This is a genomic window from Streptomyces albidochromogenes, from assembly GCF_005981925.1.
Classification (GTDB): Bacteria; Actinomycetota; Actinomycetes; order Streptomycetales; family Streptomycetaceae; genus Streptomyces; species Streptomyces albidochromogenes.
Window position 1 is genome coordinate 1 of sequence record NZ_VBVX01000005.1, and the last position, 55,802, is coordinate 55,802.

General features: G+C 71.7%; 55 protein-coding genes, 1 pseudogene and 2 riboswitches. Of the genes and pseudogenes, 37 read left to right on the forward strand and 19 right to left on the reverse strand.

Going from position 1 to position 55,802, the window contains the following annotated elements; translation table 11 throughout:
- Positions 1-109: 109 nt before the first annotated feature.
- Positions 110-850: pseudogene (locus E2E34_RS01305) on the reverse strand (cysteine desulfurase family protein); the annotation flags it as partial.
- A gap of 317 nt (positions 851-1,167) precedes the next feature.
- Between E2E34_RS01305 and ctaC the strand changes: the two are divergent.
- The 4 genes from ctaC (at position 1,168) to E2E34_RS01325 (ending at position 5,637) form a co-directional block, all read left to right on the forward strand.
- Complete coding sequence (gene ctaC / locus E2E34_RS01310) at positions 1,168-2,136, forward strand: aa3-type cytochrome oxidase subunit II (protein WP_138900043.1); 969 nt, start codon at positions 1,168-1,170, stop codon at positions 2,134-2,136.
- Positions 2,133-3,872, forward strand: coding sequence for an aa3-type cytochrome oxidase subunit I (gene ctaD, locus E2E34_RS01315; protein ID WP_138900044.1), 1,740 nt, complete (start codon positions 2,133-2,135; stop codon positions 3,870-3,872). The genes ctaC and ctaD overlap by 4 nt, the downstream gene beginning before the upstream one ends.
- Positions 3,869-4,267 (forward strand): cytochrome c oxidase subunit 4, encoded by a 399-nt coding sequence (locus E2E34_RS01320; RefSeq protein ID WP_138900045.1) that lies wholly within the window; start codon positions 3,869-3,871, stop codon positions 4,265-4,267. The genes ctaD and E2E34_RS01320 overlap by 4 nt, the downstream gene beginning before the upstream one ends.
- 110 nt (positions 4,268-4,377) lie before the next feature.
- The gene (locus E2E34_RS01325) at positions 4,378-5,637 is read left to right on the forward strand and encodes a L,D-transpeptidase (RefSeq protein WP_138900046.1); all 1,260 of its coding nucleotides are present in this window, start codon (positions 4,378-4,380) and stop codon (positions 5,635-5,637) included.
- A gap of 18 nt (positions 5,638-5,655) precedes the next feature.
- Here E2E34_RS01325 and E2E34_RS01330 read toward each other — a convergent pair whose 3' ends face one another.
- On the reverse strand, positions 5,656-6,051 hold the full coding sequence (locus tag E2E34_RS01330; RefSeq protein ID WP_138900047.1) for a hypothetical protein: 396 nt from the start codon (positions 6,049-6,051) through the stop codon (positions 5,656-5,658).
- A 217-nt stretch (positions 6,052-6,268) separates the two neighbouring features.
- Between E2E34_RS01330 and ctaE the strand changes: the two genes are divergently transcribed.
- The 6 genes from ctaE (at position 6,269) to E2E34_RS01360 (ending at position 13,348) form a co-directional block, all read left to right on the forward strand.
- Positions 6,269-6,889: an aa3-type cytochrome oxidase subunit III gene (ctaE, locus tag E2E34_RS01335; protein WP_138900048.1), complete on the forward strand. Its 621-nt coding sequence runs from the start codon at positions 6,269-6,271 to the stop codon at positions 6,887-6,889.
- 67 nt (positions 6,890-6,956) lie between these two features.
- Positions 6,957-7,766, forward strand: coding sequence for a cytochrome bc1 complex diheme cytochrome c subunit (qcrC, locus tag E2E34_RS01340; protein WP_138900049.1), 810 nt, complete (start codon positions 6,957-6,959; stop codon positions 7,764-7,766).
- On the forward strand, positions 7,763-8,815 hold the full coding sequence (gene qcrA / locus E2E34_RS01345; RefSeq protein WP_138895201.1) for a cytochrome bc1 complex Rieske iron-sulfur subunit: 1,053 nt from the start codon (positions 7,763-7,765) through the stop codon (positions 8,813-8,815). Before qcrC ends, qcrA begins: the two co-directional genes overlap by 4 nt.
- Positions 8,812-10,437 carry a cytochrome bc1 complex cytochrome b subunit gene (gene qcrB / locus E2E34_RS01350; protein WP_138900050.1) on the forward strand — a complete coding sequence of 542 codons (1,626 nt, stop codon included), beginning with the start codon at positions 8,812-8,814 and terminating at the stop codon, positions 10,435-10,437. Before qcrA ends, qcrB begins: the two co-directional genes overlap by 4 nt.
- Before the next feature lie 122 nt (positions 10,438-10,559).
- Positions 10,560-11,624: an anthranilate phosphoribosyltransferase gene (gene trpD / locus E2E34_RS01355; RefSeq protein ID WP_138900051.1), complete on the forward strand. Its 1,065-nt coding sequence runs from the start codon at positions 10,560-10,562 to the stop codon at positions 11,622-11,624.
- 85 nt (positions 11,625-11,709) lie between these two features.
- Positions 11,710-11,826: riboswitch (SAM riboswitch) on the forward strand.
- A gap of 160 nt (positions 11,827-11,986) precedes the next feature.
- Positions 11,987-13,348, forward strand: coding sequence for an aminotransferase class V-fold PLP-dependent enzyme (locus tag E2E34_RS01360; RefSeq protein WP_138900052.1), 1,362 nt, complete (start codon positions 11,987-11,989; stop codon positions 13,346-13,348).
- 112 nt (positions 13,349-13,460) lie between these two features.
- Here E2E34_RS01360 and E2E34_RS01365 read toward each other — a convergent pair whose 3' ends face one another.
- Positions 13,461-13,742 carry an Lrp/AsnC family transcriptional regulator gene (locus E2E34_RS01365; protein ID WP_005318592.1) on the reverse strand — a complete coding sequence of 94 codons (282 nt, stop codon included), beginning with the start codon at positions 13,740-13,742 and terminating at the stop codon, positions 13,461-13,463.
- The gene (locus E2E34_RS01370; RefSeq protein ID WP_138900053.1) at positions 13,739-14,449 is read right to left on the reverse strand and encodes a rhomboid family intramembrane serine protease; all 711 of its coding nucleotides are present in this window, start codon (positions 14,447-14,449) and stop codon (positions 13,739-13,741) included. The genes E2E34_RS01365 and E2E34_RS01370 overlap by 4 nt, the downstream gene beginning before the upstream one ends.
- Positions 14,450-14,589: 140 nt before the next feature.
- On the opposite strand from E2E34_RS01370, the gene E2E34_RS01375 reads away from it, so the two are divergent.
- The 5 genes from E2E34_RS01375 (at position 14,590) to E2E34_RS01395 (ending at position 20,168) form a co-directional block, all read left to right on the forward strand.
- On the forward strand, positions 14,590-14,832 hold the full coding sequence (locus E2E34_RS01375) for a hypothetical protein (RefSeq protein ID WP_028811405.1): 243 nt from the start codon (positions 14,590-14,592) through the stop codon (positions 14,830-14,832).
- Between the two features lie 34 nt (positions 14,833-14,866).
- Positions 14,867-16,225, forward strand: coding sequence for an NYN domain-containing protein (locus tag E2E34_RS01380; protein WP_138900054.1), 1,359 nt, complete (start codon positions 14,867-14,869; stop codon positions 16,223-16,225).
- 307 nt (positions 16,226-16,532) lie between these two features.
- Positions 16,533-17,561: a C40 family peptidase gene (locus E2E34_RS01385; RefSeq protein ID WP_138900055.1), complete on the forward strand. Its 1,029-nt coding sequence runs from the start codon at positions 16,533-16,535 to the stop codon at positions 17,559-17,561.
- Between the two features lie 243 nt (positions 17,562-17,804).
- Entirely contained in the window at positions 17,805-18,881 is a 1,077-nt protein-coding gene (locus E2E34_RS01390) for a C40 family peptidase (RefSeq protein ID WP_138900056.1), read from the forward strand.
- A 45-nt stretch (positions 18,882-18,926) separates the two neighbouring features.
- On the forward strand, positions 18,927-20,168 hold the full coding sequence (locus E2E34_RS01395; RefSeq protein ID WP_138900057.1) for a hypothetical protein: 1,242 nt from the start codon (positions 18,927-18,929) through the stop codon (positions 20,166-20,168).
- 21 nt (positions 20,169-20,189) lie between these two features.
- On the opposite strand, the gene E2E34_RS01400 is transcribed toward E2E34_RS01395, so the two are convergent.
- On the reverse strand, positions 20,190-21,431 hold the full coding sequence (locus E2E34_RS01400) for a glycosyltransferase 87 family protein (RefSeq protein WP_138900058.1): 1,242 nt from the start codon (positions 21,429-21,431) through the stop codon (positions 20,190-20,192).
- Between the two features lie 98 nt (positions 21,432-21,529).
- On the opposite strand from E2E34_RS01400, the gene E2E34_RS01405 reads away from it, so the two are divergent.
- Complete coding sequence (locus E2E34_RS01405) at positions 21,530-22,684, forward strand: glycosyltransferase family 4 protein (RefSeq protein WP_138900088.1); 1,155 nt, start codon at positions 21,530-21,532, stop codon at positions 22,682-22,684.
- Between the two features lie 74 nt (positions 22,685-22,758).
- Here E2E34_RS01405 and E2E34_RS01410 read toward each other — a convergent pair whose 3' ends face one another.
- On the reverse strand, positions 22,759-24,555 hold the full coding sequence (locus E2E34_RS01410; RefSeq protein ID WP_138900059.1) for an AMP-dependent synthetase/ligase: 1,797 nt from the start codon (positions 24,553-24,555) through the stop codon (positions 22,759-22,761).
- Between the two features lie 290 nt (positions 24,556-24,845).
- On the opposite strand from E2E34_RS01410, the gene E2E34_RS01415 reads away from it, so the two are divergent.
- The 6 genes from E2E34_RS01415 to E2E34_RS01440 all read left to right on the forward strand — a co-directional run bounded on the left by E2E34_RS01415 (position 24,846) and on the right by E2E34_RS01440 (position 29,813).
- Positions 24,846-25,595, forward strand: a complete 750-nt coding sequence (locus E2E34_RS01415; protein ID WP_138900089.1) for a metallophosphoesterase family protein — start codon at positions 24,846-24,848, stop codon at positions 25,593-25,595.
- 120 nt (positions 25,596-25,715) lie between these two features.
- On the forward strand, positions 25,716-26,165 hold the full coding sequence (locus E2E34_RS01420; RefSeq protein WP_138900060.1) for an SRPBCC family protein: 450 nt from the start codon (positions 25,716-25,718) through the stop codon (positions 26,163-26,165).
- A gap of 7 nt (positions 26,166-26,172) precedes the next feature.
- Positions 26,173-27,390 (forward strand): ArsA family ATPase, encoded by a 1,218-nt coding sequence (locus E2E34_RS01425; protein WP_138900061.1) that lies wholly within the window; start codon positions 26,173-26,175, stop codon positions 27,388-27,390.
- 82 nt (positions 27,391-27,472) lie between these two features.
- Positions 27,473-27,985 (forward strand): DUF5304 domain-containing protein, encoded by a 513-nt coding sequence (locus E2E34_RS01430; protein WP_138900062.1) that lies wholly within the window; start codon positions 27,473-27,475, stop codon positions 27,983-27,985.
- A 56-nt stretch (positions 27,986-28,041) separates the two neighbouring features.
- Complete coding sequence (locus E2E34_RS01435; RefSeq protein WP_138900063.1) at positions 28,042-28,983, forward strand: ROK family glucokinase; 942 nt, start codon at positions 28,042-28,044, stop codon at positions 28,981-28,983.
- A 77-nt stretch (positions 28,984-29,060) separates the two neighbouring features.
- Positions 29,061-29,813, forward strand: a complete 753-nt coding sequence (locus E2E34_RS01440) for an endonuclease/exonuclease/phosphatase family protein (protein WP_138900064.1) — start codon at positions 29,061-29,063, stop codon at positions 29,811-29,813.
- Positions 29,814-29,903: 90 nt separating this feature from the next.
- Here E2E34_RS01440 and E2E34_RS01445 read toward each other — a convergent pair whose 3' ends face one another.
- Together E2E34_RS01445 and E2E34_RS01450 are read right to left on the reverse strand one after the other, a co-directional pair.
- The gene (locus E2E34_RS01445; RefSeq protein WP_138900065.1) at positions 29,904-30,587 is read right to left on the reverse strand and encodes a hypothetical protein; all 684 of its coding nucleotides are present in this window, start codon (positions 30,585-30,587) and stop codon (positions 29,904-29,906) included.
- Entirely contained in the window at positions 30,580-31,359 is a 780-nt protein-coding gene (locus E2E34_RS01450) for an alpha/beta hydrolase (RefSeq protein ID WP_138894371.1), read from the reverse strand. Before E2E34_RS01450 ends, E2E34_RS01445 begins: the two co-directional genes overlap by 8 nt.
- 174 nt (positions 31,360-31,533) lie before the next feature.
- On the opposite strand from E2E34_RS01450, the gene E2E34_RS01455 reads away from it, so the two are divergent.
- The 5 genes from E2E34_RS01455 to E2E34_RS01475 all read left to right on the forward strand — a co-directional run bounded on the left by E2E34_RS01455 (position 31,534) and on the right by E2E34_RS01475 (position 36,448).
- Positions 31,534-32,286, forward strand: a complete 753-nt coding sequence (locus E2E34_RS01455) for a lysophospholipid acyltransferase family protein (RefSeq protein WP_208765112.1) — start codon at positions 31,534-31,536, stop codon at positions 32,284-32,286.
- 22 nt (positions 32,287-32,308) lie between these two features.
- Positions 32,309-33,550, forward strand: a complete 1,242-nt coding sequence (gene macS, locus E2E34_RS01460) for a MacS family sensor histidine kinase (RefSeq protein WP_425573324.1) — start codon at positions 32,309-32,311, stop codon at positions 33,548-33,550.
- Entirely contained in the window at positions 33,547-34,224 is a 678-nt protein-coding gene (locus E2E34_RS01465; protein ID WP_138900068.1) for a response regulator, read from the forward strand. The genes macS and E2E34_RS01465 overlap by 4 nt, the downstream gene beginning before the upstream one ends.
- Positions 34,225-34,323: 99 nt before the next feature.
- Positions 34,324-35,352: a 6-phosphofructokinase gene (locus E2E34_RS01470; protein ID WP_138900069.1), complete on the forward strand. Its 1,029-nt coding sequence runs from the start codon at positions 34,324-34,326 to the stop codon at positions 35,350-35,352.
- A 76-nt stretch (positions 35,353-35,428) separates the two neighbouring features.
- The gene (locus tag E2E34_RS01475; protein ID WP_138900090.1) at positions 35,429-36,448 is read left to right on the forward strand and encodes a 2-hydroxyacid dehydrogenase; all 1,020 of its coding nucleotides are present in this window, start codon (positions 35,429-35,431) and stop codon (positions 36,446-36,448) included.
- Here E2E34_RS01475 and E2E34_RS01480 read toward each other — a convergent pair.
- The 3 genes from E2E34_RS01480 to E2E34_RS01490 all read right to left on the reverse strand — a co-directional run bounded on the left by E2E34_RS01480 (position 36,376) and on the right by E2E34_RS01490 (position 39,122).
- Positions 36,376-38,298, reverse strand: a complete 1,923-nt coding sequence (locus E2E34_RS01480) for an anthranilate synthase family protein (protein ID WP_138900070.1) — start codon at positions 38,296-38,298, stop codon at positions 36,376-36,378. The two genes, E2E34_RS01475 and E2E34_RS01480, sit on opposite strands and share 73 nt — an antisense overlap.
- 112 nt (positions 38,299-38,410) lie before the next feature.
- Positions 38,411-38,503 carry a trp operon leader peptide gene (locus E2E34_RS37195; protein ID WP_138894376.1) on the reverse strand — a complete coding sequence of 31 codons (93 nt, stop codon included), beginning with the start codon at positions 38,501-38,503 and terminating at the stop codon, positions 38,411-38,413.
- A gap of 34 nt (positions 38,504-38,537) precedes the next feature.
- Positions 38,538-39,122 carry a TetR/AcrR family transcriptional regulator gene (locus E2E34_RS01490; protein WP_138900071.1) on the reverse strand — a complete coding sequence of 195 codons (585 nt, stop codon included), beginning with the start codon at positions 39,120-39,122 and terminating at the stop codon, positions 38,538-38,540.
- Between the two features lie 51 nt (positions 39,123-39,173).
- Between E2E34_RS01490 and E2E34_RS01495 the strand changes: the two genes are divergently transcribed.
- From E2E34_RS01495 to E2E34_RS01505, 3 genes are all read left to right on the forward strand, one after another.
- Complete coding sequence (locus E2E34_RS01495; protein ID WP_138900072.1) at positions 39,174-40,103, forward strand: DUF2867 domain-containing protein; 930 nt, start codon at positions 39,174-39,176, stop codon at positions 40,101-40,103.
- An 18-nt stretch (positions 40,104-40,121) separates the two neighbouring features.
- Complete coding sequence (locus tag E2E34_RS01500; RefSeq protein WP_138900073.1) at positions 40,122-41,474, forward strand: class II 3-deoxy-7-phosphoheptulonate synthase; 1,353 nt, start codon at positions 40,122-40,124, stop codon at positions 41,472-41,474.
- A gap of 168 nt (positions 41,475-41,642) precedes the next feature.
- Positions 41,643-41,888: a (2Fe-2S)-binding protein gene (locus E2E34_RS01505; protein WP_167518174.1), complete on the forward strand. Its 246-nt coding sequence runs from the start codon at positions 41,643-41,645 to the stop codon at positions 41,886-41,888.
- Between the two features lie 25 nt (positions 41,889-41,913).
- On the opposite strand, the gene bfr is transcribed toward E2E34_RS01505, so the two are convergent.
- Positions 41,914-42,393 carry a bacterioferritin gene (gene bfr, locus E2E34_RS01510; protein WP_138894380.1) on the reverse strand — a complete coding sequence of 160 codons (480 nt, stop codon included), beginning with the start codon at positions 42,391-42,393 and terminating at the stop codon, positions 41,914-41,916.
- A 156-nt stretch (positions 42,394-42,549) separates the two neighbouring features.
- Here bfr and E2E34_RS01515 point away from each other — a divergent pair, with 156 nt between their 5' ends.
- On the forward strand, positions 42,550-43,182 hold the full coding sequence (locus E2E34_RS01515) for a sulfite oxidase-like oxidoreductase (protein ID WP_138900075.1): 633 nt from the start codon (positions 42,550-42,552) through the stop codon (positions 43,180-43,182).
- A gap of 29 nt (positions 43,183-43,211) precedes the next feature.
- Here the strand turns inward: E2E34_RS01515 and E2E34_RS01520 are convergent, their stop codons facing one another.
- From E2E34_RS01520 to thiO, 6 genes are all read right to left on the reverse strand, one after another.
- A complete protein-coding gene (locus tag E2E34_RS01520) occupies positions 43,212-43,799 on the reverse strand; it encodes a DUF4396 domain-containing protein (RefSeq protein ID WP_138900076.1) in 588 nt (195 codons plus the stop codon).
- Between the two features lie 83 nt (positions 43,800-43,882).
- Positions 43,883-44,758: a deoxyribonuclease IV gene (locus tag E2E34_RS01525; RefSeq protein WP_138900077.1), complete on the reverse strand. Its 876-nt coding sequence runs from the start codon at positions 44,756-44,758 to the stop codon at positions 43,883-43,885.
- Positions 44,759-44,810: 52 nt separating this feature from the next.
- Positions 44,811-46,757 (reverse strand): Stk1 family PASTA domain-containing Ser/Thr kinase, encoded by a 1,947-nt coding sequence (gene pknB / locus E2E34_RS01530; protein WP_208765113.1) that lies wholly within the window; start codon positions 46,755-46,757, stop codon positions 44,811-44,813.
- A gap of 152 nt (positions 46,758-46,909) precedes the next feature.
- On the reverse strand, positions 46,910-47,704 hold the full coding sequence (locus E2E34_RS01535; protein WP_138900078.1) for a thiazole synthase: 795 nt from the start codon (positions 47,702-47,704) through the stop codon (positions 46,910-46,912).
- A gap of 3 nt (positions 47,705-47,707) precedes the next feature.
- The gene (gene thiS, locus E2E34_RS01540) at positions 47,708-47,908 is read right to left on the reverse strand and encodes a sulfur carrier protein ThiS (protein WP_138900079.1); all 201 of its coding nucleotides are present in this window, start codon (positions 47,906-47,908) and stop codon (positions 47,708-47,710) included.
- Positions 47,905-49,104, reverse strand: a complete 1,200-nt coding sequence (gene thiO, locus E2E34_RS01545) for a glycine oxidase ThiO (protein WP_138900080.1) — start codon at positions 49,102-49,104, stop codon at positions 47,905-47,907. The genes thiS and thiO overlap by 4 nt, the downstream gene beginning before the upstream one ends.
- Positions 49,102-49,214, reverse strand: a riboswitch (TPP riboswitch). Its footprint overlaps the gene before it by 3 nt.
- Positions 49,215-49,305: 91 nt before the next feature.
- Between thiO and E2E34_RS01550 the strand changes: the two genes are divergently transcribed.
- The 6 genes from E2E34_RS01550 to E2E34_RS01575 all read left to right on the forward strand — a co-directional run bounded on the left by E2E34_RS01550 (position 49,306) and on the right by E2E34_RS01575 (position 54,014).
- Complete coding sequence (locus E2E34_RS01550; protein ID WP_138900081.1) at positions 49,306-49,656, forward strand: avidin-fold protein; 351 nt, start codon at positions 49,306-49,308, stop codon at positions 49,654-49,656.
- A 117-nt stretch (positions 49,657-49,773) separates the two neighbouring features.
- The gene (locus tag E2E34_RS01555; protein ID WP_244315459.1) at positions 49,774-50,937 is read left to right on the forward strand and encodes an NAD(P)/FAD-dependent oxidoreductase; all 1,164 of its coding nucleotides are present in this window, start codon (positions 49,774-49,776) and stop codon (positions 50,935-50,937) included.
- 68 nt (positions 50,938-51,005) lie between these two features.
- Positions 51,006-51,371: an Rv2175c family DNA-binding protein gene (locus E2E34_RS01560; protein ID WP_138900083.1), complete on the forward strand. Its 366-nt coding sequence runs from the start codon at positions 51,006-51,008 to the stop codon at positions 51,369-51,371.
- A 76-nt stretch (positions 51,372-51,447) separates the two neighbouring features.
- Positions 51,448-52,128: a thiamine phosphate synthase gene (gene thiE / locus E2E34_RS01565; protein WP_138900084.1), complete on the forward strand. Its 681-nt coding sequence runs from the start codon at positions 51,448-51,450 to the stop codon at positions 52,126-52,128.
- 116 nt (positions 52,129-52,244) lie between these two features.
- Entirely contained in the window at positions 52,245-53,162 is a 918-nt protein-coding gene (metF, locus tag E2E34_RS01570; protein ID WP_138900085.1) for a methylenetetrahydrofolate reductase [NAD(P)H], read from the forward strand.
- 51 nt (positions 53,163-53,213) lie between these two features.
- Complete coding sequence (locus E2E34_RS01575; protein WP_138900086.1) at positions 53,214-54,014, forward strand: hypothetical protein; 801 nt, start codon at positions 53,214-53,216, stop codon at positions 54,012-54,014.
- Positions 54,015-54,068: 54 nt separating this feature from the next.
- Here E2E34_RS01575 and E2E34_RS01580 read toward each other — a convergent pair whose 3' ends face one another.
- The gene (locus E2E34_RS01580) at positions 54,069-55,577 is read right to left on the reverse strand and encodes a phytoene desaturase family protein (protein WP_138900087.1); all 1,509 of its coding nucleotides are present in this window, start codon (positions 55,575-55,577) and stop codon (positions 54,069-54,071) included.
- Positions 55,578-55,802: the final 225 nt, after the last annotated feature.

The window sequence follows — 55,802 nt, forward strand, 5'->3', positions numbered from 1 at the left end:
GGACGTTCGCGCGGTTCGGCCCGGCCGGCGGTGACGACTGTGCCCGGGGCAAGCAGTGCCCCGACGACTCCTACAAGCCGGGCGGCGAGGGCTCGGCGGTGAGCGAGAAGGCCGCGAAGAAGGCCGCCGCCGCCACGATCGCGGGCAGGTTCTCGAAGCCGGCCGCCCGCCCGGACTCCCGCTCGTCGGCCGGGCCTTGAGGGGCGAACCGCACGCCCTTGCGCACCACCAGCAGCCCGACCCCCGCCGGACCGCCCCATTTGTGCGCACTCGCGGTCAGCAGCGACCAGTCGCCCTCCACCGGCCCCCACCCGAGCGACTGCGCCGCGTCCACCAGCAGCGGCACACCCACCGCCCGGCACTGCTGTGCGATTTCGGCCACCGGCTGCGCGGTGCCGACCTCGTGGTTGGCGGACTGCAGGCAGGCCAGCGCGGTGTCCTCGCCCAGCTCCCGGGCGTACGCGTCCGGGTCCACCCGGCCCGCCCGGTCCACCGCCACCTGCGTCGTCGTACCGCCCGCCGCCTCGTGCCCGGCCGCCGCGTGGAGCACCGACGAATGCTCGACGGCGGAGACCACCAGGTGCCCGCCGACACGCCGGCGCGCGGCGAGCGCGCCCGCCATCCCGGTGTGCACCGCGCGGGTGCCGGAAGAGGTGAACACCAGCTCGTCGGGGCGGCACCCCACGGCCTCCGCCGCCGCCTCCCGGGCCGCGTCGAGCAGCAGCCTGGCCCGCCGCCCCTCGCGGTAGAGGCGGGACGGGTCGGCCCAGCCCTCGTCGAGCGAGGCGAGCAGGGCCTGCCGGGCGACGGGGTGCAGCGGGGCGGAGGAGGCGGCGTCGAAGTAGGGCACACCGCCACGCTAATCCCCGCCGCCGCGACCGCGCGCACCACCGTCGGGCGGGTCCGTGCGAGGACGCGGGGGAGGCGCTGCGGGCGCCCCGCCGGATGCCGGGTCAGATGGCGGGCGGAGGCCCGTATTCCACCGAGAAGCCACCCCTTCGGGGAGGGGTACGGCGCGTTGGGCACCCTCCCCGCGCGACCCCAAATAGCGTCCAGTAGGGTTTGGTCCGCATAAACATCCAAACCCCTGCCCGCGTCAGGGCCGGCGACCGACCAGCGAGACGGCCGCGACCGACCGCGCGGGCGAGACTCTCGGGAAGGCGCTACGTGAGTCCCAACGGCTCCGACCGCTCGTCGCGGCGCCCGATGCGGCGGAAGCTGCTCCAGGTGCTGACCGCGGGCGTGGTCCTGGCGACCGCCTCTGGTTGCTCGTACACATGGGAAGACTTCCCCCGCCTCGGGATGCCTACCCCGGTCACCGAAGAGGCTCCCATTATTCTGTCCCTCTGGCAGGGCTCGTGGGCGGCAGCGCTCGTCACGGGCGTCCTGGTGTGGGGACTGATTCTGTGGAGCGTCTTCTTCCACCGGCGTAGCCGCACCAAGGTAGAAGTACCTCCGCAGACCCGGTACAACATGCCCATCGAGGCGCTGTACACCGTGGTCCCGCTCATCATCGTCTCGGTCCTCTTCTACTTCACCGCGCGCGACGAGTCGAAGCTCCTCGCGCTCGAGAAGAAGCCGACCCACACCATCAACGTGGTCGGCTTCCAGTGGAGCTGGGGCTTCAACTACGTGGAGAACGTGGACGGCGACGCCGCCACGGGCGTGAAGCCCCCCAAGGAGCTCGACGCCATCCCGCAGCGCTACGCCGACCAGTTCCCCGAAGGCGCCGAAGGCGTCTACGCGGTCGGCACCCCGGGCGAGCGGAACCCGCAGAACGGCAACCCGGGCCCGACCCTGTGGCTGCCGAAGGGCGAGAAGGTCCGCTTCATCCTGACTTCGCGTGACGTCATCCACTCCTTCTGGGTGGTGCCGTTCCTCATGAAGCTGGACGTCATCCCGGGCCACACCAACGCCTTCGAGGTGACCCCCACGCGTGAGGGCACCTTCCGGGGCAAGTGCGCCGAGCTCTGCGGTGTCGACCACTCCCGGATGCTCTTCAACGTGAAGGTCGTCTCCCCGGAGCGGTACCAGCAGCACCTCAAGGAGCTGGCGGAGAAGGGCCAGACCGGCTTCATCCCGTCCGGTATCGAGCAGACCGACCCGGCCAGGAATGCGGAGACGAACAAACTGTGAGCATCCTCAACGAACCCAAGGGTGCCGCGGCGGCAGACGGCTCGTCCTACGAGAACGAACTGCCGGTACGGCGCAAGCAGCCGGGAAACGTCGTCGTCAAGTGGCTGACCACCACTGACCACAAGACCATCGGCTCGCTCTACCTGATCACGTCGTTCGTGTTCTTCTGCGTCGGCGGCCTGATGGCGCTCTTCATGCGCGCCGAACTGGCCCGTCCCGGCACGCAGATCATGTCGAACGAGCAGTTCAACCAGGCGTTCACGATGCACGGCACGATCATGCTGCTGATGTTCGCGACGCCGCTGTTCGCCGGATTCGCGAACTGGATCATGCCGCTGCAGATCGGCGCGCCCGACGTGGCGTTCCCGCGGCTGAACATGTTCGCGTACTGGCTGTACCTCTTCGGCTCGATCATCGCGGTGGCCGGCTTCCTCACCCCCCAGGGTGCGGCCGACTTCGGCTGGTTCGCCTACGCCCCGCTGTCGGACGCGGTCCGTTCGCCGGGTGTCGGCGCCGACATGTGGATCATGGGTCTGGCCTTCTCGGGCTTCGGCACGATCCTCGGCTCGGTCAACTTCATCACCACGATCATCTGCATGCGCGCACCCGGCATGACGATGTTCCGCATGCCGATCTTCACCTGGAACGTGCTGCTGACCGGTGTGCTGGTCCTGCTCGCCTTCCCGGTGCTCGCGGCGGCTCTCTTCGCGCTGGAGGCGGACCGCAAGTTCGGTGCGCACATCTTCGACGCGGCCAACGGCGGATCGCTGTTGTGGCAGCACCTCTTCTGGTTCTTCGGACACCCAGAGGTGTACATCATCGCGCTGCCGTTCTTCGGCATCATCTCCGAGGTCATCCCGGTCTTCAGCCGCAAGCCGATGTTCGGCTACATCGGCCTGATCGGCGCGACGATCGCCATCGCCGGCCTCTCGGTCACGGTGTGGGCGCACCACATGTACGTGACGGGCGGCGTGCTGTTGCCGTTCTTCTCGTTCATGACCTTCCTGATCGCGGTACCGACCGGTGTGAAGTTCTTCAACTGGATCGGCACCATGTGGAAGGGCTCACTGTCCTTCGAGACCCCGATGCTCTGGGCCGTCGGCTTCCTGATCACCTTCACCTTCGGTGGTCTGACCGGCGTCATCCTGGCCTCGCCCCCGATGGACTTCCACGTCTCCGACTCGTACTTCGTGGTCGCGCACTTCCACTACGTCATCTTCGGCACCGTGGTGTTCGCGATGTTCTCCGGATTCCACTTCTGGTGGCCGAAGTTCACGGGCAAGATGCTGGACGAGCGCCTCGGCAAGATCACCTTCTGGACGCTGTTCGTGGGCTTCCACGGCACCTTCCTGGTGCAGCACTGGCTCGGCGCCGAGGGCATGCCGCGTCGTTACGCGGACTACCTCGCCGCCGACGGCTTCACCCTGCTGAACACGATCTCCACGATCGCCTCGTTCCTGCTGGGCCTGTCGATGCTCCCGTTCTTCTACAACGTGTGGAAGACCGCGAAGTACGGCAAGAAGATCGAGGTCGACGACCCGTGGGGCTACGGCCGTTCGCTGGAGTGGGCGACGTCCTGCCCGCCCCCGCGGCACAACTTCCTCACGCTGCCGCGGATCCGTTCCGAATCCCCGGCGTTCGACCTGCACCACCCTGAGATCGCCGCTCTCGAGCAGCTCGAGAACCACGGACAGAAGGACACCGCGCTGTTCGGCGGCAAGGAGGTCGGCAAGTGAAGATCCAGGGAAAGATGTTCATCTGGTTGAGCATCTTCATCCTCGCCATGGCGATCGTCTATGGCGTGTGGTCGAAGGAGCCCGCCGGAACCACGGCACTGTTCCTGGCCTTCGGCCTGAGCATCATGATCGGCTACTACCTGGCCTTCACGGCCAAGCGGGTCGACGCGATGGCCCAGGACGACAAGGAGGCCGACGTAGCGGACGAGGCCGGTGACGTCGGCTTCTTCTCGCCGCACAGCTGGCAGCCGCTCTCGCTGGCCGTCGGAGGCGCGTTCGCGTTCCTCGGCGTGGCCATGGGCTGGTGGCTGCTGTACTTCTCGGCGCCGCTGATCCTGATCGGTCTCTTCGGCTGGGTCTTCGAGTACTACCGGGGCGAGAACCAGAACCAGTAGAGGCACCAGACACGCCCGAGGGGCCCGTCCACCTGCACATCAGGTGGGCGGGCCCCTCGTTTGGCATCTCCCGGCGCGCCGTACCCGCGAAATGTTCCTAATGTGTGATCATGACCCATTCACCTCGACTCCGGACGGTTCTGAGCTGCTCCCTGCTGATCGCGTCCCTCGCGGCAGCCGGGACGGCGTGCAGCGGGTCCGGTGACGGCCATCCGCTCTCCGCGGCGCCGTACGACGCGGCGGACCAGGTCTCCTTCAACGCGGCCACCGGCACGTCCAAGGCGGACCCCGAGAAGCCCCTGGAGATCACCGCCAAGGACAAGGACGGCCGGATCACGGACGTGACGGCCTCCGACGCCGCCGGGCGCTATCTGGCCGGCGAACTCTCCGCCGACGGCTCGCGCTGGCACAGCACCGCCCCGCTGGCGGCCGGAGCGCGCTACACGGTCAAGGTGGCCACCGAGGACGAGGACGGCGCGCCCGGTGCGCGCACCCTCACCTTCGAGACGTCGGTACCCCCGAGGAAGCGCCTGAAGGTCACCTTCGGCCCCAAGGCGGGCAAGTACGGCGTCGGCCAGCCGGTCACCGCCGAACTCAGCGCCCCCGTCAAGGGCGAGGCGGCCAGAGCGGTCGTCGAACGAGCCCTGAAGGTGCGCTCGGAGCCGGCGGTGCAGGGGTCCTGGCACTGGGTCGACGACAAGAAACTGCACTTCCGTCCGAAGGAGTACTGGCCCGCCAACGCCACGATCACGGCGCGCAGCACCCTCGACGGCATCAAGGTGGCCGACCGGCTCTACGGCGGCCCCGCCAAGCCCCTGCGGATCAGCACCGGGGACCGGGTGGAGGCCATCACCGACGCCGGCTCGCACCAGATGACGGTGCTGCGCAACGGCAAGGTGATCAACACCATTCCGGTGACCACGGGCAAGCCCGGCTTCTCCACCCGCAACGGCGTCAAGGTCGTGCTGGGCAAGGAGTACTTCGTACGGATGCGCGGGACGACCGTCGGCATCGCCGAGGGCTCCGCGGACTCGTACGACCTGCCCGTCTACTACGCCACCCGGGTCACCTGGAGCGGCGAGTACGTCCACGCCGCGCCCTGGTCGGTCGGCTCGCAGGGGTCGGCCAACGTCAGCCACGGCTGCACCGGCATGAGCACGAGCAACGCCGAGTGGTTCTTCAAGACCGTCCGCGAGGGCGACATCGTCAAGGTCGTGAACAGCGCCGGGGACATGATGGCCCCCTTCGGGAACGGCTTCGGCGACTGGAACCTGCCCTGGGACAAGTGGCGCAAGGGCAGCGCCCTGACGGCCGGGCTGCGGGAAGGCGGAAGCCCCGTCGACGCGGCCAGGCTGCGACCGGAGGTCTGACGGGGCCACGCGCCGGTGTCACGCCTCGACGGCGAGCCTGCCGCGCAGCAGCGACGCCAGGGCGTCCGCGAACTCCACGGGGTCCACCGGAAGGGTCACAGCGCTCTCGGCGCGGCTCCAGGTGGCCAGCCAGGAGTCCTGCGGGCGCCCGATCAGCAGGAGTACGGGCGGGCAGTTGAACACCTCGTCCTTGATCTGCCGGCAGACCCCCATGCCGCCCGCGGGCACGGCCTCGCCGTCCAGCACGCAGACGTCGACACCGCCCCCGTTCAGCGCCGTCAGGACCGCCGGCAGGGTGGCGCACTCCAGGAACTCGACCGGGGGCACGTCCGCGGCGGGCCTGCGACCCGCCGCCAGCCGCACCTGTTCACGGGTGTGCGCGTTGTCGCTGTAGACCAGGACCGTGGCGGCCATTGTTCCTCCATGCATCGAGGAGCCCTCGAAGGCTCGGTGTTGGATCAGGAACCGATGCGCGGATGCTACTCCGTCCGACGGCCGGTCAGCAGGGGTTCGCACCCGCCTTCGACGGTACCTCCGATGGGCCGTTCGGCTCAGGTCACAGGGCCTTCTCAGAGCATGGACACACCGAATGGCACCCCCGGGAGTGAGGGCGGGATAAGCGACCGACATAATGTCGGTCGTGGCGACAGCAACGACAGTAGATACCGGGCACGCGCACCCGTCGGTCAATCGACCGAACCTCACCAGCGTCGGAACCATCATCTGGCTGAGTTCCGAGCTGATGTTCTTCGCGGCCCTATTCGCGATGTACTTCACCCTGCGATCGGTGACGGGTCCCGACTTCTGGAAGCAGCAGGCAGAACACCTGAACTTCCCGTTCTCGGCGACGAACACCACGATCCTGGTGCTCTCCTCCCTCACCTGCCAGCTCGGCGTCTTCGCCGCCGAGCGCGGGGACGTGAAGAAGCTCCGGGCGTGGTTCATCATCACGTTCGTGATGGGTGCGATCTTCATCGGAGGCCAGGTCCTCGAGTACACCGAGCTGGTGAAGGACGCGGGCCTCTCGCTCTCGTCCGACCCGTACGGCTCGGTGTTCTACCTGACGACCGGCTTCCACGGACTGCACGTGACGGGCGGACTCATCGCCTTCCTGCTGGTCCTCGGCCGTACCTACGCGGCCAAGAGATTCACCCACGAGCAGGCAACCGCCGCCATCGTCGTGTCCTACTACTGGCACTTCGTCGATGTCGTCTGGATCGGCCTCTTCGCCACGATCTACATGATCAAGTAGGTCGGGTCCGAAACCCGGCCCACATCCAGCACCATCGACGCAGAAGATCCTGACACCGGGGTAATCCGTGAAAAAGCTCTCCGCACGACGACGCCATCCGCTGGCGGCGGTCGTCGTACTACTCCTCGCGCTGGCGGCCACCGGGGGGCTGTACGCCGCGTTCGCGCCCGCGGGCAAGGCCCAGGCCGACGAAACCGCCCAGTCCCTCGCCATCGAGGAGGGCAAGCGGCTCTACGCCACTGGCTGCTCCAGCTGCCACGGCACCGGCGGTCAGGGCGGCAGTGACGGCCCGTCCCTCGTGGGCGTCGGCTCGGCCGCAGTGGACTTCCAGGTGGGCACCGGCCGTATGCCGGCGCAGCAGCCCGGCGCCCAGGTGCCCAAGAAGCCGAGGATCTACTCGCAGGCCGAGATCGACCAGCTCGCGGCGTACGTCGCTTCCCTCGGAGCCGGCCCGATCACGCCGACCGAGAAGCAGTACAGCCCTGAGGGCGCGGACATCGCCAAGGGTGGCGACCTGTTCCGTACCAACTGCGCCCAGTGCCACAACTTCACGGGTGAGGGCGGTGCCCTGACGAACGGCAAGTACGCTCCGAGCCTCGAAGGCGTGAGCCCGAAGCACCTCTACCAGGCCATGCAGACCGGCCCGCAGAACATGCCGTCCTTCCCCGACACGACGCTGCCGGAGCAGCAGAAGAAGGACATCATCGCGTACGTCAAGACGGTGAACGGCGAGGAGACGGAGACCCCCGGCGGCTTCGCGCTGGGCGGCCTCGGCCCCGTCAGCGAGGGTCTGTTCGGCTGGATCTTCGGTCTCGGTTCGCTGATCGCCGTCGCCGTCTGGGTCGCGGCCCACACCGCTAAGGCCAAGAAGTCATGAGTAGCCAAGAGATTCCAGAGAAGAACCTGCCCAGTGAGCAGGACACCGCGCACGGCGCGGTAGCCGTGGCGGAAGACCCGTTCGCGGACCCGGGGCTGCCGCCCCACAAGCCGCGTGTCCAGGACATCGACGAGCGGGCCGCCAAGCGCTCCGAGCGTACGGTCGCCCTGCTGTTCACGCTGTCCATGCTGTCCACGATCGGCTTCATCGCCTCCTTCGTGGCCTTCCCGGTCGAGAAGATCGTGTACGTCTGGCCGCTCGGCCACGTCAGCGCGCTGAACCTCTCGCTGGGCGTGACGCTCGGCCTCGCCCTTTTCTGCATCGGCGCGGGAGCGGTCCACTGGGCCCGCACCCTGATGTCCGACGTGGAGGTCGCCGACGACCGTCACCCGATCGAGGCAGACCCGGTCGTCAAGGCCAAGGTCATGTCGGACTTCGCGGCCGGTGCCGAGGAGTCGGCGATCGGCCGCCGCAAGCTGATCCGCACCACGATGTTCGGCGCGCTGGCCATGGTGCCGCTCTCCGGTGTGGTGCTGCTGCGGGACCTGGGCCCGCTGCCCGAGGAGAAGCTGCGCCACACGCTGTGGGGCAAGGGCAAGCAGCTCATCAACATGAACACGAACGAGCCGCTGCGTCCCGAGGACGTCGCGGTGGGTTCGCTGACCTTCGCCAAGCCGGAAGGCCTGGAGGAGGACAACCACGAGTTCAACAACGAGATCGCCAAGGCCGCCCTGATGATCGTCCGGCTCCAGCCGCAGGACATCAAGGACAAGCGCGAGCTCGACTGGTCCCACCAGGGCATCGTGGCGTTCTCGAAGATCTGCACCCATGTCGGCTGCCCGATCAGCCTGTACGAGCAGCAGACGCATCACGTGCTCTGCCCGTGCCACCAGTCCACTTTCGACCTCTCCGACGGTGCGCGCGTCATCTTCGGCCCGGCCGGCCACGCCCTCCCGCAGCTGCGGATCGGCGTGAATGACGAAGGATTCCTCGAGGCGCTCGGCGACTTCGAAGAGCCCGTCGGTCCTAGTTTCTGGGAGCGCGGATGAGCACCGTGACCGACGCAAAGCGCAAGGCACCCGCAGGTGAGCGGGTCGCCGACTGGGCTGACGGCCGGCTGGGCATCTACAGCCTGGCCAAGGCCAACATGCGCAAGATCTTCCCGGACCACTGGTCCTTCATGCTCGGTGAGATCGCGCTCTACAGCTTCATCATCATCATCCTCACGGGTGTGTACCTGACGCTGTTCTTCCACCCGAGCATGAACGAGGTCGTTTACCACGGCTCGTACGTGCCGATGCAGGGCATCCGGATGACGGAGGCCTACGCGTCGACCCTGGAGATCAGCTTCGACGTCCGCGGCGGTCTGCTCATCCGGCAGATCCACCACTGGGCCGCGCTGATCTTCCTCGCGGCGATGTTCGTGCACATGATGCGCGTGTTCTTCACGGGTGCGTTCCGCAAGCCGCGTGAGATCAACTGGCTGTTCGGCTTCCTGCTGTTCGTCCTGGGCATGTTCACCGGTTTCACCGGCTACTCGCTCCCGGACGACCTGCTCTCCGGCACCGGTGTCCGCTTCACGCAGGGCGCGATCCTGGCGACGCCCGTCGTCGGCACGTACATCTCGTTCTTCCTGTTCGGCGGCGAGTTCCCCGGCCACGACATGGTGGCCCGGTTCTACTCGATCCACATCCTGCTGCTGCCGGGCATCATGCTCGGCCTCGTGGTGGCGCACCTGATCCTGGTCTTCTACCACAAGCACACGCAGTTCGCGGGCCCCGGACGTACGAACAAGAACGTCGTCGGCATGCCGCTGCTGCCGGTCTACATGGCCAAGGCCGGAGGCTTCTTCTTCCTGGTCTTCGGTGTCATCGCGGCCATCGCGGGCCTGTTCACGATCAACCCGGTCTGGGCGCTCGGTCCGTACCGTCCGGACCAGGTGTCCACCGGCGCCCAGCCCGACTGGTACATGGGCTTCGCCGAGGGTCTGATCCGTGTCATGCCGGGCTGGGAGATCAACCTGTGGGGCCACACGCTCGCCCTGGGCGTGTTCATCCCGCTGACGCTCTTCGGTCTGGTCCTCGTCGCGCTGGCGGTCTACCCGTTCATCGAGTCGTGGGTCACCGGTGACAAGCGCGAGCACCACATCCTGGACCGGCCGCGCAACGCGCCGACCCGGACGGCGCTGGGCGTCGCCTGGATCACCGGCTACGTGATCATGCTCCTGGGTGGCGGCAACGACATCTTCGCCACGCACTTCCACCTGTCGATCAACTCGATCACCTGGTTCGTCCGGATCTCCTACTTCGTGGGCCCGGTCCTGGCGTTCGTGATCACCCGGCGGATCTGCCTCGGCCTCCAGCGCCGCGACAAGGACAAGGTGCTGCACGGACGCGAGTCCGGCATCATCAAGCGCCTGCCGCACGGTGAGTTCGTCGAGGTCCACGAGCCGCTCAGCCAGCAGCAGCTGCACACGCTCACGGCGCACGAGCAGTACGCGCCGGCCGAGATCGGCCCGTCGGTCGACGAGAACGGCGTCGAGCGCAAGGTGACGCGCGGCCAGAAGCTCCGCGCCAAGCTGAGCAAGGGCTACTACGGCGAGGGGAACCAGATCCCCAAGCCGACCGCCGACGAGTACAAGGAGATCACCAGCGGCCACGGCCACCACTGATCTCCGACCGTAAGGTCGCCACAGCGGGAGCCCCGTCCATTCGCCGGACGGGGCTCTTCGCTGTCCGCCCGGCTGGATAGGGTAGGAGCCATCCTTACTGGCTGTGGACCCTGGAGCGGACCATGAACGTTGTGACCCCGGTTGGCGGCGACAGCGTGGCGGCCGGCTCCTGGCCGGGTGTCCTGAACGCCCTGCTGCGCGGCAAGGACCTCTCCGCCGACGACACGGCCTGGGCCATGGACCGCATCATGAGCGGCGAGGCGACGGACGCCCAGATCGCCGGCTTCGCGGTCGCGCTGCGCGCCAAGGGCGAGACGGTCGACGAGGTCACCGGTCTGGTGCGCGCGATGTACACCCACGCCAACACCATCGAGGTCCCGGGCCGCACCGTCGACATCGTCGGTACGGGCGGCGACCTGGCCAAGACGGTCAACATCTCCACCATGTCGGCGATCGTCGTCGCGGGCACCGGCGCCAAGGTCGTCAAGCACGGCAACCGTGCCGCCTCGTCCGCGAGCGGCGCCTCGGACGTCCTGGAGAAGCTCGGCGTCAACCTGGAGCTGACGCCCCGGCGTGTCGCCGAGGTGGCCGAGGAGGCGGGCATCACCTTCTGCTTCGCCGTGAAGTTCCACCCCGCCCTGCGGTACGCCGCGAAGGCGCGCAAGGAGCTGGGCGCGCAGACGACGTTCAACATCCTCGGTCCGCTCACGAACCCGGCGCGGGTGAAGGCCCAGGCGGTCGGCGTGGCCGACGCCCGGATGGCCCCCATCGTGGCGGGCGTGCTCGCCGAACGGGGGAGTTCCGCGCTCGTCTTCCGCGGCGACGACGGCCTCGACGAGCTGACGACGACCGCCACCTCGCGGGTGTGGATCGTACGGGACGGAGCGGTGTCGGAGCAGCCCTTCGACCCGCGTGACGTGGGCCTGGAGATCGTGCCCGTCGAGGCGCTGCGCGGCGCGGACGCGTCGTACAACGCGGATGTCGCCCGGCGGCTGCTGGCCGGCGAGACCGGCCCGGTGCGGGACGCGGTGCTGCTGAACACGGCGGCGGCGCTGGTCGCGCTCGACCCCACCGAGGCGTCCCTGAACGACCAGCTCGCGGCCGGGATCGCCAAGGCCGCCGAGTCGATCGACTCCGGGGCGGCGCGGGCGGCGCTGGAGCGCTGGGTGGCTGCCAGCAACGGCTGAGTGCGGAGGGTGTGTGACGCGAGGCGTAGTCCAGAGTCTGGACTACGCCTTGCGTCTTCTTGATCGTGTGGCAGGATGCTTGGCAGGTCATGAGTGACAGCGTTTTGGCCCCGGCTTGCTGTCCGGCAACCCTCCGTCCGTGGCGGGGTGCCCCGGGTGAAGACCAGGTCGTGGACAGAAAGGTCCACGGCAAGCGCGGACCCCTCGAAGACTTGGGGTCCTGGTTCTCAGGGAGCCTCTTGTGAGCAAGCGAATGCGATAGGGCCTTCTCGCCCCTTCTTCGCACACCCCTTTCTTTTTCTCCAGCGCTGCCGCGTATCCGCCGGCGCGAGGAATTCGCCTGCCTTCTTCGGGAGTTCGCCATGTCTGTCTCCACCGCTGCCGCCGACCAGACTGTTTGTACGCCCCTGCCCGTTCTCGGGCGGGATGTCCTCGTGCCGCTCGTGACCGGCGGCGAGGTCGCCTACGCCGCTCTCGACTACGCCGCGAGCGCCCCGGCTCTCCAGCGCGTGTGGGACGACGTGGCGGCGTACGCCCCGTACTACGGCAGCGTGCACCGCGGCGCCGGCTATCTCTCGCAGCTGTCGACGGACCTGTTCGAGAACAGCCGCGCCACCGTCGCCGAGTTCCTCGGCTGCCGCGACGACGACCAGGTCGTCTTCACCCGCTCCACGACCGACTCGCTGAACCTGCTGGCGGCGGCCCTGCCCGCCGACTGCCAGGTGTTCGTCTTCGAGACCGAGCACCACGCCTCGCTCCTGCCCTGGCGCGACGCGCGGGTCAACTTCCTCAACGCGCCCCGGACTCCGGCTCAGGCCGTGGAGACCCTGGAGCGCGCGCTGGCCGCCCGCGACCCGTACGGCCCGGCGCTGGTGTGCGTGACCGGCGCGTCGAACGTCACCGGTGAGCTGTGGCCGGTGAAGGAACTCGCCGCCGCCGCCCATGCCCACGGCGCGCGCATCGTGCTCGACGCGGCCCAGCTGGCGCCCCACCACCCGCTGGACATCGCCGAGCTGGACGTCGACTGGGTCGCCTTCTCCGGGCACAAGCTGTACGCCCCGTTCGGTTCGGGCGTGCTCGCGGGCCGCGCCGACTGGCTGCGGAGCGCCGAGCCGTACCTGGCGGGCGGCGGCGCCTCCCGCAAGGTCTCCCGCCGCGGCGACGGCGGCGTGGACGTCGAGTGGCACACCACGGCCGCCCGGCACGAGGCCGGTTCGCCCAACGTCATCGGCGTGTACGCGATCGCCTCCGCCTGCAAGGCGCTCACCGAGGCCGGTTTCGACTCCCTGGTCGAGCGCGAGCAGCGGCTCGTGGCGAAGGTGCGGGAGGGGCTGGCCGAGGTGGACGCCGTGCGGGTGCTCTCCCTCTTCGGGGACGACGCCCCGCGCGTCGGCGTCATCTCGTTCGTCGTCGACGGCTGGAACAGCTCGCACTTCGCCGCCGCGCTCTCCGCCGAGTACGGGATCGGTGTGCGCGACGGGCTGTTCTGCGCGCACCCGCTGGTCCGCACGCTCCTCGGCAGCGACCCGCAGGACCCGGGCGAGTGCGGCGCGCCGGAGGCCGAGCCCGGCGAGCGGTCGCTGAACGCCATCCGGGTGAGCTTCGGAGCCGGTACGCCCGACGAGCACGTCGAGCGGTTCGTCGGCGCGGTCAAGGAGCTCGTCAGGGACGGCGCGAAGTGGAACTACCGCACCGAGGAAGGCCGCTGCGTCCCGGCCGTCTGACCGCGCGGGCCCGGTCGGGCCCGCCCGCGGCACACCCGCCCGGCCGCGCCGGTGAGGATCTCGCCGCCGCGGCCGGGCGTCCGCACGGCCGGGGGAAGCGCGCGCCGGGGTGCTACGCGTCGAGGCCGATCGCGAAGGCCGCTTCCAGGTCGTGCTGCGAGTACGTGCGGAACGCGACGTGCGTGTCGGTGCCCTCGACGCCGGGGATCTTGCTGATCCGGCCGGGGATGACGTCCGCCAGGTCGTCGTGCTTCGCCACACGGACCATGGCGATCAGGTCGTACGTCCCGGTGACCGAGAAGACCTCGCTGACGCTGTCCAGCGCGGCGATCGACTCGGCGATCTCGGGGATCCGGTCCACGCTGGTCTTGATGAGCACGATCGCGGTGATCACGGTTGGCTTTCTCCCTCGGTGGCCGGCGCTGTGGTCCTCACTCTAGCCGTACGCCGACTACGCCCCCAGGCGTAGAGGAAGCCCGCGCAGAACCCCGCCACGTGCGCCAGGTACGCCACCCCGGGCCCCGACCCCGCGCGCTGCGCCGCCACCCACTGCAGGGCGAACCAGAAGATCAGCACGAGCCAGGCCGGGAAGCGCAGCGGCAGGAAGAAGAGGAACGGGAAAAGGCTCGTGACCCGCGCCCGGGGGAAGAGGAAGAGGAACGCGCCGAGCACCGCCGAGATCGCCCCCGACGCCCCGACCAGGGTCTGGTCCGATTCGGCGTGGACGACGGCGTACACGACCAGTGCCAGGTATCCGCAGCCCACGTAGAACAGGGCGAACTGCAAGCGGCCCATCCGTTCCTCGGTCATCGCCCCGAACACGAAGAGGAAGAGCATGTTGCCCAGCAGGTGGAGCCAGCTCCCGTGCACGAACAGGGCGGTCAGCGGGGTGGCCAGCGCGGACGGCCCGGCGCTCAGCAGCTCGTCGGGGATCACGCCCCAGCGCTCGAAGTAGGCGCTCTGCGCGGCGAGGAGGATGTCGCCCGTGCCGTAGGCCGGATTGAACCCCGAGAGGGGGCCGATGAGGAAGATCAGGCAGCAGAGGCCGATCGCGCCGTACGTCACCACGGGGCCCCGGGCCGCTTCCCGCCAATTGATCATGACCAGATCATCGCGTAACGGGACCGGCCGGGGCAGAGCGCCTCGCCGGGGGCCGTCCCGCACCGTGGACGGTACGCCGCAGGGGGCACCCGTAAGGCCGTAGGGTTACGGGCAGTAGGCGCGACGAAAGAGGACGCACGATGACGACGGTTCCCCTGCCGACTGCCGAGACCCGGTGGCGCTGCGCCCTGTGCGGCAATCTCACACGTTTCGATGTGACCCGGTCGTCGAAGGTGATCGAGTACGTCCATCTCGACCTGGCCGGAGAGTCGAAGGTCGAGGAACGTGAGGTGGTCAGTGAGACCATCGAGTCCGTGCGCTGCCGCTGGTGCAACGCGGTGGACCAGATCGAACTGGTGGACAGGCCGGGCGCCGGCTCCTGAGAGGACCGGCCCGAGAGTAGTGGGGTGACGGATTGTGGAGCATGCAAGCGGCGGTGAACCGGCCGGCTCGGCCGGGGACGCCGCCGAGGTGCTCGACCGCCCGCTGCCCGAAGGCGTACGGCACAAGGTCGTCGCACTGGTGTCGGACGCCTTCGGCGGGCTCACCGTCGCGGAACTTCCGTCCCAGCTGAGGCAGTACGCCCGCTTCACCCCGAGCCGGCGCGCCAAGTTCGCGGGCAACGCGATGGCCGCCGCCCTGGAGGGCGACACGCTGTTCCGCCAGCGCATCGGCGAGCGGCTGCGCGAGGCGCAGCCCGAACTCGCCCGGGCCCTGGAGGCGGGCTCGCCGCCTGCCGCGGCCGATCCGGTGGACGTGGCGGCGGCGGCGTACGTCCTGCGCCCCGTCGGCTGGGTCAAGCTGGTGGCCGCCGCCGGCGAGGAGGCGCTGCGGGCCGACGCCGAACGCGCCGACGAGGCCGCCCAGCGGGAGCTGGAGCGCCTGCGCGAGGAGCTCGCGCACGCGCGCGAGCAGACGAAGAGCGAGACCGAACGGCTGCGCACCGAGCTGGAGGCCGCCCGCAAGGAGGCCGACGTGCTCAGCCGCAAGCTGCGCAGCGCGCTGAGCGACGTCAAGCGGGGCGAGGCGGCCCTGCGGCGTACGAACGCCGAGACGGAGACGGTCAGGACCGACGCCGCCACCCGGGTCACCGCCGCCGAGAGCGAGGCGCGGCGGCTGCGGGCCCGCCTCGGCGAGGCCGAGGCGTCCGTCGAGGCGAGCCGCAGGGCGGTGCGCGAGGGCCGCAGCATCGAGGACATGCGGGTGCGGCTGCTGCTCGACACCGTGCTGGACGCCGCCCAGGGGCTGCGCCGGGAACTGGCGCTGCCGCCCGCCTCCGTGCACCCCGCGGACACGGTGGACGCCGTGGAGCCGGGCCGTATGACACCCAAGGACATCGCCGCCCGGGCGCTGTCCGAGACGGACCCGGCGCTGCTGGACCAGCTGCTCGAACTGCCGCAGTGCCATCTGGTCGTGGACGGCTACAACGTCACCAAGACCGGTTATCCGCAGATGCCGCTCGACAAGCAGCGGCTGCGCCTCCTCGGCGGTCTGTCCATGCTCGCGGCGCAGACCGGCGCCGAGGTGACGTGCGTCTTCGACGGGGCGGAGCTGGTGGCGCCGGTGCTCCTCGCGCCGCCGCGCGGTGTGCGGGTGCTGTTCAGCAAGCCGGGGGTGACGGCGGACGAGCTCATCAGACAGCTCGTACGGGCCGAACCGCCGGGGCGGCCGGTCGTGGTGGCCTCCACCGACCGCGAAGTGGCGGACGGTGTCGCCAAGTCGGGCGCCAGGCCGGTCGCGTCCGCCTTGTTGCTGAAGAGGCTTTCGCGCGTCTAGTGGCTTCTCGGCCCAATGCCCGAAATCGGGAAACGTACCGTCAAGTCGCCGTTACTGCGGGTGTGATGAAAGTAAAGATTGTGACCACTGGGTGAGTTTTTACGCATGAGGATTTGAACTGATCACAAGAAGGTCACTAAGGTCTGCCCTCAAACCTTCGAACGGTTGATCACCCACCCGGGGTGTCAGCGAAGGTACCGCCGAGTCCATGCAATTCGGTCCATTTCCGCGGGGGAACCGAAGCGTGGAGCCGGGGCTCACGTCCCCGACCCCGGTAGGCGGCTCGAGGAAGAAGGAGCTCGCCTTCGTGGCGTCCCACCGTCGTCCCAAGCAGCCGAGCCGCACTCGTGTGACCGTGCTCACCGCGACCGCAGCCGCAGCCGTCGCTCTCACGTCCCAGACCGCTCAGGCCGACCCCAAGCCGACCAAGAGCGAGGTCAAGGCCAAGGTCGACAAGCTCTACCACGAGGCCGAGGCCGCGACGGAGAAGTACAACCAGTCCAAGGAGCGGCAGGACAAGCTCAAGGAAGAGGTCGACAACCTCCAGGACAAGGTCGCCCGCGGCCAGGAGGACCTCAACGAACTGCGCGGCGCCCTGGGTTCGGTGGCCAGCGCGCAGTACCGCTCCGGCGGCATCGACCCCTCCGTGCAGCTCTTCCTCTCCGCCGACCCGGACGACTACCTCGACAAGGCTGGCGCGATCGACCAGTTGAGCGCCAAGCAGGCCGAGTCGCTGGAGAAGATCCAGGCGAAGCAGCGCACCCTCGCCCAGCAGCGCGCCGAGGCGACGGACAAGCTCGCCGACCTCGAGGACGTGCGCGAGGAACTCGGCGAGAAGAAGAAGAAGTTCCAGGGCAAGCTCGCCGAGGCGCAGCGGCTCCTGAACACGCTGACCGCCGCCGAGCGCGAGGAGCTGCGGGAGAAGGAGCAGCGCGCCAGCCGCGCCTCCACCGAGCGCGTGGAACTCGGCAACGAGAAGCCGGCCTCCGGCCGCGGCGCCGCCGCGCTGAGCGCCGCGGCCACCCAGATCGGCAAGCCGTACATCTCGGGTGCGACCGGCCCCAACGCGTACGACTGCTCCGGACTGACCCAGTGGGCCTTCGCCCAGGCCGGCGTCTCCATCTCCCGGACCACGTTCACCCAGCACAACGACGGCACGAAGATCTACAGCAAGAGCCAGCTCAGGCCGGGCGACATGGTGTTCTTCAACAACCTGGCGCACGTCGGCTTCTACGCCGGCAACAACCAGATCCTGCACGCCCCGAAGCCCGGCGCCAACGTGCGCTACGAGTCGATGGACTACATGGGCACCTTCCAGTTCGGCGTGCGCGTCTGACAGACGCCCCACACGAAGGCCGTTGCCCACACCGCCCATTCGGGCGAATTCCGGTGACTCCCGCTGACTGTCCGCCCCGCCGGTGACCTGGTTCTCCGGCGGGGCGCCACTGTTTGCGCCCGCCGAGGTCTTTGGCCGCCGCGTGATCGCACCGCTACTGTCTGCTCGCGCAGCTCCCCGGTCCATCGGTCCGCCCGTCCGGGCGGCAGGGGGCTGCACGCAGTGGAAGGAGTGCGGCTTCCTGTGGCGACCCACCGGCGTCCCTCACAGTCCGGCCTCACGCAGAGCGCCCGGGTCACGGTTCTGTCCGCCGCCGCGGCGACGGCGGCGGCAGCGCTCGTCTCCGCCCCGGCGAGCGCCGACCCCCACGACACGTCCTCGGCCGCCTCCCCGGCCTCGGCGTCGTCCCCGGACACCGCCACGGCCACCCGGGCGCGGGTCGACCGGCTCTTCGAGCAGGCGGAGCGGGCGACGGAGCGGTTCAACAAGGCCGACGAACTCGCGGACCGGCTGCGCGAACAGGTCGACCACGCCCAGGACCTGGCCGCCCGCGGCCAGGAACGCATCAACCACATGCGCGGTGCGCTCGGCGCGGTCGCCGGAGCGCAGTACCGGGCGGGCGGGCTGGACCCGGCCCTCGCCCTGCTGCTCTCCGAGAACCCCGACAGTTACCTCTCCAAGGCATCGGCCCTCGACCGCATGGGCGCCCGCCAGGTGGCCGCCCTGAACGAACTGCGGGCCGCGCAGCGCACCTTGGGCCGGCAGCGCGCGGAAGCCGCCGTGAAGCTCGGCGAACTGGAGCGCAGCCGGGCCGCCGTCGCCCGCCACAAGCGCACCGTCGAGCACAAGCTCGCGGAGGCCAGGCGGCTGCTGAACTCGCTGCCCGAGCAGGAGCGCGAGGAGTTCGACGGCCGGTCGTCGCGGTCCGCCGACCGCGCCGAGACGCCGCCCCTGCCGGCCGGCGGGCCCGTGTCGGGACGCGCGTCGGCGGCCGTGACGGCGGCCCGGGGGGCGGTGGGCAAGCCGTACATCTGGGGCGCCAACGGACCCTCGGGCTTCGACTGCTCGGGCCTCACCCAGTGGTCGTACGCCCAGGCGGGCGTCTCGCTGCCGCGCACGTCGCAGGCGCAGCGGTACGCCGGGCGGCAGGTCCCGCTCGACCAGGCGCAGCCGGGCGACCTCGTCACGTACCGGGACGACGCCAGCCACATCGGGATGTACGTCGGCAACGGCCAGGTCGTGCACGCGCCCTACCCCGGGGCCCCGGTGCGCTACGACCCGGTCGGCATGATGCCCGTCTCGTCGGTGACCCGCGTCTGACCCGGCCCTGCCCGTCGCCCGGGCGCTGCCCGTACGATCGGCCGGGTGGCAGGCCGGCGGAGCGGGACGCGGTGGCGGCGGTGGGCTCGGCCCGTCCTCGTACCGCTCCTCGTGCTGTCCGCCTGCGCCTCGGCGTGCACGACGCCCGGGCGGCCCGCGGACATCGCGGCGCGGGACATCCAGCGGACGCTCGACCGCAGGGCGCAGGCCGTCGTCTCCCGTGACGAGGCGGCGTACCTGGCGGACCTCGACCCGGGCGCGGCCCGGCTGAGGGCGACGGAACGCGCGGAGTTCGCGAACCTCGCGCACGTGCCGCTGCGCTCGTGGGAGTACCGGCTGACCGGCCTCGACCGCACGGACACCGGGCGGGCCACCGCGCGCGTCGAGCTGCGCTACCGGTTCGCCGGCTTCGACGAGGCGCCCGTGAAGGTGGCCGAGCGGCTCGATCTGACGCGCCGGGACGGGCGCTGGTACGTCGCCGCCGAGCGCCCGGAGCGGCACGGCGGGCAGCAGCTGTGGGAGCAGGGCAGGGTCACGGTCGTACGCGGCGCGCGGAGCCTGGTCCTCGGCGCGGGCCAGGACGTGAAGCGTCTGCGCGCCATGGCGGACGCCGCCGACGAGGCGGTGCCGGCGGTCGACCGTGCCTGGCCCGGCCGCTGGTCGCGCCGGCTGGTGATCCTGGTGCCGGCCTCGCTCGACGGCATGGGCGCGCTCCTGGGGGCACCGGCAGCCGGGTACCGGGGGATCGCGGCCGTGACGACGGGGGAGGCCGGTGGGCCCGGCGCGCGGTCGGCGGACCGGGTGATCGTCAACCCCGAGGCGTACGGCGTGCTCGGCGCGTTCGGGCAGCGGATCGTCCTCACCCACGAGTCCACGCACGTCGCCACCCGCGCCCACACCTCGGCCGCCACCCCGCTGTGGCTCTCGGAGGGCTTCGCGGACTGGGCGGCGTACCGGGGCGGGGGACGCACGGCGGGGCAGACGGCCCCGGCCCTCCGGCGGGCGGTACGGGCGGGCGACCTGCCCGCGGCCCTCCCGGCCGACCGGGACTTCGGCTTCGGCGGCGACACGGAGGCGCTGGCGCGGGCGTACGAGGGCGGGTGGCTCGCCTGCGCGCTGATCGCGCGGGAGTGGGGCGAGGCGAAGCTCACGGCCTTCTACCGCGCCGTGGGCGGGCACGGGAAGCGCCGGGGCGCGGTGGAGAAGGCGATGCGGGAGGTGCTGGACACGACCCCGCACGAATTCGAGGAGCGGTGGCGCCGGTACGCGCTGACAGAGCTGTCGTGACGCCCGGCGGCGGGCGCCCGCCTACGACGCCAGTTGCCTCGCCGCCGCGGCCCGCTGCGCCGGCAGCGCGTTGGGGTCGCGGGAGCCGGCGGCGGGCACCGTGTCCTGCCACAGTCGGCGGCAGGCGAGCAGGGTCGCCGCCACCAGCAGCCCGTTGCGCGCGACGAGCAGCAGCACGCCCAGGCCGTCGCTCGTCACCACGTGCGAGAACCACACCGGGAACTCCAGGAACGTGACCCCGGTCGCCGCCAGCACCAGCAGCGCCGGCCGCCCCATCCGGCTGCCCCGGAAGACCAGGCAGGCCGCCGCCAGACCGACCAGCCACACCAGGTACTGCGGACTGATCACCCGGCTCGTCGTGGTGAACAGCAGGACCGCCGCGAACGCCGCGTCGCACGGCGTCGACGCCCGGAAGCCGCCCGCCCGCACCCGCCACACCAGCAGCCACCCGAAGGCGACGGCCGTCAGGCCCATCGCCGCCGTGCTGACCAGCGGCACGTACGGGCCGACGAACTCGACCGAGCCGTAGTTCAGCAGCACCTCGCCCCGCCACCCGAAGTGCCGGGCCGCGTGGAAGACGAGAGCGCCGAGCGACTCGACCTCGGTGCCCCGGTCGCGCTGGAAGGTGAGGAACGCGAGCGCCCCCGGCATCGTGGCGCAGAAGGCCACCACGAGAGCGCCCCCGGCCACGCCCGCCGCCGTCCACGCGGCGCGGGTGGCGCGCCCGCGTGCGGTGCCGGCGAGCAGCAGCACCGGCCACACCTTCAGGAGCGCCCCGAAGGCCGCGAGCGCCCCCAGGACCCGGGGGCGGCGCGCCCCCGCCAGCAGGGCCGCCACCGCGACGGCGGTGACCATCACGTCGTAGCGGGCGTAGGCCGTCGGCCCCAGCAGCGGAACTCCCGCCACCCACACCCACGCCCCCGCGAGCCGCTTGCCGGGGCGCTGTCCGGCGTACAGCAGCAGGCCCGTGACCACGGCGTCGGCGAGGCAGGCCAGGACGAAGAAGGCCGTCGCGTACCCGAGAAAGGGGAGCAGGGCGGGGGAGAGGACCGCGAGTGCGGCGGCGGGCGGGTACTGCCAGGTGATGTCGTCGAGGGGGAAGGTGCCGGTGCGCAGGATCTCGTACCAGCCCTGGTAGATCACCGAGACGTCGCTGGTGACGTCGGGGCCGGGCACGGCGAGCACCTTGAACACGCACAGCAGCAGCACGGCCCGGGTGAGCACCCACACCGCGATGAGGTTTGTACGGCCTGCGACCGTCATGACCACCCTCGTCCGTTTCCTGCATGGCTGAGGGAGACATGATGCAGGGCCCGGCCGCGCGAGCCAAGGAGCTGGGCCGTTGGGTACTGTCGGCGGCGATGGACAAGACCTTGATCGTGACCAATGACTTCCCGCCCCGCCCCGGCGGCATCCAGGCGTTCCTGCACAACATGGCGCTGCGCCTGGACCCCGAGCGGGTCGTCGTCTACGCCTCCACCTGGAAGCGCGGCGGCGAGGGCGCCGAGGCCACCGCCGCCTTCGACGCCGAGCAGCCGTTCACCGTCGTACGCGACCGGACGACGATGCTGCTGCCGACGCCGCGCGTCACCCGCCGGGCCACCGCGCTGCTGCGCGAACACGGCTGCGCGTCCGTGTGGTTCGGGGCGGCCGCTCCCCTCGGGCTGATGGCTCCCGCACTGCGCGCCGCGGGAGCGCGGCGGATCGTCGCCACCACGCACGGCCACGAGGCGGGCTGGGCCCAGCTCCCCGCCTCCCGGCAGCTGCTGCGCAGGATCGGCGAGGGCACGGACACGATCACCTACCTCGGTGAGTACACCCGCTCGCGCATCGCGGCCGCGCTCACCCCCCGGGCCGCCGCGAGGATGGTCCAACTGCCGCCCGGCGTCGACGAGAAGACCTTCCACCCCGGCTCCGGCGGCGACGCCGTGCGCGAGCGGCTCGGGCTCGCGGACCGGCCGGTGGTGGTGTGCGTCTCGCGCCTCGTGCCCCGCAAGGGCCAGGACACGCTGATCCTGGCCATGCCCCGCGTCCTGCGCGCGGTGCCGGACGCGGTGCTGCTGGTCGTCGGCGGCGGACCGTACGCCGGGGAGCTGAGGAAGCTGGCCGCCGACACGGGTGTCGCGGACTCCGTGCGCTTCACCGGACCCGTGCCCTGGGCCGAGCTTCCGGCGCACTTCGGCGCGGGTGACGTCTTCGCGATGCCGTGCCGGACGCGCCGGGGCGGCCTCGACGTCGAGGGGCTCGGCATCGTCTACCTGGAGGCGTCGGCGACCGGACTGCCGGTCGTGGCGGGCGACTCGGGCGGAGCGCCCGACGCCGTACTCGACGGGGAGAGCGGCTGGGTGGTGCGCGGCGCCCCCGCCGCGGTCGCCGCCGACGAGTCGGCCGACCGGATCGTGACGCTGCTCCAGGACCCGGAGCTACGGCGCCGGATGGGGGAGCGGGGCCGGCAGTGGGTCGAGGAGAAGTGGCGCTGGGACCTGCTGGCGGAGAAGCTCAAGACGCTGCTCTGACGCCCCCCCGCGCAGGGGAACGCGCGGCGGCCCCCCGGATGCTTCCGGGGGGCCGCCGGCGCGTACAGGCAGGCTCAGCCTCGGTAGAGGGCCTCGATGTCGTCCGCGAAGTCCTTCGCCACGACGTTGCGCTTGAGCTTCAGCGAGGGCGTGATGTGACCGGCCTCCTCGGTGAACTGCGTCGGCAGCACACGGAACTTGCGCACCGACTCCGCCTTCGACACCGCCGCGTTGCCGTCGTTCACCGCCTGCTGGACGACCGCCAGCAGCTCGGCGTCGTCGCGCAGCGACGCCGCGGTCGAGCCGGCCGGCTTGCCGTTCTCGGCGGCCCAGCGGCCCAGGAACTCCTCGTCGAGGGTGACCAGCGCGCCGACGAACGGACGCCCGTCGCCCACCACCATGCACTCGGCGACCAGCGCGTGCGCGCGGATGCGGTCCTCGATCACGGCGGGGGCGACGTTCTTGCCGCCGGCCGTGACGATGATCTCCTTCTTGCGGCCGGTGATGGCGAGGTAGCCGTCCTCGTCGAGGGTGCCGATGTCACCGGTGTGGAACCAGCCGTCGGTCAGCGCTTCCGCGGTGGCCGCCTCGTTGTTCCAGTACCCCGAGAACAGGTGCTCGCCGTGCAGCAGCACCTCGCCGTCGTCGGCGATCCGCACGACCGAACCGGGCAGCGGCTGGCCGACCGTGCCGATCTTCTGCCGGTCCCACGGGTTGAAGGCGGTCGCGGCGCACGACTCGGTCAGGCCGTAGCCCTCCAGGACCGTGAAGCCGATGCCCCGGAAGAAGTGGCCCAGGCGCTCGCCGAGGGGGGCGCCGCCGGAGATCGCGTACTCGCCGCGGCCGCCGAGCACCGCGCGCAGCTTGCTGTAGACCAGCTTGTCGAACAGCTTGTGCTTGAGCTTCAGGCCGAGGGAGGGGCCCTGCGGCGTGCCGATCGCCCGGCTGTACGCGATCGCGGTGTCCGCGGCCTTGTCGAAGATCTTGCCCTTGCCGTCCGCCTGCGCCTTGGCGCGCGCCGAGTTGTAGACCTTCTCGAAGACGCGCGGCACACCGAGGATCAGCGTCGGCCGGAAGGAGGCCAGCTCGTCGGTGAGGTTCTTGATGTCCGGTACGCAGCCCAGCTTGATCGGCGCCATGACCGACGCCACCTCGACCAGCCGGCCGAAGACGTGCGCGGCCGGCAGGAACAGCAGCACCGAGCACTCGCCCGTACGGAACAGCGGCTTCAGGCGCTCCACCGCGTTGCCGCACTCCGCGAAGAAGCTGCGGTGGCTCAGCACACAGCCCTTGGGGCGGCCGGTGGTGCCGGAGGTGTAGACGATCGTCGCCGGGTCGTCGGCCTTGGCGCTGGTGCTGCGCTCGTCGACCGTCTCGTCGTCGACGCCGGCTCCCGAGGCGCGCAGCTGCTCCACGCCGTCCCGGTCGATCTGCCAGACGTGCTTGAGTGCGGGCAGCCGGTCGCGTACGGACTCGACGGCGGCGGTGTGCCCGTCGCTCTCGACGATCACGGCGACCGCGCCGGAGTCGCCCAGGATCCACTGCACCTGCTCGGCTGAGCTGGTCTCGTACACCGGCACGGTCACCGCGCCCGCGGTCCAGATCGCGAAGTCCATCTGCACCCACTCGTAGCGGGTGCGGGACATGAGGGCGACGCGGTCGCCGGGCTGGACGCCCGCGGCGATCAGGCCCTTCGCGGCGGCGCGGACCTCGGCGAGGAACTCGGTGGCGCTGACATCGGTCCACGCGCCCCCGACCTTGCGGCTCATGACCGCCACGTCGGGATGCTGCGTGGCGTTGCGGCGGATGAGATCGGTCAGGTTGCCGTCCGAGGGGACCTCGTACAGGGCCGGAAGGCTGAACTCGCGCAAGACTGCTGCTCCTCATCGGGCGCCGGCGCCACGTCAATGTGCGCGTCGGTTCCGGTCCAAGACCGGGCAGGTGCTCAGTGGGGTGAGCACGGTTGGACTGCCCGGACGTTACCCATCAGTAGACGGTTCCCGATAGGGGGTTCCGGCCAGATGTTCGCTGCGTCACACGCCGTGGCGGTGCTCCGGGCAGACTAGTCCAACTACGCGGAAACCCGGTAGTAACCGCAGGTCCGGCCCCCTCTACCCAGGCGAGGGGCGGGCGTCCTAGGGTGATCGTCATGCGAGTGCATGTGGTCAGCGACGTACACGGGAACGCCAGGGATCTGGCCAGGGCGGGAGACGGCGCCGACGCGCTCGTGTGCCTCGGTGACCTGGTGCTCTTCCTCGACTACGCCGATCACTCCCGCGGCATCTTCCCCGACCTCTTCGGCCGGGAGAACGCGGACCTGATCGTCGAGCTGCGCACCGCCCGCCGCTTCGAGGAGGCCCGGGAGCTCGCCCGCGGGCTGTGGGCCGACGTCGACCGCTTCGCGGCCATCGAGAAGGCGGTGCGCAAGCAGTACGCCGAGCTCTTCGCCGCGTTCCCCGTGCCGACGTACGCCACGTACGGCAACGTCGACCTGCCGAAACTGTGGCCGGAGTACGCCGGACCCGGCACCACCGTCCTGGACGGCGAGCGCGTCGAGATCGGCGGCCGCGTCTTCGGCTTCGTCGGCGGCGGGCTCAGGACGCCGATGCGCACGCCCTACGAGATCGACGACGAGGAGTACGCCGCCAAGGTCGAGGCGCTCGGCGAGGTGGACGTGCTGTGCTCGCACATCCCGCCCGAGGTCCCCGAGCTGGTGTACGACACCGTCGCCCGCCGGTTCGAGCGCGGCAGCCGGGCACTGCTCGCGGCGATCCGCAGGACCCGCCCCCGCTACGCCCTCTTCGGCCACGTGCACCAGCCGCAGGTCCAGCGCATGCGCGTCGGCGCCACGGAGTGCGTCAACGTCGGTCACTTCGCGGCCTCCGGCCGCCCCTGGGCCATGGAGTGGTGAGCCCGGAGCGGTGAATTGCGGCCGGACCGGTCGCGGTAGCCTTCACGCGGTACGTGCCCCCCGAGCACACCGCGTGAGTACGTGCCCCCTGACCGGAACCGCACTGGAGGAGCCACAGCGATGGCCGAACACACCAGCTCGAGCATCACGATCGAGGCGGCGCCGGCCGACGTGATGGCCGTGATCGCCGACTTCGCCCGCTACCCCGAGTGGACCGGCGAGGTGAAGGAGGCCGAGGTCCTGGCCACCGACGCCAAGGGCCGCGCGGAGCAGGTGCGGCTGCTGCTGGACGCCGGCGCGATCAAGGACGACCACACGCTCGCGTACACCTGGACCGGCGACAACCAGGTCAGCTGGACGCTGGTCAAGTCGCAGATGCTGCGCTCCCTCGACGGCTCGTACAGCCTGGCCCCGGCCGGCGGCGGCGACCGTACCGAGGTCACCTACCGGCTGACCGTCGACGTCAAGATCCCGATGCTCGGCATGATCAAGCGCAAGGCCGAGAAGGTCATCATCGACCGGGCCCTGGCCGGTCTCAAGAAGCGCGTCGAGAGCACCCCGAAGGTCTGATGCCCTGATGCGTACGGTCCTCGTCACCGGCCCCGGCGGCGCGGGCCGCACCACCGTCGCCGCGGCGACCGCCCTGGCCGCGGCGCGCACCGGCCGGCGGGTGCTGGTCCTGTCCACCGACCCGGCGGACTCCCTGGGGGCGGCCCTGGGCACCACCACCGGCGCCGAGCCGGGCGAGGCCGCGCCGGGCCTGTGGGCGGCGAGGACCGACTCCGGCGCCCACTTCCGCGTGGAGCTCCTCGCCCTCCAGGAGAGCGCGGGCTCCGCGCTGGACCTGCTGGGCGCGAACCGTCTCGCCGCCGAGGAACTGACCGAGCTGCCGGGCAGCGAGCAGTTCGCCCTGCTCCGCGCCCTGCGGGCGTGCGGCGAGGCGCGCGGCACGGCCGGGGCGTACGACCTCGTGGTCGTCGACCTGCCGCCGCTGCACGCCGCGCTCGCCGCCCTCGCGCTCCCCGAGCAGCTGCGCCGCTACCTGCGACGGCTGCTTCCGCCCGAGCGCCAGGCGGCCCGCGCGCTGCGGCCCATGCTCGCCCAGCTCGCCGGCGTGCCGATGCCCGCCCAGTGGCTGTACGAGACGGCCGCGCGCCGGGACGGCGAACTGGCCGCCGTCGAGGCGCTGCTCGCGGACCCGGGCACGAGCGTACGGCTGGTCGCCGAGCCGGGACCCGCCGCGGCCGAAGCGCTGCGCACCGCCCGTACCGGACTGGCCCTGTTCGGCCTGGACGTCGAATCGGTGACGGCGAACCGGATCCTGCCCCGGGACTCCCCGGACACCTGGCTCGCGACGCTCGCCGCCCAGCAGCACAAGTGCCTGACCGAGTGGACCGAGGAGTACGGCGCGGGGCGCCCGGCGACGCCGGTCCGCGAGGTCCGCCATCTCGGCGGCGACCCGCGGGGCCCGGCCGACCTCGACGCACTGGGCGCGGACGGCGCGCTGGCGGTCGGGCCGGTCCGCGCGGACCGGGCGGACCCCCGGCACGTGGAGGACAGGATCGCCGAGGACGGCTTCCTCGTCTGGCACCTGCCGCTGCCGGGAGCCGTGAAGGAGGAGCTCGGCCTGGTCCGCCGCGGCGACGAACTCGTGCTCGACGCGGGCCCGTTCCGCCGGATCCTGCCCCTGCCGTCGGCGCTGCGCCGCTGCGACGTCTCGGGCGCCGGCCTGACCGGCGGCGTACTGAAGGTGCGCTTCACGCCGGACCCGGGGCTGTGGCCGAAGACGACGTGAACGGGCCGCCGCCGTTCGGGTAACGTCGGTGGTACGAGGCGTACGCACCGTACGAACCGCCGCCCTGCCGCAGGAGTCCGCCATGAGCGATGCCACCGAGCGTCCGCATAGCTCGGAAAGCACGGGAGGGGCCCCCTTCTCCCCCGGGCCCGCCGAGGCCCCCGAAGCCGACGCGTGGGCGAAGGCGTGCGCGGAGGACCTCGCCGCCGAGAAGGCCCGCCGTCGCGCCGAGAGCGGCGGGGCGCAGCCGGGGTCGGCCGCCGAGGAGCTGCGCAAGCTGGTCGACGCCGTGGCCGACAAGGTCGCCTCGTTGCAGTCGGTGCTGCCCGGCATGGCCGCGCAGGGCGCGGTCGGCCAGCTCATCAACCAGGCCAAGTCCGCCGTGGAGCCGGTCATCGAGCGCAATCCGCAGGTCTTCGACCACCTGGCAGCGGCCGGCAACGAGCTGCTGGCCGCCTACCGCTCGGCCGTCCAGGGCCAGGAGGGCCGCTGGACCCGCGGTCCGGCTCGGCCGGCGGACCGCGCCGAGGGCGCCGACGACGGTGACGAGGGCCCCGAAGGCCCTTCGCCGAGCACGCACATCGACCTGGACTGAGCTGCTCCTCGGGTACGGTTGCCCCTAGCGGGGCTCGACCGAATACTGAGGGACACATGGGACTCACCATCGGCGTCGACATCGGCGGCACGAAGATCGCGGCAGGCGTGGTCGACGAAGAGGGCACCATTCTCGACACGCACAAGGTGCCGACGCCGCCGACCGCCGAAGGCATCGTCGACGCGATCTGTGCGGCCGTCTCCGAGGCCGGCAAGGGCCATCAGATCGAGGCGGTCGGCATCGGCGCCGCCGGGTACGTCGACGACAAGCGCGCCACCGTCCTGTTCGCGCCCAACATCCACTGGCGGCACGAGCCGCTGAAGGACAAGGTCGAGCAGCGCGTCGGACTGCCGGTCGTCGTGGAGAACGACGCGAACGCCGCCGCCTGGGGCGAGTACAGGTTCGGAGCGGGCAAGGGCCACGAGGACGTCATCTGCATCACCCTCGGCACCGGCCTCGGCGGCGGCATCATCATCGGCAACAAGCTGCGCCGCGGACGCTTCGGCGTGGCCGCCGAGTTCGGCCACATCCGGGTCGTCCCGGACGGGCTGCTGTGCGGCTGCGGAAGCCAGGGCTGCTGGGAGCAGTACGCGTCCGGGCGGGCCCTCGTCCGCTACGCGAAGCAGCGCGCCAACGCCACCCCGGAGAACGCCGTGATCCTGCTGGGTCTGGGCGACGGGACCCCCGAGGGCATCCAGGGCAAGCACATCAGCGACGCCGCCCGCCAGGGCTGCCCGGTCGCCGTCGACTCCTTCCGCGAGCTGGCCCGCTGGGCCGGCGCGGGCCTGGCCGACCTGGCCTCGCTGTTCGACCCCTCCGCGTTCATCGTCGGCGGCGGCGTCTCGGACGAGGGCGAGCTGGTCCTCGGGCCGATCCGCAAGTCGTTCCGCCGGTGGCTGGTCGGCGGCCAGTACCGCCCCCACGCCCAGGTGCTCGCCGCCCAGCTCGGCGGCGAGGCCGGCCTGGTCGGCGCGGCCGACCTGGCCCGCCAGGGCTGACGAACCGGCTCACGTGCGCGCGGACGCGCCCGCCGTGCCCCCTTGGGGTGCGGCGGGCCTTTCCGTATCGTGATCGCATGGCGACGAGTACGACGAGCACGCTGCCCGAGTCCCGTACCGAGCCTGACGGTTCGGCGGTGATCCGCGTCCTCGGCTACAACATCCGCTCGATGCGCGACGACCGCGAGGCGCTCGCCCGGGTCATCGGCGCCTGCGAGCCCGACCTCGTCCTCGTGCAGGAGGCGCCCCGCTTCTTCCGCTGGCGCAAGCACGCGGCGTGGCTCGCCGCCCGCAGCGGCCTGGTCACCCTCGGCGGCGGGGCGACCGCTTCGGGCCCGATGCTGCTGTGCTCGCTGCGGGTGACGGTGGAGCGTACGCAGGACGTGCTGCTGCCGCGTACGCCGGGGCTGCACCAGCGGGGGTTCGCGACGGCGGTGGTGCGGATCGGCGGCGCGCGGCTCGGCGTACTGAGCTGTCACCTCAGCCTCCAGCGCGAGGAGCGCCTCGCGCAGGGCGGGATGCTCCTGGAGCGCCTGAAGGAGATGGACGTACCGCACGCGGTGGCCGGCGGCGACCTCAACGAGCGGCCGGACGGCCGGACGTTCCGGCGGCTGGCGGGGGAGCTCCAGGACTGCTGGGCGGTGAAGCCGTGGGGCGGCGAGTACACCTCGACCCCGGACCGCCCGCACCAGCGCATCGACGCCCTCTTCGCCACGCCGGGCGTCGAAGTCCTGGGCTGCGGCGTCCCGTTGGGTCTCCCGGACGCGGACCTGCGCGCGGCCACCGACCACCTGCCGGTACTGGCGGCGCTGCGCGTCCCCGCGTCGTGACCGGCCGGGCCCCGCGCCCCGGGCCCCGGCCCCGTCGGGGCGGGCCCGCCCGGGCGGCGGGGCCGTCGTGGCGAGGCGCGAGGGCGGGGCCTAGACGACCGCGCCGCGGCCCGGGTCGTCGTCCTCGTCGTCGCCGTGCGCCATGCGCCCCACCAGGGTGGCGAAACCGCCCAAGAAGCCGCCGATGCCGAGCGTCGTCAGCCACCACGTCATGTCCCACTGCAGCAGCACCGCGACGAGCAGCAGCACCGGGCCGCCGACGACCGCGAGCCAGGCGAACCGCGCCGTGGTGTCGGCGGGCGGCAGCGGGGGCGGCTCCGGCGGGACGAAGTGGCCCTCGTCGCCGTCGTCGCTCTCGTCCGGGTCCTCCTCGCCCGGCTCGTCCAACGCGTAGTCGCGCGGACCGGCGACACCGGGCGCGAACACGACGGAGCTGCCGAGGGGTCTGTCCCGGTCCGGGTCCGCGTCCGGGTCCGGCTCGTCCTGCCCGGCCGCCTCGGCGTCCTTCTCCGGCGCCTTCCCGGGCCGGCCGCCGCCGGCGGTGTTGCGCTCGTCGTCCGGCAGGTACAGGTCCTCGATCGACTTGAACGGCTTGGCGCCCGGCGGGTCCGGCGGCTCCGCGCCGTACCCCGCGACGATCGCGGCCCACGCCGCGTCCTCGTCGACGGGCTTGCCGGCGGGCGACCCCGCCGCCGCGGCGGCCGCGTCCGCCGCCGCCCGGTCCGGCTCCCGCTCCTCCTCGCGGCCCGCGGGCTCCGCGTCGTGCTCAGCCACCGGTGGTGCTCCCCTTCTTCCCGACACTAGGAGCGAGGCGGCCGATGAACGCACAACTCTCGTCGAAGATCCGCTCCGCGTCATGGTCCAACGTCGCGACGTGGTAGCTCTGTTCCAGCAGAATCTCGGTGACGTCCGTGGACGACACCCGGCTGAGGATGCGGGCCGAGTCGGCCGCCGGCACCACATGGTCCTGCGGGCTGTGCAGCAGCAGCATCGGCTGCGTCACCTGGGGCAGCTCACCGTCGACGAGCCGGAAGAAGTTCCGCACGGAGTGCGCCGCGTGCAGCGGCACCCGGTCGTAGCCGACCTCCTCGGAGCCCGCCTTCGCGATGTCGCTGCGCAGCCCCTTCGTCGTACGGACGAGATGGCGGGCGACCGGCAGCGCGTACGCCGACAGGCCGTGCACCTTGTTCGCCGGGTTGACCAGGACGATCCCGGTGATCGCGTCCCCGTGCTTCGCGGCCAGGCGCAGCGTCAGCGCCCCGCCCATCGAGAGCCCGAAGACGAACACCTGCGCGCACCGCTCCCGCAGGGCGCGCAGCTCGCGGTCGACCTCGGCGTACCAGTCCTGCCAGCCCGTGAGCTGCATGTCCTCCCAGCGGGTGCCGTGCCCGGGCAGCAGCGGCAGGGAGACAGTCAGGCCGCGCTCGACGAGGTGGTCCGCCCAGGGGCGCAGCGACTGCGGGGAACCGGTGAAGCCGTGACAGAGGAGGACGCCGACCTCTCCGCCCTCGTGGCGGAACGGCTCGGCTCCAGGAAGGACCGGCACCGGGGTCTCCTGTTCATGAGTGTGGGTCGTGGAGTGCGCAGAGGGTGTCGCAAGATGTCCTTCACCGTACGCGACCGGACCGACACCGACCAGGTCCGTCGGGCGTCCTTGTCGGCATGGGGCCAGGCCCGGCACGGGTTATGGTCTGTTCGACAGACAAGGGAAGGCACTCGGTTGATCTACGGCGCAATGAAGTTCTCCATCGGAGGGTCACTGAAGGTCGCCTTCAGGCCCTGGGTGGAGGGCCTCGAGAACATTCCCGCCGAGGGTCCCGCGATCCTGGCGAGCAACCACCTGTCCTTCTCGGACTCCTTCTTCCTGCCCGCGGTGCTCGACCGGAAGGTCACCTTCATCGCGAAGGCGGAGTACTTCACCTCGCCCGGGGTGAAGGGCAGGCTCACCGCCGCCTTCTTCAAGGGCGTCGGCCAGCTCCCCGTCGACCGCTCGGGCGCACGCGGCGCCGGCGAGGCGGCGATCAAGGCCGGAATCGACGTCATCAAGGGCGGCGGTCTCTTCGGCATCTACCCGGAGGGCACCCGCTCGCCGGACGGCCGCCTCTACCGGGGCAAGCCGGGCGGCCTCGCGCGCGTGGCGCTCGCCACCGGCGCGCCGGTGATCCCGGTCGCCATGATCGACACCGAGAAGATCCAGCCGCCGGGCAAGGTCGTGCCCAAGCTGATGCGCCCGGGGATCAGGATCGGCAAGCCGCTGGACTTCAGCCGCTACCACGGCATGGACGGCGACCGGTTCATCCTGCGCTCGGTGACCGACGAGGTCATGTACGAGATCATGAAGCTCTCCGGCCAGGAGTACGTCGACATCTACGCGACGGCGGCGAAGCGTCAGATCGCCGACGCGGAGAAGGCCGCCAAGGCGGAGAAGGCCGCACTGGAGAAGGCCGACAAGGCGGAACGGTCCGGCGCGTAACAGCGTCCGTCCAGGGGTGGGGATGATGGCCAGGGCTCAGCGCGAGCGGGTCGTGCGCATGTCGGTCGAGCAGCCGCTGTGGCGCGCGCTGACCGGCTACCGCGTCATGACGATGGTGTACGCGGTGCTCCTCTTCGTGTTCACCCGCGAGAAGTTCGAGCGCCCGGAAGTGGCCGTCGCCTTCCTCGCGGTGATGTCGGTGTGGACCCTCGCCACGCTCCCCAAGGTGGCGAACGCGGCGAGCTGCACCAAGCGGTTCCTCGTCGCCGACCTCGCCGTCGCCCTCACCGGCATCCTGCTCACCCCGCTCGCCGACTTCCAGGCGCAGCAGATCGACGGCCCCACCCTGCCCTCGATATGGACCGCCGGTTCCGTCCTCGCGTTCGCCATCAAGGGCGGCTGGCGCTGGGCGGCCTTCGCCTCGTCGTTCGTGGCCGCCGCCAACATCGTCGAGCGCGGCGAGCCGAGCCGCGACACCATCCACAACGTGCTGCTGGTGTGGGTCGCCTCCATCGCGATCGGTTACGTCGTCGAGGTCGCCCGCGCCTCCGAGCGCACCCTCGCCCGCGCCCTGGAGATCGAGGCCGCCACCCGCGAGCGCGAGCGCCTGGCCCGTGACATCCACGACAGCGTGCTCCAGGTGCTGGCCATGGTGCAGCGGCGCGGCACCGCGCTCGGCGGCGAGGCGGCGGAGCTGGGCCGGATGGCGGGGGAGCAGGAGGTCGCCCTGCGCACCCTGGTCTCCAGCGGCCTGGTGCCCGCGACGCGCGCCTCGGAGGACGCGGCGCTGGGGGCGGTCGTCCGTACGGTCGAGGTGGACGACGAGGGCGACGGCGACGACGGCGGGCCGGGCGCGCGCGTGTGCGACCTGCGCTCCCTGCTCGCCCCGCACGCCGGGTCGAAGGTCAGCTTCGCCGAGCCCGGCGCCCCGGTCCTGCTGGCACCGGCGGCGGCGAGGGAGCTCGCGGCGGCTGTCAGTGCGGCACTGGACAATGTGCGCAGGCACGCGGGCGAGGGCGCCCAGACCTGGATCCTGGTCGAGGACTGGCCGGAGGAAGTGATCGTGACGGTACGGGACGACGGGCCCGGCATCCCGGAGGGCAGGCTCGCCCAGGCCGAGGGGGAGGGGCGCCTCGGCGTCGCCCTGTCGATCCGCGGGCGGCTGCGGGACATCGGCGGCACCGCCGAGCTGATCTCGGTTCCGGGTCAGGGCACGGAAGTAGAACTGAAGGTTCCACGGGGGAAGGCAGGACAGGCGCGATGAGCGACGCACAGCAGACGATCAGAGTGATGGTCGTCGACGACCACCCGATGTGGCGGGACGCGGTGGCCCGCGACCTCGCCGCGGCGGGCTTCGACGTGGTGGCCACGGCGGGCGACGGGCCGCAGGCGGTCCGCCGCGCCCTGGCGGTGAGCCCCCAGGTGCTCGTCCTCGACCTGAACCTCCCCGGCCTGCCCGGCGTCCAGGTCTGCAAGGAGCTCGTCGGCGCCGACCCCGCTCTGCGGGTCCTCGTGCTGTCCGCTAGCGGCGAGCACGCCGACGTACTGGAAGCGGTGAAGTCCGGTGCGACGGGCTATCTGCTGAAGTCCGCGGGGCCCGAGGAGCTGATCGACGCGGTACGGCGCACGGCCGCCGGCGACCCGGTCTTCACCCCGGGACTGGCCGGCCTGGTCCTCGGCGAGTACCGCCGGCTGGCCTCCGGCCCGGCGCCCGCCGCCTCCTCGAACGAGCCGAAGGCGCCGCAGCTCACCGACCGCGAGACCGAGGTGCTGCGGCTGGTCGCGAAGGGGCTGTCGTACAAGCAGATCGCCGAGCGCCTGGTGATCTCCCACCGGACCGTGCAGAACCACGTGCAGAACACCCTCGGCAAGCTCCAGCTGCACAACCGCGTGGAGCTCGTCCGCTACGCGATCGAACGCGGCCTCGACGACGCCTAGTCCGCCCTCCGCGCACCCGACGCCCCATGTCGCTGTGACCTGGGTCACCACTAGCGTGGCGCCCCACGGCACTGCTGTCTGTGGCGAAGGGACAACAACATGCGGGTCGGAGTACTGACCGGGGGAGGCGACTGCCCCGGGCTCAACGCGGTCATCCGCGCGGTCGTCCGCAAGGGCGTCCAGGAGTACGGCTACGACTTCACAGGCTTCCGGGACGGGTGGCGAGGGCCGCTGGAGGGCGACACCGTACGCCTCGGCATCCCGTCGGTGCGCGGCATCCTGCCGCGTGGCGGCACCATCCTCGGCTCCTCGCGCACCAACCCGCTCCAGGCGGAGGACGGGATCCGCCGGGTCAAGGAGAACCTGGCGAAGCACGAGGTCGACGCGCTCGTCGTGATAGGCGGCGAGGACACCCTGGGTGTGGCCGCCCGGCTGTCCGACGAGTACGGCGTCAAATGCGTCGGCGTACCCAAGACCATCGACAACGACCTGTCCGCCACCGACTACACCTTCGGTTTCAACACCGCCGTCGGCATCGCGACCGAGGCGATCGACCGCCTCCACACCACCGCCGAGTCGCACATGCGCGTCCTCGTCGTCGAGGTCATGGGCCGGCACGCGGGCTGGATCGCCCTGCACTCGGGCCTGGCGGGCGGCGCGAACGTCATCCTCATCCCCGAGCAGCGCTTCGACGTCGAGCGGGTCTGCGGCTGGATCACCTCCCGCTTCAAGGCGTCGTACGCACCCATCGTCGTCGTCGCCGAGGGGGCGATGCCCCAGGACGGCGAGATGGTCCTCAAGGACGGGACCCTCGACTCGTTCGGGCACGTACGGCTCTCCGGGGTCGGCGAATGGCTGGCCAAGGAGATCGAGAAGCGGACCGGGAAGGAGGCCCGCACCACCGTCCTCGGGCATGTCCAGCGCGGCGGTACGCCCAGTGCCTTCGACCGGTGGCTGGCAACGAGGTTCGGCCTGCACGCCATCGAGGCCGTGCACGACGGCGACTTCGGCACGATGGTCGCCCTGCGGGGGACGGACATCGTGCGGGTGCCGATGGCGGAGGCGACCGCGCGGCTGAAGACGGTCGACCCGGCCCTCTACGCCGAGGTCGGGGTCTTCTTCGGCTGAGCGGGGCGGGGGCACGGGCCGTATATTCGCGCTGTACGGCTCATGTCCCCGCATTCCCCACCGCATGGGAGAAGTCGTGGAAATCCTGGCGTTCGGCGTGCAGTCCGACGAGAAGCCGCTCCTGGAGAGCGCCTTCGCCGGTCACCACGACATCCGCTGCCTCGACGTCTTCCTCACCGAGGACACCGCTCCCATCGCCGCGGGACACGAGATCATCAGCACCAGCGTCAACGCCGACCTCGGCGCGCGCGTCCTGCGCGCCCTGGCGGCCGGCGGGACGCGGATGATCGCCCAGCGCTCCACCGGCTTCAACAACATCGACCTCGACGTCGCCGGGCAGCTGGGCCTGACCGTCGCCCGGGTCTCGTACTACTCGCCGTACTCCGTCGCCGAGTTCGCCTGGACCCTCGCGATGGCCGTCAACCGCCGCGTCGTGCGCGCGGCGGGCCGCACCCGCGACTTCGACTTCCGGCTCGACGGCCTCCTCGGGCGCGACATGCGGGGGCGTACGGCCGGTGTCCTCGGCACCGGCAAGATCGGCGAGGCGTTCACCCGCATCGCCCACGGCTTCGGCATGAACCTGCTCGGCTGGGACGTCGTGCCCAATCACGCCTGCGTCGAACTCGGCATGAAGTACGTCGACAAGGACCAGCTCCTCGCCGACTCCGACCTGGTCAGCCTGCACGTGCCGCTGATGCCCGCCACCCACCACCTCATCGGCGCCGACGAACTGCGGGCCATGCGGGACGACGCGATCCTGGTGAACTCCAGCCGCGGCGGTCTCGTCGACACCGCGGCTCTCGTCCGTGAACTGCGGCAGGGCCGCTTCACCGGCGTGGGGCTGGACGTGTACGAGGCGGAGGCCGGGCTGTTCTTCCTCGACAAGTCCCTGGAGGTGGTCGACGACGACACCCTGGCCCGCCTCATGACCTTCCCGAACGTGCTGGTCACCTCGCACCAGGCGTACTACACCGTCGACGCCGTCCGTCAGATCGTCGAAGCGACGGTGGGCAACGTCCTCGACTACACGGCGGGCCGCCGCGGCGCGAACGTGCTGGTCCCCGCCGGGGCCGAAGCACAGTCCAGTGCCAGCTGACCCAGCAGTCCGGTGACGATCGCCGTGCCGCGCAGCGTCAGGACCGACTCCGGGTGGAACTGCACGCCCGCGAAGCCCGGCCCGCGCAGGGCGTGCACCTCGCCGGTGCCCGGGTCGCGGCTGACCTCGACGCCGTGCGCGGCCAGCTCGGCCGCCTCCTCGTCGCCGCAGCGGGCGACGAAGCTGTTGTAGAACCCGACGGTCTCCGGGCGTCCGAAGAGGTCGATACGGGTCTGGGCCCCCTGGTACGGCACCCGCTTGCGCACGGTGTCCAGCCCGAGTTCGGCCGCCAGCAGCTCATGGCCGAGGCAGACGCCGAGCAGCCCGTACCGGTGCTCGCGCACCAGGTCGGCGGCGAGCGCGCGCAGGAACCGCATCTTGGCGTCGCCCGCGTCGCGCGGGTCGCCGGGCCCGGGGCCGAGCACCACGGGGCCCTCGTGCGCGAGCGCGGCCGCCCGCAGGCCCGGTTCGTCGTACCGCCGCACGCTCACGTCGAGCCCCGACGAGCGCAGCAGGTGCGCGAGCATCGCGGTGAACGTGTCCTCCGCGTCGATCACCAGCGCGTGCCCGGTCAGCGCCGCCGACCGCTCCCGCATCCGCAGCCAGAACGGCGCCAGGTGCGCCCGCCGGGAGTCCAGCGCCTCCCGTACGCGCGGGTCGTCCGCCAGCTTCGGCCGTACGGCCTCGCCGGCCGGCCTGCCGGGCCGCACGCCCAGCGCCGCGAGCACCCCCGCCGCCTTGGCGTGCGTCTCGGCGACCTCGCTGTTCGGGTCCGAGTCGCGCACGAGCGTCGCGCCGACCGGCACCCGCAGCCGGCCGTCGGACGCGATGTCGGCGCTGCGGATGAGGATGGGCGAGTCCAGGGTCTGCGCGCCGCCGGTGTCGCGGCCGATGAGGGCCAGCGCGCCCGCGTAGTAGCCCCGGCCGCCGGGCTCGTACCGCTCGATGACGCGGCAGGCGTTCTGCACCGGCGAGCCGGTGACGGTCGCCGCGAACATCGTCTCCTTCAGCACCTCGCGCACGTCGAGCGAGGAGCGGCCGCGCAACTCGTACTCGGTGTGCGCCAGGTGGGACATCTCCTTGAGCCGCGGCCCGACCACGACGCCGCCCATGTCGCCCACCGTGCACATCATCTTGAGCTCCTCGTCGACGACCATCGACAGCTCGGCGCGCTCCTTGCCGTCGTCGAGGAAGTCCAGGAGGCCCTCGGCGCTCGGCCCGTCCGCGGGGTAGCGGTACGTGCCGCTGATGGGGTTCATCACGACCGTCCCGCCGCTCATCCGCACATGCACCTCGGGGCTCGCGCCGACCAGCGTGCGCTCCCCGGTGTGCACGACGAAGGTCCAGTACGCGCCCCGCTCCGCCGTGAGCAGCCGCCGGAAGAGCGCCAGCGCGTCGGCGCGGGAGAAGCCCGGGATGCGGCCCTCGAAGGTGCGGCGGATGACGAAGTTGGCGCCCTCGCCGCGCCCGATCTCGTCGTCGACGACCCGCCGCACGATCCCGGCGTACTCCTCGTCCGCGAGGTCGAAGGCGCCGTCCTCGACGCGCACGTCGTGCGCCGGAAGCCGCGCGAGCGTCTCGTCGAGCGGCAGCGCGTACGCCTCCCGCGCGACCAGGACGCTCAGAGGCGTCCCGTCGTCGCGCACGTCGAACCCGCGCTCCCTGATCTGGCGGAAGGGGACCATGGCGAGCACCGGCAGGCCGTCGCCGCCGGCCGGGATGTCGGCGAGGCGCGCCGCCTCGTGCACGTCGCCGACCAGCAGCTCGACGGTGTCGTGGTCGTGGCCGGGCGTGCGCCTGCGCAGCAGCGCGAAGGGGCGGGTGTCGTCGAGGAGGGTGCTGATGAGCATGACTGGTGTTCCTTCCGGGGGTCCGGTCGATCCGGGTGGAGAGGAACAGCCCCTGGGAAACACCAAAGGCCGCCCCTCGGGCGGCCTTCGCGTCGTGGTCTGCGCGCGATTGTCAGTGGGCCGCCGGATGAGCGGTCCACCACCAGGTCTGAGTCGTCTGCGCGAACATGCTCCGCACCCTAGCGGACGCGGACGCCGGCGTCATGCGTGTCCCGCCACCCGGTCGCCGGCGGGCCGGATCAAGGACGCGTCAGCGCGTCGAGGGCCGCTTCGAGGTACCGCCGCAGCTCGTCCCCCTCGGGCAGCACCGAGGGGGCGGCGTGCCCGAGCTGGCTGTGCCCCAGGTACACGCTGTACGCGAGCAGGCCCCGGCGGCGCGCCTCCTGCTCCGGGAAGCCGAGATCGGCGAAGAGCCGGGTCACGTAGTCGACCCGGCGCTCGGTCACGCGCCGCAGCGCGGCGGCGACCTGCGGGTGCGAGGCGGTGGCCAGCAGGGAGACCTCCAGCGGGTCGTCGATCGCCGACACGGTGGCCTCGATGAAGAGGCGGCGGATACGGGCGGCCGGTCCGGGCTCGCTGTCGATCTCGGTGATGGCCGCCTCGGTGGCGGTGTCGGCCCAGCGGGCGAGCGCGGCCTCGATCAGCGCCTCCCGGTTGGCGAAGTGCCAGTAGAAGCTGCCCTTGGTGGTGCCGAGGCGCGTGGCGAGCGGCTCCACCGCGACGGCGGCGAGGCCGCCTTCGGCGATGGCGGCGAGTGCCGCGTCCGCCCAGTCCAGCGCGCTGAGCCGGGCCTTCTTCTGCTGCTTGTCCCGCTGTTGTGCCATGACCGTACGGTACCGTATGGTTGACCATACGCCAGCGTATGGAGGTTCGTCATGAGCGAGATCCGCGATGTCCACGAGCGCGTCGTCCAGGCCCCCGCAGAGGTGGTCGGGTCGCTGCTCGACCGCCTCTCCGCGACGGACGACCCGATCTTCCCCACGCCGGCCTGGGAGCCCATGTCCTTCGACGGCCCGCTCGCCGTGGGGGCCTCCGGTGGTCACGGGCCGGTCCGCTACAGCGTCGCGGCGTACGAACCGGGCCGCCGTGTCCGCTTCGCCTTCGCGCCGCCCGACAACGGGTTCCACGAGATGACGGTGGAGCCGCTCGGGCCCGGACGCTGCGTCGTACGGCACGTCCTGGAGCAGGACCCGCGGGGCGCCCGGCTCCTGCTGTGGCGGGCGGTCGTCAAAGCGGTCCACGGCACGGTGGTCGAGGAGGTCTTCGACAACATCGAGCGGGTCGCGGCCGGCGCGGTGGAGAGCCCCGTGCGCTGGTCGCCGTGGGTGCGGCTGCTGCACCGGCTGAACTGGGGCAGAGCGGCCGCCGTGGACATCCCCGAGAGGGCCGCGCTGATCCGTACCGCCCTCGACCGCCCGGCCTACCGGGACGCCTACCGGATGGAACTCCTGCCCGGGATGCCGCGCGATCCGGACGGCTGGACGGGCATCCTGCGGGACGCCTTCCCGGTCGTGGCGCGCGAGGGCGGCGAACTGCTGATGAACGTCGACACGGCGGGCGTCACGGCGCGGGCGTCCATCCTGATCGACGACCGGTATGTGACGCTCAGCACGGTGGCCAGGGCCGACACCACGCGCGGGCGCCTCTACTGGGGCGTCGTACGCAGGGTGCATCCCTTCATGGCCCGCCTCATGCTGCGCCGCACCCACCGCGGTCTGGCCCTCGCCGCGCCGAGCGCGGGGGAGCGGGCCCTGGCGAAGACGGGCGTCTCATCTGGTGGGCCAGAGAATGGACTGGCGGGCTGACCCCGTAATGTTGTCAGGGTGACCGTGAACGCTAAGACCACCCCTGAGGGTGGCAACACCTGGCGAGACCTTCCCGCGGCGCAGCAGCCCGAGTACCCCGATGCCGAGGCTCTGCGCGATGTGATCGCGGACCTCGAGTCGTATCCGCCGCTCGTCTTCGCGGGCGAGTGCGATCAGCTGCGCGCCCGACTGGGAGCCGTCGCCAAGGGCGAGGCGTTCCTGTTGCAGGGCGGCGACTGCGCCGAGGCCTTCGACGCCGTATCCGCCGACCACATCCGAAACAAGCTCAAGACCCTTCTCCAGATGGGCGCGGTACTGACGTACGCCGCCTCCGTGCCCGTCGTCAAGGTGGGCCGGATCGCCGGCCAGTACTCCAAGCCCCGCTCCAAGTCGACCGAGACCCGCGACGGCGTCACCCTGCCGACCTACCGCGGCGACTCCGTCAACGGCTTCGAGTTCACCGAGAAGGCCCGGATCCCGGACCCCGAGCGGCTGAAGCGGATGTACCACGCGTCCGCCTCGACGCTGAACCTCGTGCGCGCCTTCACCACCGGCGGTTACGCGGACCTGCGCCAGGTACACGCCTGGAACCAGGACTTCGTGAAGTCGTCGCCCTCCGGGCAGCGTTACGAGCAGCTCGCCCGTGAGATCGACAACGCGCTGAACTTCATGAAGGCGGCCGGGACCGACCCCGCGGAGTTCCGCACGGTCGAGTTCTACGCCTCGCACGAAGCGCTGCTCATGGATTACGAGAGCGCCCTGACCCGGGTCGACTCGCGTACGGGCCACCTGTACGACGTATCGGGCCACATGCTGTGGATCGGTGAGCGCACCCGCCAGCTCGACGGCGCGCACATCGAGTTCGCGTCGAAGATCCGCAACCCGATCGGCGTGAAGCTCGGCCCGACGACCACGGTCGACGAGGCGCTGAGCTACGTCGACAAGCTCGACCCGGACCGCGAGCCCGGCCGGCTGACCTTCGTCGTCCGCATGGGCGCCGACAAGGTCCGCGACAAGCTCCCCGAGCTGGTCGAGAAGGTCACCGCCTCCGGCGCGGCCGTGGCGTGGGTGACCGACCCGATGCACGGCAACACCTACGAGGCGGCCTCCGGCCACAAGACGCGCCGCTTCGACGACGTGCTCGACGAGGTCAAGGGCTTCTTCGAGGTGCACAAGGACCTGGGCACGCACCCGGGCGGCATCCACGTCGAGCTGACCGGCGACGACGTCACGGAGTGCGTGGGCGGCGGCGACGAGATCTTCGTCGACGACCTGCACCAGCGCTACGAGACGGCCTGCGACCCGCGGCTCAACCGCAGCCAGTCGCTGGACCTGGCGTTCCTGGTCGCCGAGATGTACCGCGACCAGTAGGCGTCGGAGCCGAGCGGCGGCAGTACGGATGTGGGGCGCGGATCGAATGTGATCCGCGCCCCACAGTCGTATCGGGCCCAGGGCTTTTGCGTGCGGGGGACGGCGGGTAAGGTTAGGTTGACCTTACCGATTAGTCGTCCCCCTCGCCCAGGTCAGGAGGTGTGCCGCGTGTTCGTCTGTTCCTGCTTCGGCGTAACGGATCAGCAGATCAAGGAGCACGCTGCCGCCGGTGCCTGCACACCGCGCCAGATCGCCTCGGTCAGCAAGGCGGGGACGGACTGCGGCTCCTGCGTCCGCACGATCCAGGGGCTGCTCGGCCGCGGGGCGTGCCCCCGGCGCACCCTGATCGAGAGCGGCGGGACGGCGCTCGCCGAGACCGCCCTCGTCGACGCGCCCCTTTCCGAAGCGGCCTGACGGCGCGCCGCCGGGCCGGGCCGGCTCAGCTCTCCGGCTGCTCGATCAGCTGCGCGATGTAGAGCGCCTCACCGAGCTTCTCGACCAGTTCGAGCTGGGTGTCGAGATAGTCGATGTGGTGCTCCTCGTCCTTGAGGATGTCCTCGAAGATGTTCGCCGAGGTGATGTCGCCCTTGGCCCGCATGACCTCGATGCCCCGCTTGAGGCGGTCGATCGCCTCGACCTCGACCTGCCGGTCGGCCTTGAACATCTCGGTGACGGTCTGCCCCACCCGCACATGGAAGAGCCGCTGGTAGTTCGGCAGGCCGTCCAGGAACAGAATCCGGTCGGTCAGTGTCTCCGCGTGCCTCATCTCGTCGAAGGACTCGGCCCGGGTGTACTTCGCGAGCTTCGTCCAGCCGAAGTTGTCCTGCATTTTGGCGTGCAGGAAGTACTGGTTGATGGCAGTCAGCTCGGCGGTCAGCTGCTCGTTGAGGAATTCAAGGACCTCGGGGTCGCCCTGCATCGCAGAGGCTCCTTCCAGGCGTAGTACTGGGCAGGTTTCGCGCATCCTCGCATCGAGGATCAAGGGGCGTCCAGTAAGTGCAGGCTTATCAGGAGTTGCCCCGAATAGGGTCAGACCTGGTCATGACCACCCTTCGCCGTCTGTCACCATGGACTCATGGGTCAGCCGGAAAGCCGGGAACATCACGAAACAACGCAGCCCGAGCTTCCGCCGGGGCAGCGGCTGCAGCGTGGCTGGCCCGTCACCCACTACGGTCCTGTACCCAAGTTCAAGCCGGATCGCTGGGAGTTCCGCGTATTCGGTGCCACGGCCGACGGTGACAAGCACTGCTGGAGCCACGAACAGTTCTCGGCGCTCCCGTTCGCCACGGTCGAGGCCGATCTGCACTGCGTCACGAAATTCAGCATGCTTGGGGCCGAATGGGGTGGCGTACTCGCTCGTACGCTCGTCGAACTCGCACCCCCCGCGCCGAGCGTCACGCACGTCATGGTCTGGGCCGAGTACGGCTTCAGCGCGAACCTGCGGCTCGCGGACTTCACTTCGGACCGGACGATCTTCGCCACGCACAAGGGCGGCGAGCTGCTCACCGCCGAGCACGGGTTCCCGCTGCGCCTGGTCGTGCCGCACCTGTACGCCTGGAAGGGGCCCAAGTGGGTCCGGGGCGTCGAGTACATGACGGCGGACCGACGGGGCTTCTGGGAGGAGCGCGGCTACCACAACGTCGGCGACCCCTGGCGGGAGCAGCGGTACTCGTACCAGGAGGAGCCGGGGGACGGCCCCGAGCTGTAGGCGTCCGCCGGGGTGGCGCTCCGGGGTGTTCAGTGGTGGTACTGGTGGACCACCGCGTGGCCCTTGCCGCGGCCGATCATCCACTTGTTCACGGGGGTGGTGATCAGGAACGCGGCGAAGAGTGCGAAGGCGAGTACGCCCCAGAACATCCAGTCGGTGAGATGCGCGTCCATCGCGCCCGGCCACAGGGCCAGTACGCCGTTGTCGATCAGCTCCATCACGGCGATCGAGAGGGTGTCGGCGGCGAGGGCGACGCGGACCGCGGCCTTGAAGCCGACGCCGGCCTTGAGGATGCCGAGCAGGGTCAGCGCGTAACCGAAGAAGAAGGCCAGGGTGATCGCCAGCACCATCGTCGGCACGTTGCCCCAGCCGAGCGCGGTGCCGATGACCATGCCGAGCACTTCGCCGATGGCGCATCCGGTGAGGCAGTGGAGCGTGGCCCGGGCGGCCATGGACCAGCTGACCTTGCCGTGGGTGTGGGCGCCGTGGTTCTGGTGTGCCCCGTGGTCGCCGTGTGTCGCGTGCTCTGAGTGGGCTGCGTCGGCCGTGTGGCCGTCGTGGTCGTGCCGGCTCTCGTGACCGTGGTGCGTGTCGTGCGCGTGCCCGTCCTGTTGCATCGTGAGCCCCCAAGTAGCGGTTCCTGCCTACAGACCCAACCGTATACCCCCCAGGGGTATTCCTCAACGGGTTTCAGGAGTGCTCAGAAGTCACGCAGCTCCTTCAGCCTCGCCACGTCCGCCGCGTGGCCCTCCTTGCCCCCGGGCGTCTCGATCGTCAGCGGTACGCCCTCGGTCGCCGGGTGGGAGAACAGCTCCCCGAAGGGCTCGTCGCCGATGTGGCCCGCGCCGATGTTCTCGTGCCGGTCCTTGTGGGCGCCGACGCCCTCCTTGGAGTCGTTGGCGTGGATCAGCTTGAGCCGTCCCTCGCCCACCGTGTCGATCAGCAGATCCAGCGTCTGCTTCATCCCGCCGGGCCCCGCGAGGTCGTGTCCCGCCGCGAATATGTGGCACGTGTCGAGGCAGACGCCCAGTTTGGGATGCGCGTCGAGCGCCTCGAAGTACGGGCCGAAGTCCCAGGTGCGCGAGCACAGCGAGGAGCCCTGCCCCGCCGTCGATTCGAGCAGCAGGAACGGGTCGTCGTCGTGCGTCAGCTCGTCGAGGAGCGGCAGCAGGTGCGTGCGTACCTGCGCGAGCGCCTCGGAGCGCGGCCGGCCGCCCGTCGCCGAGCCGGTGTGCACCACCACGCCCAGCGCGCCGATCTCCCGGCCGCGGCGCAGCGAATGCCGCAGCGACTCGACGGACCGCTCCACGGTCGCCTCGGTGTGCGAGCCGAAGTTGATCAGGTACGGGGCATGGACGTACGCCGGTATGCGCTCGGCGGCGCAGGCGGCGCGGAACAGCTCGTCCTGGGCCGGGTTGCCGGTGGGCGTCGCCCAGCCGCGTGGGTTGGCGACGAAGACCTGGACGGCCTCGGCGCCCATCTCGCGGGCGTAGGCGAGACCGGTCGTGGCGAGGCCGCCGGCCACGGGCACGTGACCGCCGACGGGGTTGCGGGAGGGGAAAGGTGCGTTGCTCATCGCCGTCAAGGATGCCAGGACCGGCGGACCCTCCCGGCCCACCGGCGGCCGCCTACAGGCCGCCCTTGGTCCTGATGGTGACGGTGCTGCCCTCCGGGGCCTTGTCGCCCTCCTCGACCGACTGGCCGGCGACCTCGTCGCTGAAGGAGAGGAAGGGCCGGTCGACCTCGACTTCGAAGCCCGCGTCGCGCAGCGCCTGCTTCGCGTCGTCGACGCTTTCGCCGACCACGTCGGGCACGGCCACCATGCGCGGCCCCTTGGACACGGTCAGCGTGACGGTGTCGCCCTCGGCGAGTGCCGAGCCCTCGGCGGCGGACTGCTTCGCGACGGCCCCCGCCTCGTGCGGCGAGGTGATCCGGCCGGACGCGACCTTCACGGCGAAACCGGCGTCCTCCAGTTCCGAGGTGGCGTCCTCGACGCTCTCACCGGTCACGTCGGGCACCTCGATCCGGGAGCCCTTGCTGACGACGATGGCGACCGCGGAGTCCGGGTGCCGCTCGGTGCCGGCGCGCGGGTCCGTACCGACGACGGAGCCCTGCGGTACGTCGTCGTCGAACGCCCTGGTCACGATGCCGGGGGCCAGTGCGGCCTTCTTGAGGTCCGCCTTGGCCCTGGCCAGCGGCAGCCCCGCGACATCGGGCACCTTCACCGTCTCCGGGCCGCGCGAGACGACCAGCGTGACGGAGCCGTTGTCGCGGACGCGGGCGCGGGAGGCCGGGTCGCTGTTCATGACGGTGCCGCGGTCGTACGCCTCGCTGTACTCGCGCCGCACCTTCTTCACGTCCAGACCGGCGGCCGAGAGCCGCTTCGCGGCCTCCTTCTCCGTCTGCCCGAGGAGCGAGGGGACGCGGGTGAACTGCCCGGAGTTGACGTACCAGACGCCGGCGCCGATCCCCAGGACGAGCAGGACGGCGGCGACGACGGCGGCCGTGCCGCGCCTCGGCGCCAGTACGAGGGCGCGGGCCCGCCGGGGGGCCGGCGGCCCGGGCGGGGGCATCTGGAGGCGGCTGGTGCGGTTGAGGGGCTCGTCGGCGGCGCCGCCGGTCGTACCGCCGGCCGTGTCCACGGCGCGCGGGATGACGCTCGTACGGTCCTCGGAGCCGTCGTGCGTCACCGCGGGGCGGCCCTGCGGCGGCATCGCGTCGAGCTGCTCGTCGCCGAGGGCGGCGCGGGCCACCCTGGCCCGCGCGAGGAGGTCGACGGCGTCGTACGGACGGATCTCGGGATTGCGCGCGGTGGCGGCCGCGACGAGTTCGTCCAGCTCGACGGCGAGGCCCGGCACGGCGGCGGAGGGAGCGGGCACGTCCTCGTGGAGGTGCTGGTAGAGCACCTGCGCGGGCGTGCCGCCGGTGTGCGGCTTGGCGCCGGTCAGCATCTCGTACAGCACGACACCGCAGGCGTAGACGTCGGCGCGGGTGTCGGCGGTGCCGTGCTCTATCTGCTCGGGCGCGAGGTACGACACGGTGCCCAGGACGGAGCCGGTGGTGCTGGTGACGGTGTCCACGGCCCGTACGAGACCGAAGTCGGCGACCTTCACACGGCCGTCGTCCCCTATCAGCACGTTCTCGGGCTTCATGTCCCGGTGGACGAAACCGGCGCGGTGAGCGGCGCCGAGGGCGGCCAGCACGGGCTCCAGGATGTCGAGCGCGGCCCGGGGCTGGAGGGCGCCGCGCTCGCGGAGCACGTCGCGCAGGGTGCAGCCGGCGACGTACTCCATCGCCAGGTAGACGTACGCCCCGTCGGTCCCCTGGTCGAAGACGCCGACCACGTTCGGGTGCGCGAGGCGGGCGACCGACTTGGCCTCGCGGATGAACCGGTCCACGAAGGAGGCGTCGGCGGCGAGCGTGGGGTGCATCACCTTGAGGGCGAGCACCCGGTCGAGGCGGGTGTCGACGGCCCGGTACACCGTGGCCATGCCGCCGACGGCGATGCGCGCGTCGATGCGGTAACGGCCGTCGAGCACGTGCCCGACGAGCGGGTCCTGAAGCGTCGTATCCACGGGGCGAGTCTACGAGCCGCCGCCGACAGCCCCGCCGCCCCGGGCGAGGCGGCGACGGTACTGCAGCCGAGCTGTGACAGGCGCCGACATGTGCGGGGCTCCTTCCCCCTGCCCGCACCCCACCTCCCGGAAGCCGCGCGGCCGGCCCCCGGTCAGAACGCCGGGCGTTCCGGGTCCAGCGCTGCCAGGCCCGCCGCGGGCGACGACGCCTCGGCGAAGTGCCGCCGGGGGATCCGCCCCGCTCGGTACGCCAGCCGTCCCGCCTCCACCCCGCGCCGCATCGCCTCGGCCATCAGCACGGGCTTCTGCGCCCGCGTCACCGCCGACGCCAGCATCACCGCCGCGCACCCCAGCTCCATCGCCAGCGTGGCGTCCGACGCGGTGCCCGCCCCCGCGTCCAGAACGACCGGCACGCGCGCGTGCTCCACGATCAGCTGGAAGTTGTGCGGGTTGCGGATGCCGAGCCCGGAGCCGATCGGCGACCCCAGCGGCATGATCGCCGCGCACCCCACGTCCTCCAGCTTCCGCGCGAGCACGGGATCGTCGTTGGTGTACGGGAGCACGGTGAAGCCGTCGTCCACCAGCGTCTCCGCCGCGTCCAGCAGCTCGACCGGATCGGGCAGCAGCGTCCGCTCGTCCGCGACGACCTCCAGCTTCACCCAGTCCGTCCCCAGCGCCTCCCGGGCGAGCCGCGCCGTCAGCACCGCCTCGCCCGCCGTGAAGCACCCCGCGGTGTTCGGCAGCACCCTGATGCCGAGCTTCTCCAGAACGCCGAGCACCGATCCCTGTACGCTCGGGTCCAGCCGCCGCATCGCGACGGTCGTCAGCTCGGTCCCGGACGCGACCAGGGAGCGTTCCAGCACGTCGAGGCTCGGCGCCCCGCCCGTGCCCATGATCAGACGCGAGGAGAACGTCGTGTCGCCGATGGTCAGAAGGTCGTCGGCCATGGTTCAGCCTCCCTGTACTGCGGTGAGCACTTCGATGCGGTCGCCGTCGCCGAGCGCGGTGGAATCCCACTGCCCGCGCGGTACGACGGTTTCGTTGAGGGCGGCGGCCACCCCGGACGGGGCCCGCGTGAGGGTCGCCACGAGCGCGCCCAGCGTCGTACCGGCGACGACCTCGCGGATCTCGCCGTTCACGGAAACGGTCATACGGGCTGCTCCTGCGGTACGGCGTCGGGGGAGACGGCGGGGGAGGGGGAGGCCGTGGAGGCCGGCGCGAACCGCAGCGGGCTGAACGGACGCGCCACGTCCGGCAGCTCCCCGCCGGTCAGCACGGCGGCCATCGCGTCCCCCGTGACCGGCGTGAGCAGCACCCCGTTGCGGTAGTGCCCGGTGGCCAGGTGCAGCCCCGGCAGCGCGGTCGGCCCGAGCAGCGGCGCGTTGTCCGGGGAACCGGGGCGCAGCCCCGCGAGGGTCTCCGTCAGCGGCAGTTCGGTGATCCCGGGCACCAGCTCGTGCGCGTCGCGCAGCAGCTCGTACACGCCGCCCGCCGTGACCGTCGTGTCCCAGCCGAGCTCCTCGCTCGTCGCCCCGACGACCAGCTCGCCGTTCTCGCGCGGCACGAGGTAGACGTGGCTGCCGCGCACCACCGCCCGCACCGTCCGGCTGAGGAACGGCGCGTACGCGCGCGGCACGGTCAGCCGCAGCACCTGCCCCTTCACCGGCCGTACCGGCGGCAGCACGTCCCGCGGGACGCCCGCGAGCCGCCCGCTGAGGCTGCCGGCCGCCAGGACCACCTGGTCCGCCGCCAGCTCCGTGCCGTCCGCCAGTACCGCCCCGGTGGCCTTCTCCCGTACGACCGACAGGTTTTGGGCCCAGCCGTGGTGCCAGAGCACACCGGCCCGCTCGCAGGCCGTCAGCAGGGCGGCGGCCAGTCGCCGCGGGTCGACCTGGTGGTCGCCGTCCACGCGCAGGCCCCCGCGCACGCCCGGCGCGAGCATCGGCTCGAGGCGTCGGCATTCGCGCCCGGTGAGCCACTGGGACTCCAGGCCCGAGCGGTGCTGGAGCGCGTGGAGTTCGCGCAGGTGGGCGCGGTCGTCCGTGTCGAGCGCGACGGCGAGCGTGCCGCACGCGCGGTAACCGGTGTCCTGCCCGCTCGCCGCCTCCAGCTCGGCGACGAAGGCCGGGTAGCGCTCGGCGGAGGCGAGGTTCAGCCCGAGCAGCGTCTCCTCGCCGTAGTGCAGTTCGGTGACGGCGGCGAGCATCCCGGCCGCGACCCGCGCGGCGCCGCCGCCCGGACGCGGATCGGCGACGGTGACGCGCAGTCCCTCCCGCGCGGCGCGCCACGCCGTGACCAGGCCGATGATCCCGCCCCCGACAACGAGGACGTCTGATGTACGCGACATGGGCGTCCAGCCCCTCCCTTCGCCGGCATGACCCGGATCAGGTTCGTACGGTCGGAGGCCGGCCAGCCTCCCTCTCAGCCCGGTGCGCCCGGACTCCCGCGAGTGGTTTCCCGCCGGGGCCCGTGGATCTCCTCCCGGACCTCGGCAGTACGGTGGCCACCCTAACGCCCGGCCCCGACGCGCTGTAAGGGAGCAATCGCTGTGGCCCGCTCGCTCGACGGACTCGTCCTCTCACCCGTCGCCGACCAGGCCCCGGGCCAGGTGGGCACACGGACCCGGTTCACCTACCACGAGCGGGACGGCCGGATCTGGGCCGACTACGTGGGCGGCGACGTCGTACACGGCCACCTCGTCGGCACCCGCGAGGGCGACGCGCTGGACTTCCGCTACGTACAGCTCAAGCGGGACGGCACCACCTCCAGCGGCCACTGCACGTCGACGGTGGTCGGCCTGCCCGACGGGCGGGTGCGGCTGGAGGAGACCTGGGCGTGGGAGTCGCAGGAGGGCAGCGGCACGAGCGTCGTCGAGGAGCTGCCGGCGCCGCTCGTGTGACGGTGTGTCAGATATCTCCCGCCACGGCCCTCGGGGCGGCCGCACCTGCCGTCCTAGAGTGACCGGGTGAGCGATCAGAGGCAGACACAGCGGAGCGTCGTCATCGTCGGCGCCGGAATGGCCGGCGTGCAGACCGCCGTGGCCCTGCGCGAGCAGGGCTGGACCGGCTCCGTCACGCTGATCGGCGCGGAGCCGCATCAGCCGTACGACCGGCCCCCGCTGTCCAAGGCGGTGCTGCTCGGCACGGCCGAGGGCTCGGCCTTCGACGTCGACTTCGAGGCGCTCGGCATCACACTTCACCTGGGGCGCGAGGTGTCCGGCGTGCGCCCCGGCGCGCACGAGATCGACACGCCCTCGGGCCCGGTCCCGTACGACGTGCTGGTCGTCGCCACCGGCGCCCTGCCCCTGACCCTGCCCGGCGGCGAGGGCGTACCCGGCGTCCACCTCCTGCGCACCCTCGACGACGCCGCCCGGCTGCGGCCCGTCCTCGACCGGCAGCACGACGTCGTGGTCGTCGGCGCGGGGTGGATCGGCGCGGAGTTCACCACGGCCGCCCGCGAGGCGGGCTGCGCGGTGACCGTCGTGGAGGCGGCCGACCGGCCGCTCGCCGGGACCGTTCCCGCCGAGGTCGCCGCTCCCATGGCCGGCTGGTACGCCGAGAGCGGCGCCGAACTGCTCACCGGCGCCCGCGTCGCGCGCGTCGAACCGGGCACGGTCGTCCTCGACGACGGCCGGCGGCTCCCGGCCGGCGCGGTGGTCGTCGGCATCGGCGCCCGGCCCGCCACGGCCTGGCTCGCCGGCTCCGGCATCGCCCTAGGCGCGGACGGCTCGGTCACCGCCGACGCGCGTCTGCGCGCCTCGCGACCGGACGTGTACGCCGTCGGGGACTGCGCGTCCTTCCCCTCCGCCCGCTACCGGGAGCGCCTGCTCGTCCACCACTGGGACAACGCGCTCCAGGGACCGCGCACGGTCGCGGCGAACATCCTGGGCCGGGAGCCGCAGGACTACGACCCGGTGCCGTACTTCTGGTCCGAGCAGTTCGGCCGCTTCGTGCAGTACGCGGGCCACCACGCCCAGGCGGATACCACGGTGTGGCGCGGCGACCCGGCCGGCGCCGCCTGGTCGGTGTGCTGGCTGCGCGACGGGGCGCTCGTCGCCCTGCTCACCGTGGCGCGTCCGCGCGACCTCGCGCAGGGCCGCAGACTCATCGCGTCGGGGGCGCTCCTCGACCCGGAGCGGGCCGCCGATCCGTCCGTACCGCTCAAGTCCGCCACCCTTTAGGCGGGCACCGCGGCCCGTACGGCAGGCCCCGACTACCGACTGTCAGTCCCAGGTGGCACGCTTGTCCCGTGACCGAGATTGACGCAAAGATCGATGCTCTCGTCCCCGCCTGGCTCAACCTCCCCGACATCGCGGAAATGCTCGATGTCGAGGTGACGCGCGTCCGGCAGCTGGTCAAGGAAGGCCAGCTGATCGCCGTACGGCGCGGAGAGAACAGGGTGCTCCAGGTGCCTGCCGCCTTCATCGACGGCAACAAGGTGGTCAAGGGTCTCGCAGGGACCCTGACCCTCCTGAGGGACGACGGCTTCTCCGACGAAGAGATGCTCGAGTGGCTCTTCACCTCCGACCCGACCCTGCCCGGCACCCCCGCGCAGGCGTTGAGTGAGAATCGCGGCACGGAGGTGAGGCGGCGCGCCCAGGCGCTGGCCGTCTGACCTCAGCCGACACAACCGACGCGGTGCGCGGGCCCCACCGGCCCGTGCGCCGCCCACCACCCGGGGGGACACCGCCATGCCCGCGTCCACATCCACGCCGCCGGCCGGCGCCGCCGCGCGCGAGCGGCTCGCCGATGCCCGGCTGTACCTCTGCACGGACGCGCGCAAGCGGCAGGGCGACCTCCCGGAGTTCCTGGACGCCGTCCTGTCCTCCGGCGTGGACATCGTGCAGCTGCGTGACAAGGGCATGGAGGCGGCCGAGGAGCTGGAGCACCTCCAGGTCTTCGACGACGCCTGCCGCAGGCACGGCAAGCTGCTCGCCGTGAACGACCGCGCCGACGTGGCCCACGCCATCGGCGCGGGCGTGCTGCACCTGGGCCAGGGCGACCTGCCCGTCCCGGCCGCGCGCGCCGTCCTCGGCGACGCCGTTCTCGTCGGCCGCTCCACGCACGCCGAGTCCGAGGTCGACGCCGCCGCGGCCCAGCCCGGCGTCGACTACTTCTGCACGGGCCCCTGCTGGCCCACCCCCACCAAGCCCGGCCGGTACGCCCCGGGCCTCGGCCTCGTCCGGTACACCGCCGGGCTGCGCCAGGACCGGCCGTGGTTCGCGATCGGCGGCATCGACGCGGGCAATCTCGACGAGGTGCTGGACGCGGGCGCCCGCCGGGTGGTCGTCGTCCGGGCGATCACCGAGGCCGACGACCCGGCCGCCGCCGCGGCCGCGCTGGCGAAGCGGGTCAGGGCGTACGCCGGGTGAGGCTGTGAGCGCCCGGGAGTGTCCACGACTGTCCGACAGGTGGACAATAATCCGGCAATATGGACAAAACCCTCCCTATTGTTGGGTCCTCGCCGCGCCCTCGTTAACCTGCGGATATGGCCCTTGGCACAGCTTCGACCAGGACGGATCACGCGCCCACCGTGCGTGATCTGCTCGCGACCGGCAAGACCACGTACTCGTTCGAGTTCTTCGCGCCCCGGACCGAGAAGGGCGAGCGGAACCTCTGGAACGCGCTGCGCCGGGTCGAGGCCGTGGCCCCCAGCTTCGTCTCCGTGACGTACGGGGCGGGCGGGTCCACCCGGGCCGGCACGGTCGGGGCCACCGAGCAGATCGCCTCCGACTCCACGCTCACCCCGGTCGCGCACCTCACGGCCGTCGACCACTCCGTCGCCGAACTGCGCAACATGATCGGCCAGTACGCGGACGCCGGGATCCGGAACATCCTCGCCGTGCGCGGAGACCCGCCCGGCGACCCTATGGGCGAGTGGGTCAAGCACCCGCAGGGCGTGCGGTACGCCGCCGACCTGGTCCGGCTCATCAAGGAGTCCGGCGACTTCTGCGTGGGCGTCGCGGCCTTCCCCGAGATGCACCCGCGGTCGACCGACTGGGACACCGACATCGCGCACTTCACCGCCAAGTGCCGGGCCGGCGCCGACTACGCGATCACCCAGATGTTCTTCGATCCGGAGAACTACCTGCGGCTGCGCGACAGCGTCGCGGCGGCCGGCTGCGAGACGCCGATCATCCCCGAGGTCATGCCCGTGACCGGTGTCAAACAGCTCGACAGACTTCCGCAGCTCAGCAACGCGCACTTCCCGCCCGCCGTGAAAGAGCGGATCCTCGCCGTCAAGGACGATCCGGCCGCTGTACGCTCCATTGGCATCGAGTTCGCCACGGAGTTCTGCGCGAGGCTGCTCTCCGAGGGCGTACCCGGATTGCACTTCATCACGCTCAACAACTCCACGGCGACGCTCGAGATCTACGAGAATCTCGGACTGCACGAGCAGTCCTGACCGGCCGTACCCGCCACCCTTCACGGCGGCGGCCGTATGAGAGGGGCGGGCATGGGCTGGGCGGTCCTCTACATCGCGTTCGGGGTGGTCGCACTGTGGCTGCTCGGCGAAGTGCTGCTGCAGTACAAGGCGCGGCTGAGGTGGCGGCTGCTGGCCTTCGCCGGGTTCATGGGCGTGGTCCTCGGTGTGCTGATGCCGTCCGTGTTCGTCATCGCGGGCGGCGCCGTCGCGTTCGCGATCGGCCAGACGTACGTCACGCTGTCGTTCCGCCGGGGCTTCTCGACCGGCTGGGCGATCGGCGGCAAGCCGGGCGAGAGCCGCCGCCGCAAGCGCGGGGCGCGCCCCGTCGAGCAGGAGCCGACGCTGGAGGTGTCGGACCTCGCGTACGAACCCGCCGAATCCGACGAGCCGGTGTACACGCCGACGCAGCCGGTGCCGGACGAGACGGGGCAGTACGGCGTGTACGACGTCGCGGCGTACGCGGCCCAGCAGCAGTCCCAGAACGACGCGTTCGCGGCCGGTTACGGCGGCTACGACACCTACACCGGCTACGACCAGCCGAACCAGGAGACGTACGCCGGCCCGTACGACTACCCGGCGGGCCAGCAGCAGTACGCCGCCTACTCCGACCCGTACATCGGCACCCAGCCCTACGGCACGCCGCAGTACGGCGGCCAGGAGGACTACGGCTACGCAGCCCCGCAGTACGGCGGCGACACCCCGCCCGGCGGCGTGTGGGTCCCGCAGCAGCGGGACGGCGAACAGCAGCCCTTCGGCGGCGAACAGCCGGCCCAGGAGCCGTACCAGAACGGCTACGACGCCACCGGCTACAACGAGCAGTACCGCTACTGACCCGGCCACCGGCTACAACGAGCAGTACCGCTACTGACCCGGCCGCCCGCGCCCCTACTGCGAGCCCCGGAAGCCCTCCCCCTCGACGAGGAGCCCCGCGACCAGGGCCCCGGACATCCCGGCGTGCGCCAGTCCGCCGCCGGGATGGGCCCAGCCGCCGGCCAGCAGGAGACCCGGCAGCCGGGTGCTGTTGCCCGGGTGCAGCAGCCGGCCCGCCGCGCCCGCCAGCGAGGGCGGCGGCACCGAACCCCCCGGCGCTCCCGTCGCGGCCGCGGTGTCCGCCGGCGTGCGGACCTCGCGCCACAGCAGGCGCTCGCGCAGATCCGGCACCGCGGCGAGCGCGGCCTCGACCACCGCGTCGGCGTTCCGCGCGACCAGGGCTTCGTCCGTCCAGTCGACGGGCCCCTGCGGGGCCACGGTCGTCGTGAGCGTGACGGCCTCGTGGGCGTCGTCCGGGCGGGTCAGCGGATCGTCCGGCCGCAGCACGGTGACCGTGGGGCGCTCGGCGTGCTCCCCGGTGAACGCCGCCGACGCCTCCGCGCCCGCGTCGGGGGAGTGGACCACCGTCCGGTGCGCGGTCCCGTCCGGGCGGCCGCCGCGCAGCGCCAGAAGGACCGTGAGCCGGCTCGGGGGAACGGGCCCCGGCACGACATCGCCCCCGGCCCACACCTCGCGCCCCGGCGTCATGCCGCCGAGGAGGCGGGGGTCGCCGCCGAAGACCACCGAGTCCGCCGCGACGGCCGTGCCGTCGGCCAGCTCCACGCCCGCCGCGCGGCCGTCCTTCTCCGCGACCGCGACGACCTCGGCGCCGAAGGCGAACTCCACCTTCCGCGCCAGGCACCGCTCGTACAGCGCCCGCGCCAGCTCCCGCATCCCGCCGCGCACGTACCAGCTGCCGAAGGTCTGCTCCATGTACGGCAGCACGGCGGCGGCGGCCGGCGCGGTGCGCGGGTCGAGCCCGTACGCCAGGGCGTGGCTGTCGAGCAGGGCGGCGAGCCGTGGCTCGGCCAGCTCCCACGCGCCGATCTCCGCCACCGTGGCCGCGACGAGATCGCGCCGCAGCATCCTGCGCCGGGGCGCCGCCGGATACGGGTCGCGTCCCAGCACCTGCCAGTCGGGCCACAGCGGTTCTTCGAGCAGAGGGCGCCTGGTCCTGTCCCACGCGTCGCGCGCCCGGTTCAGGAACGCGCCCCACCGGTCACCCGCGCCGGACCCCAGCGCCGCGTCCAGGGCCGAGACGATGCCCGCCCGCGAGGCGTTGGGCAGCGACACGTCCGTACCGTCGGCGAACAGGTGGCGGCTCGCCGGGTCCACGGGCACGAGCCCGACGCACTGCTCCAGGGACTCCTTGCCGGTCTTGGCGAACAGGTCCCGGTAGACGGCGGGCAGGTGCAGCAGGCCCGGCCCCGTGTCGAAGACGAAGCCGTCCCGCTCGAACCTGCCCAGCGCGCCGCCGTACGTCGCCGCGCGCTCGTACACCGCCACGCGGTGTCCCGCGACGGCCAGCCGGGCGGCGGACGCCATCGCGCCCATCCCGGAGCCGATCACCACAATCCGTGCCATGCCAGGGACTTTAGCGGCCGGCACTGACAACCCCGCTGGGGCAGGGGGGAGTACGCGCGCGGACGCGTTCGTCACCAGCCGCCGTCCGGCGCGGCCGGGGTGGGGCACACAGGCGTGAGTACCCGTACTCAGTGCGGGAGATGAGTAGCTGTGCGGATGGGTTCCCACCTGCGGGGACGGAAGAGTGGGGACTACGGAAGGGGCGCGGCGCCCGCACCGCCGACA

Bases quoted from the DNA above. Each gene is read 5' to 3' on its own strand.
- E2E34_RS01325 (WP_138900046.1), top strand. From the start codon at position 4,378: ATGACCCATTCACCTCGACTCCGGACGGTTCTGAGCTGCTCCCTGCTG.
- E2E34_RS01330 (WP_138900047.1), bottom strand. From the start codon at position 6,051: ATGGCCGCCACGGTCCTGGTCTACAGCGACAACGCGCACACCCGTGAA.
- ctaE (WP_138900048.1), top strand. From the start codon at position 6,269: ATGTCGGTCGTGGCGACAGCAACGACAGTAGATACCGGGCACGCGCAC.
- qcrA (WP_138895201.1), top strand. From the start codon at position 7,763: ATGAGTAGCCAAGAGATTCCAGAGAAGAACCTGCCCAGTGAGCAGGAC.
- qcrB (WP_138900050.1), top strand. From the start codon at position 8,812: ATGAGCACCGTGACCGACGCAAAGCGCAAGGCACCCGCAGGTGAGCGG.
- trpD (WP_138900051.1), top strand. From the start codon at position 10,560: ATGAACGTTGTGACCCCGGTTGGCGGCGACAGCGTGGCGGCCGGCTCC.
- E2E34_RS01360 (WP_138900052.1), top strand. From the start codon at position 11,987: ATGTCTGTCTCCACCGCTGCCGCCGACCAGACTGTTTGTACGCCCCTG.
- E2E34_RS01370 (WP_138900053.1), bottom strand. From the start codon at position 14,449: ATGATCAATTGGCGGGAAGCGGCCCGGGGCCCCGTGGTGACGTACGGC.
- E2E34_RS01375 (WP_028811405.1), top strand. From the start codon at position 14,590: ATGACGACGGTTCCCCTGCCGACTGCCGAGACCCGGTGGCGCTGCGCC.
- E2E34_RS01400 (WP_138900058.1), bottom strand. From the start codon at position 21,431: ATGACGGTCGCAGGCCGTACAAACCTCATCGCGGTGTGGGTGCTCACC.
- E2E34_RS01405 (WP_138900088.1), top strand. From the start codon at position 21,530: ATGGACAAGACCTTGATCGTGACCAATGACTTCCCGCCCCGCCCCGGC.
- E2E34_RS01420 (WP_138900060.1), top strand. From the start codon at position 25,716: ATGGCCGAACACACCAGCTCGAGCATCACGATCGAGGCGGCGCCGGCC.
- E2E34_RS01425 (WP_138900061.1), top strand. From the start codon at position 26,173: ATGCGTACGGTCCTCGTCACCGGCCCCGGCGGCGCGGGCCGCACCACC.
- E2E34_RS01430 (WP_138900062.1), top strand. From the start codon at position 27,473: ATGAGCGATGCCACCGAGCGTCCGCATAGCTCGGAAAGCACGGGAGGG.
- E2E34_RS01435 (WP_138900063.1), top strand. From the start codon at position 28,042: ATGGGACTCACCATCGGCGTCGACATCGGCGGCACGAAGATCGCGGCA.
- E2E34_RS01440 (WP_138900064.1), top strand. From the start codon at position 29,061: ATGGCGACGAGTACGACGAGCACGCTGCCCGAGTCCCGTACCGAGCCT.
- macS (WP_425573324.1), top strand. From the start codon at position 32,309: ATGATGGCCAGGGCTCAGCGCGAGCGGGTCGTGCGCATGTCGGTCGAG.
- E2E34_RS01465 (WP_138900068.1), top strand. From the start codon at position 33,547: ATGAGCGACGCACAGCAGACGATCAGAGTGATGGTCGTCGACGACCAC.
- E2E34_RS01470 (WP_138900069.1), top strand. From the start codon at position 34,324: ATGCGGGTCGGAGTACTGACCGGGGGAGGCGACTGCCCCGGGCTCAAC.
- E2E34_RS01480 (WP_138900070.1), bottom strand. From the start codon at position 38,298: ATGCTCATCAGCACCCTCCTCGACGACACCCGCCCCTTCGCGCTGCTG.
- E2E34_RS37195 (WP_138894376.1), bottom strand. From the start codon at position 38,503: ATGACGCCGGCGTCCGCGTCCGCTAGGGTGCGGAGCATGTTCGCGCAG.
- E2E34_RS01490 (WP_138900071.1), bottom strand. From the start codon at position 39,122: ATGGCACAACAGCGGGACAAGCAGCAGAAGAAGGCCCGGCTCAGCGCG.
- E2E34_RS01495 (WP_138900072.1), top strand. From the start codon at position 39,174: ATGAGCGAGATCCGCGATGTCCACGAGCGCGTCGTCCAGGCCCCCGCA.
- bfr (WP_138894380.1), bottom strand. From the start codon at position 42,393: ATGCAGGGCGACCCCGAGGTCCTTGAATTCCTCAACGAGCAGCTGACC.
- E2E34_RS01515 (WP_138900075.1), top strand. From the start codon at position 42,550: ATGGGTCAGCCGGAAAGCCGGGAACATCACGAAACAACGCAGCCCGAG.
- E2E34_RS01520 (WP_138900076.1), bottom strand. From the start codon at position 43,799: ATGCAACAGGACGGGCACGCGCACGACACGCACCACGGTCACGAGAGC.
- E2E34_RS01525 (WP_138900077.1), bottom strand. From the start codon at position 44,758: ATGAGCAACGCACCTTTCCCCTCCCGCAACCCCGTCGGCGGTCACGTG.
- E2E34_RS01535 (WP_138900078.1), bottom strand. From the start codon at position 47,704: ATGGCCGACGACCTTCTGACCATCGGCGACACGACGTTCTCCTCGCGT.
- thiS (WP_138900079.1), bottom strand. From the start codon at position 47,908: ATGACCGTTTCCGTGAACGGCGAGATCCGCGAGGTCGTCGCCGGTACG.
- thiO (WP_138900080.1), bottom strand. From the start codon at position 49,104: ATGTCGCGTACATCAGACGTCCTCGTTGTCGGGGGCGGGATCATCGGC.
- E2E34_RS01555 (WP_244315459.1), top strand. From the start codon at position 49,774: ATGGCCGGCGTGCAGACCGCCGTGGCCCTGCGCGAGCAGGGCTGGACC.
- thiE (WP_138900084.1), top strand. From the start codon at position 51,448: ATGCCCGCGTCCACATCCACGCCGCCGGCCGGCGCCGCCGCGCGCGAG.
- metF (WP_138900085.1), top strand. From the start codon at position 52,245: ATGGCCCTTGGCACAGCTTCGACCAGGACGGATCACGCGCCCACCGTG.
- E2E34_RS01575 (WP_138900086.1), top strand. From the start codon at position 53,214: ATGGGCTGGGCGGTCCTCTACATCGCGTTCGGGGTGGTCGCACTGTGG.
- E2E34_RS01580 (WP_138900087.1), bottom strand. From the start codon at position 55,577: ATGGCACGGATTGTGGTGATCGGCTCCGGGATGGGCGCGATGGCGTCC.